The sequence below is a fragment of the Streptomyces sp. Ru62 genome (genome assembly GCF_002920615.1).
Classification (GTDB): Bacteria; Actinomycetota; Actinomycetes; order Streptomycetales; family Streptomycetaceae; genus Streptomyces.
This window is the reverse complement of sequence record NZ_PQSU01000005.1, coordinates 57,672-115,342: the sequence shown is the minus strand read 5'-3', so window position 1 is coordinate 115,342 and position 57,671 is coordinate 57,672. Positions and strand designations below refer to the sequence as shown.

Sequence of the window (57,671 nt, the reverse complement as noted above, 5' to 3'; positions counted from 1 at the left end):
AGGGACGACGTGAGCAGCACCGATCCGGTGATCAGCGCGGTGGCGACCACGCTGTTGCGGAACAGCACGGGCAGGTCCAACTGGCCGATCGCCGCCCGGTAGTTGGAGAGGTCGAACGCCTGGGGCAGGAACCGGTACGGCAGCGTGCCGGACTCGCCGGGGCCCTTGAAGGACGTCATCACCATGTCGAGGAACGGCACCACCGTGAGCACGGCGCCGGTCACGACCACGAGGTACGACAGCCACGGGAAACGGCGACGGCTCACGCGTCCTCCCTCCTTCACGCGTCCCCCCTTCTTCACGCGTCCCCCCTTCTTCACGCCTCCTCCCTCCTTCACGCGTCCTCCCCTTTGCGCCGGAACCACCACAGCTGCGCCAGGGTGACCGCGAGGACCACCACGAACAGCACGAAGGCGGCGGCGCTCGCGGTGCCCCAGTCGCCGTAGCCGAAGGCCAGCCGGTACATCTCCAGCGCGGCCACGTCGGTCGCGTCACCCGGCCCGCCCTGGGTCATCACGATGATCAGTGCGAACGACTGCAGGCCGGTGAGGAACTGGGTGACGCACACGAACAGCAGGGACGGCCGCAGCAGCGGCAGGGTGATCCTCCAGAAGACGGTGACGGGCCCTGCGCCGTCGAGCGCCGCGGCTTCGTAGTACGACTCCGGGACGGACTTCAGGCCGGCGGTCAGGACGAGGATCGCCGAGCCGAGCGAGGCCCAGGCCTGGACGACCACCACCGAGGGCAGCGCGGTGTCCGGGTCCGCGAGGAACGCCACCGAGTCGAGTCCGACGGCGTTGAGGACGCCGTTGACCAGACCGCCCGGCTCGTACATGTACTTCCACACGTTGCCGACGGCGACGACGGTCGTGACGATCGGCAGGAAGTACAGGGTGCGCCACAGCCCCTGGAACCGCAGCCTGTCGATGCAGGTCGCGACGAGCACCGAGCCCGTCAGGGCGAGGGCGACGGTGCCCAGGGCGAACAGCAGCGTGTTGGTGAGGATCGGTGTCAGGAACGTCGACCCGTCCGCGAACAGGCCGGTGAAGTTGTCCAGGCCGACCGGCTCGATGTCGCGGAGGGCGAACCCGGACCAGCGGGACGTCGACAGCAGCAGCGCGAAGCCGAGCGGCAGGACCAGGAAGACCGCGAAGAACAGCAGCACCGGCGCCAGGAAGAGGTAGGCGACGACGGTCTGGCGGCGCCGGTGGCGGACGCGGGCGTCGACGGCGGGTCCGAGGGCCCGCGCACGAGGGGTCCGCTCGGCGGTCTCCGGGACCAGGGCGTTCACCATGAGCGCGCCACCTCCTGATCGACCTGACGGCGGGTGACGCGCAGCGCCTCCTCGACCGACCGCCGGCCGGTCCACAGCGCCTCGATGTTCTTGCGCAGCAGCGACTTGGCCCGCTGGGCGCCCGGCACGTTCGGCTCCGGCACCGCGTAGGCCAGCGCGTCCAGGAACGGCCGCAGGTTCGGATCGCCGCCCCCGCCCTTCCCGCCGCCCGCGCCCAGGAGCGTCCGCATGTCGTCGGCGCGCCCGGTCAGGGAGCCGACCGATACCTGGAGGGCGCTCATCCGGGTCGCCGCCGCACCCTTCCCGCGGCCCGTCCTCTCGGCGTTGAGCCAGCGCAGGAACTCCCATGCCTCGCGCGGGTGCGCGCTTGCCGTGTTGACTCCGAGCATGAAACCGGTGCAGAGCGTGGCGCGTTCGCCGCCCGCCTCCGGGAGGGGCACCGGCGCGACACCGACATCGCGGTAGTCCGTGCCCATCAGGGTCTTCAGGCTCCCGGTCCACCAGCCGGCGCTGATCACCATGGCGACCTGCCCGGACGGGAAGGCGCGGTAGACGTTGACGCCGGGCGAGCTCGCCCCTTCGGCGACGAGGCGGTGCTCCAGGTCGAACACGGCCCGCCCGGCCGGTGAGTCGATGGCCGTGCTCCTGCCGTCCGCCGAGACGAACGTTCCGCCGGCGGCGTTGAGCAGCGCGAGCGTCTGGCCGACGGTGGTGGAGTCGTCGTAGGTGGACAGGCCGAAACCCTGGACGAGCGTGTTGCCGTACCGGTCCCGCCTGGTGGTGCGGTAAGCCGTCTCCTCCAGCTCACGCCAGGTGCGCGGTGGCCCGTCGAGCCCGGCCGCGCGCAGCAGCCGCTTGTTGTAGTACAGGGCGTACGTCTGGAGCTCGGTGGGGTAGCCGTACACCCTGCCGCCCACCGACGCGGCGCCGACCGCGGCGGCGCTGTAGCCGCGCCTGATCTCCTCGGCGTGCTCGGCCGGGGCGGGCCGCAGGACGCCGGCCCGGACGAGCTGGCCGTTCCACAGGCAGTACGGGTGGAGGATGTCGGCGCCCTGGCCGGCGGCCTGCCGGACCATGAAGGTGGTCAGCAGGTCCGTGAACTCGACGGCCTTCGTGCGCACCTTGACCCGGTCGTGCGTGGCGTTCCACTCGTCCACCGGGCCCCGCAGCGCCTCCTTGAGCTCCCCGCTCGCGTAATGGGAGAGCACGGTGAGGACGATCGGGTCCCCGGGCCGCCCGGTGCCCCGGTGCGGCGCCGCACAGCCGGAGGCGAGCAGCGCCGAGGGGAGCGCGAGGGCGAAGCGGCGACGGCTCAGGGGGCCTGCGGCGCGCGGTGACTGACGGTTGGACAGGCCCTTGATGCGGCGGGACGGCGTCATCGGGCGGCCTCCCGGCGCAGCACGCGGAACACCCGGGTCGTGGTGAAGCCCGCCGCGCGGTACAGCCGGCCCGCCGGGGACCGCTCGCCGGTCCACAGGAACCACGCGGAGTGCGCGCCGCCCGCCCGCATCCGCTCCAGGACCAGGTGGAGCAGGACCGTGCCGAGCCCGGTGCCGCGCATCTCCTCCAGCACGCCGAACGGGCCGAACCGCTCGTCCGCCGACGCGTACGCGCCGTGCATCGCCCAGCCGGCCAGGCGGCCCGACGGGTCCCGGGCGACGACGATCCGGTCGAGCGGCGTGCCGGCGGCCACGCACTCCCGGATCGCCCGCGCCCAGTCCGGGTCGAAGTGGCTCCCGGCGAGCGCGAGCAGGTCCACGAGGTCGTCGTCGGACGGGGTGGCGAACCGGTGGCCGCGGGCCGTCAGTTCGTCCCGCCGGCGCGCGGCCACGTCGGGGAAGCGGTAGCCGACCAGGCCGCGGTCCATCGCCGCCGCCTCGTACAGGGTCCGGAAGCCGAGGGATTCGAGGAGCTTCGCCGCTTCCGGGTACGTCTCGGCGTCCAGCCCGGGGAGGACGTAGTTCGGGGTGTACGAGGAGAAGTCCACGCGGGTGCGGCCGTGGCCGTGCAGCCAGTCGAGGGCGTCGGTCAGCAGCCGGCGGCCGAGGCCGCGCCCGCGGGCGGCCGGGTCGACGAAGAAGAACGGGATCCAGCCCTGCTCCGGCTCCAGGTCGGTGCCGCTCATCGGCGTCAGTCGGCGCACCGCGTAGGCCGCGCCGAGAACCCGGTCGCCGTCGACGGCGACCCGGAGCCCCTCCGGATCGAAGTTGGCGTCGAGCAGCACCAGGGAGCGGAAGCGGTCCGGGGTGATGGGGTCGGCCGGCGCGCTCCGCCGCCACGCCTCCACCAGCCGGGGTCCGTCACCCACGCGAAAGCCACGCGTCCCCGCCCGGGACGCGGTCGTGCGGTCGGTCATCGGCGGGGTGTCCTTCCATGGGTCACGGCCTCGGCCCCGGAGCCGGGGCGTACGACGGCGGCCGTGGGGTCAGGGGTAGAGCAGCGCGTCGGCACCGGCCCAGTCGGCGGGCGGTGCCGGCGGGGCGCACAGTGGCAGGGGGTCGTCGCCCGCGTCGACGGCGCGCCGCAACCGGTCGGAGCCCCACAGCAGGTCGATGAAGGGACGGTGGCCGGTCTCCCCGGCTGCCTCGGCGCCGCCGTCCTCGGTGTGCCAGGCGAAGTCGTCCGGGTACAGCCGCCGCAGCGTGGCGAGCATCGCGACGGCGGTGCGTACGGGAGCGAACGCCACGGGGTCGGTGAGGTGCAGCTGGACCCCGCGCAGCGGCCGTCCGGCGTGTTTGTGGAAGGTCGGTACGAAGCGCAGGTCACGGAAGTGCACTCCCGGCAGGGCGAGTTCGGCGAGCGCGGGCGCGAACCGCGCGTCGAGGTAGGGCGCCCCGACGATCTCGAAGGGCTGCGTGGTGCCCCTGCCCTCGGAGAGATTCGTCCCCTCGAACAGGCAGGTGCCCGGGTAGACGGCGGCCGTGGCGGGCGTCGGGATGTTCGGCGAGGGCGCGATCCACGGCAGGCCGGTGGCCGCGGCGTCCATGGCGCGCTGCCAGCCGGCCACCTCGATCACCGTCAAGTCGGCAGGGCTTCCCGCGACGTCCGGGACAGCGGAGGAGTTGAGGTGCCGGGCGAGTTCGCCGCAGGTGAGACCGTGCCGGACCGGTATCGGGGCGCGCCCGACGAAGCTGGCCCACGCCGGGTCGAGCAGCGGGCCCTCGCTGACGAGCCCCCCGAGCGGATTCGGCCGGTCGGCGACCACGAACCGCACGCCCGTACGGGCCGCCGAGACCATCAGGTCGAACATCGTCCACACGTAGGTGTAGAACCGGGCCCCGATGTCCTGGAGGTCGAACACCAGGGCGTCGAGGCCGCTGTCGAGCAGCAGGGTGTCGAGGCGCTCGCCGTCGCACCGATAAGTGTCGTGGACCGGCAGGCCGGTGGTGGGGTCCCGCCGGGCGGTCCCGCCCTGCCCGGCCTGGCCGGTTCCGTGCAGCCCGTGCTCGGGTCCGAACAGGGCGACCAGCGGCGCGCCGGCCGCGAGCAGCGCGGGTGCGGCGGGGCGCAGGTCGGGGAGGACGCCGGTGTGGTTGGTCACCAGCCCCAGCCGGCCGGGCCCGGCGAGTCGGGGCGACGCGTGCAGTCGTGCGATCCCGGTCGTCACCGCGACGCGGTCGTCCGTGCTCATCCGTTGCCCCGTCTGCCGGTGACGTCTCCAAGGGTGGGGCGCAATTTACTGGTATGTCCGGGAATTTTGCAATGATTCAGGGCGGTTGGCACCGAGATGGCGGTTCGTGCCGGAAGACGACGTTCGCGGTGGCGGGCGTCGTGGCAGACATCACCTCATGACCACCGCGATCGTCGTCGGCGGCGGCCCCAACGGACTCACCGCCGCCGCGCTCCTCGCCCGGGCCGGGCTGGACGTCACCCTCCTGGAGGCCGCCGACGAGGTCGGTGGCGGCACCCGCAGCGAGGAGGCGATCCTGCCCGGCCTGCTGCACGACCACTGCTCGGCCGTCCACTCCATGACCGTCACCTCGCCCGCGCACAGGGCGCTGGACCTCGCACGCCACGGACTGCGCTGGCGGCTGCCGGACGTCGACTGCGTCCACCCCCTGGACGACGGTACGGCGGGGGTGCTGCTGCGCTCGGTCAAGGACACCGCCCGCATGCTCGGCCCCGACGGCCCCCGCTACCGGCGCCTGCTGGAGCCCTCGGCGCGCCACTGGGAGGCCCTGAGCCACGACGTGCTGGGCCCCCTCCTGCGCGTCCCCTCCCACCCCCTGCTCCTGGCCCGCTTCGGCGTGCCCACCCCACTGCCCGCCACCCTGCTCGCCCGCCTCTTCTCCACCACCCGGGCCCGGGCCCTGTGGGGCGGGGTCGCGGCGCACTCCTTCCGCCCGCTGTCCGAGCCGTTCGGCTCGGCCATCGGGCTCGGCGTCCTCGCCGCCGGCCACGCCACCGGATGGGCCGTCGCGGAAGGCGGCTCCCAGGCCATCGCCCGCAGCCTGGAACGGGCACTCCGCGCGCACGGAGGCCGCGTCCGGACCGGCGTCCGCATCACCCACCACGCCCAGATCCCGCCCGCCGACGTCACCCTCCTCGACCTCGACCCCGGGCAGATCGCCCGTGTCTACGGCGACCGGCTGCCCGCCCGCGTGCTCCGCGCCTACCAGCGCTTCCGGCGCGGCCCCGCCGCGTTCAAGGTGGACCTGGCCGTGGAACAGGGCGTGCCGTGGACGAACGGACACGCCCGACGGTCCGGTTTCGTGCACCTCGGCGGCACGCTCGCCGAGGTCGCACGGGCGGCGAGGGACGTGCACGAGGGCCGTATGCCCGAGCGCCCCTTCGTCCTGGTCGCCCAGCAGTACCTGGCCGACCCCGGCCGGTCCGTCGGCGACGTCCACCCCGTCTGGGCCTACGCCCACGTTCCCCACGGATACGACGGCGACGCCACGGAAGCCGTCCTCGGCCGGCTCGAACGCTTCGCCCCCGGCACCCGGGACCGCATCGTCGGCCTGCGTACCACCTCACCGGCCGGCTTCGCCGCCGCCAACCCCAACTTCGCCGGCGGCGACATCCTCACCGGCGCCAGGACCGTCCCCCAGCTCCTGTTCGGCCCGCGCCCCGCGCTCGACCCCTACTCCACCACCCTGCCCGGCGTCTTCTGCTGCTCCGCCGCCACCCCGCCGGGCCCCGGCGCCCACGGCATGTGCGGCGCCGGGGCGGCGGCCTCGGCCCTGCGCCACCTCGGTGCGACGCCGGACTGGTGACGCGGACGGGCGCGTCGTAGGCGTGTCAGACGCCCAGCGCCCGGCTCACCGTCGCCGCCGCCTGCCGTACGGCGGGGGCCAGCCGGTCGGGGCGGGCGGTCGTCGGCGCCGTCACGGACAGGGCCGCCACCGCGCTGCCGTTCCGGAACACCGGGGCGGCGAGGGAGAGTTCACCCAGGCGGTACTCCTGGTGCGCCTGCGCCAGTCCGGTCGCGCGCACCCGGGCCAGCTGGGCACCGAGCGTGCCGGGGGCGGTGACGGTGTACGGGGTGTGGCGGACGGCGTCCGGGGGCGGGCCGGCCGCGGTACGGGTGCCGTGGCCGGCGACCCGGCCGGGCGCGCCGCCGTCCTCCCACCCGCCGCCGAACCCGGACCCGACCCCGTAGGCCAGCAGCACCTTGCCCGCCGCCGTGGCGTGCAGCGGCAGCCGTTCGCCGGTGACCAGGCAGAGGGCCGCGCCGTCGGCCGGGATCGTCACGTCGGCGTGGCCGCCGGTACGGGTGGAGAGGGTGCGCAGCGCCGGCAGGGCCGTGGCGAGGAGTCCGCGGGGGCAGGGCGCGGCGGCGCCGAGGGTGCGGATACGGGTGCCCAGGCGGTAGGAGCCGTCGGCCGCCCGCTCCAGCCCGCCCCAGGTCACCAGTTCGCGCACCATGCGCAGCGCGGTCGGCACGGGCAGCCCCGTGCGGCGGGCGATGTCCGTCAGGCGGAGGGTGTCCGGCGCGTCCCCGAACGCGTCCAGCACGGACAGGACCCGCCCGGCCACGCTCTCGGCCATACCGTTCCTCCGCGTCCGCAGCCCGTGTTCTCGGTCGGTTTTCGCTCAGTGAAACCCGGACGTTGGCGCCGTACGCCCCAGCCCGTCAGGGTCAACACATGACTCTCGGCCTCTCTTCCGACCAGCTCCTGTCCACCACACGCGCCGTCCGCCACCGTCTCGACCTCACCCGGCCGGTGCCGCGCCGGCTGCTGGAGGAATGCGTCGACCTGGCGGTCCAGGCGCCGACCGGACGCAACCGGCAGCGCTGGCACTTCGTCATCGTCACCGACCCGGCCCGGCGGGCCGCCCTGGCGGACGTGTGGCGGGCCGGTGTGAGCACGCCGGGCGCCGGTGAACCGCTGCCGGAACGGGATGTGCGGCGCGCGAGCGTGGCCCGGATGGACCGGGTCTACTCCGGCGCCGCGCACCTCTACGAGCACCTCCACGAGGTCCCGGCGCTCGTCGTCCCGTGCGTGGAGGGCCGTACCGACGACGCGCCCGTGCTGCGCCAGGCCGGCACCTGGGGGTCCATCCTGCCGGCCGTGTGGAGCTTCATGCTCGCCGCCCGTGCCCGGGGCCTGGGCACCTGCTGGACCACCGGGAACCTCGTGCACGAGCGGGAGTCGGCCCGGGTGCTGGGCATCCCGTACGAGGACGTCATGCAGGCGGCGCTCATCCCCGTCGCGTACACCCTCGGCACCGACTTCCGGCCGGCCAACCGCATTCCACGGGAGCGGGTGCTCCACTGGGAAGAGTTTTGAACATGTTCAATTCCAGGCGTACGCTGCCGCCATGAGCGACAGAGCCGCCCTGCTCAAGGGCATCCGCGTCTGGCTGGCCCTCTTCGTCGTGTGTCTCGTGCTCAGCGGGGCCACCGCCTTCCCGCTGGTGCACGAACTGCGCTGGACCGAGAGCGCGTTGCGCGCGCTGTCCGTGCCGGAGCACCTGCCGGGGCTGATGGCGTGGATCTCCCGGGTGCGGGAGGGGCTGGACACCGTCGACGCCGACCAGCCCTTCGTCCTGTACGGCACCGACTGGCTCGCCTTCGCGCACCTCGTCATCGCGGTCGCGTTCTACGGCCCGTACCGCGACCCCGTCCGCAACATCTGGGTGGTCGAGTTCGGGATGATCGCCTGTGCCGGGATCATCCCGCTCGCCCTCGTCTGCGGACCGGTCCGCGGGATCCCCTTCTGGTGGAGCGTCATCGACATGTCGTTCGGGGTCTTCGGAGTGGTCCCGCTGTACGTCGTACGGAAGAGGATCAAGCGGCTGGAAGCGCTCGGCGCACCGCCGGCGCTCCCGGCCGCCACCACTGCGGGCTGAATCCGGTGCCCGGCGAACGGCCCCGCTCCGGTCAGCGGTTGAACGCCGGGAACGCGAAGCGCTGGGCGACGGCCAGGCCGTCGCCCTTCGCGTCCGTGGAGTTGACCGAGTAGACCAGGGTGCGGGACAGGTCCGGGGTCGCGGCGATCACCGTCGCGTATCCGGGGCGCGAACCGGTCTTGCCCCAGATCACCTTGCCGTTCACCTCGAACCGCTCCAGCCCCGCGCCGTACCGCGCCCCGGGCACGTCCGGCAGCGTGAACATCTCCTTCAGCTCCGGCCGCGGCACCACCCGGCCGCGGAACACCCCGACCAGCAGCCGCTCCAGATCGGCGGTCGTGGAGATCATGTCGCCGGCCGCGAACCGGTCGGACATGTTCCAGTCGGTCACGTCGACCAGCTTGCCGTCGATCCAGTCGTAGCCCCGGTTGTGCGGGCCGTGGATCCGGGGGTCCGTGCCGGCCGGGAAGGAGCTGTGCCGCATGCCGAGCGGCCGGAAGACCCGCACCTCGGCCTGGTGCGCGTACGAGTCGCCGGTCACCTTCTCGATGAGCATGCCGAGCACGGTGTAGTGGATGTTGCCGTAGGTCTGCCGCGTACCCGGAGCGTACGCCGGACCCCCCGCCACGGCGTCCGCCACGACCTGCCGGGGCGTCAGCGTCTCGAAGCGGTGCGGATAGCCCTCCTCCACCGTGTCGCCGAGGGACGAACCCGGGCGCAGACCGCTGGTGTAGTTCAGCAACTGCCGCACGGTGACCGGCGCGAAGTCCTCGGTGAGCAGGCCCGGCAGATACCGCTGCACGGTCCCGTCGAGATCGATCCGGCCCTCCGCGGCCAGTTGCAGCACGATCGACGCGGTCACCACCTTCGTCACCGAACCGGCCCGGAAGCGCGCGTTCTCCAGGGCCGGCGCCCCGGTGCGCACGTCCCGCACCCCGGCCGTCCCGCGCCAGGTCCCGTCGCCGCCGACACGGAGCAGCGCGGCGGTGGCGTCGTGGTCGGGCAGCCCGGCGACGGCGGCGGCGAGGGCCTCGGCGTCGGGGCCGGTCGTGGCGGATGCCGGTGCGGCGGACGTCGAGGACGCGGATGCCAAGGGCGCGGTCGCGGCGAAGGCGGGGGCGGCCAGCGGGCCGGCGGCCACCGCGGTGACGAGGGCGGCGGCCAGGAGGACGGAACGGCTGGTGCGGGGCATGCGGGACTCCTTGAGGGGGCCGGACGTCGGACACCGGAAGACGGTGCGTGATCATCCTCCGGTGCCGGACCGGGCCGCGGATCCTCACCGAGGAGGGCGTACGACCCTTGCTCGACCCCGATCAACCAGCCGCTGCCCTAGGGGAGTTGCCCGGGATCACCCCTACGGTGCGCCCCCGCGCGGGTGTAGTGCTCCTGCGCGGCCATCACCTCGTCGCGGTGCTCGAACGCCCAGGCGCCGAAGGCGTCGATCGGTGCGAGCAACGTCCGCCCCAGCGTGGTGAGTCCGTACTCCACGCGGGGTGGCGAGCCGCCGTAGGCCCGTCGTTCCACCAGGCCGTTGAACTCCAGCCGCCGCAGGGTCTCGGTCAGTACCTTCTGACTGATCCCGCCGATGTGCTCGCGCAGGGCGACCGGCCGCCGCGGTCCGTCCCTGAGAGCCCACACCACCACCGAGTTCCAGGTGTTGGCGAGCAGGTCGAAGGCGAGCCGGGCCCGGCAGTCGGCGAGGAAGGCGTGGTCGTCGGTCACGTACCGAATGGTGCCCGAGCGGCTTCCTACTGTCCTGTCCGTAACCGACACACCCGCTGGGGAGGACGTTGTGCGCATAGGGATTCTCGGTACGGGCTCGATGGCCCGGGCGCTGGGCGGACAGTGGGAGCGGGCCGGGCACGAGGTGGTCGCGGCCGGCCGGTCGCGCGGCGACCTGCGGGCGGCGGCGGAGCACGGCACCGACGCGGTGCTGCTGGCCGTGCCCCACGCGGCGGCCGTGGACGTGGTCACAGGGCTGGAAGAGGCCCTGCGCGGACGGGTGCTGATCGACTGCACCAACCCCGTGGGCCCCGGCTTCGCCCTGCTCACGGCCGGCGGCCCGGCGGCGGCCGAGCGCATCGCCGCCGCCGCGCCCACCGCCCGCGTGGTCAAGGCGTTCAACATCTGCCACGAGAGCGTCTGGCGGCTGACCCCGCCCGTCTTCGCCGGCCGCCCGCTGGCGGTCCCGCTGTGCGGGGACGACGAGGCCGCGCTCACGGTCGTACGACGGCTCGTGCGCGACCTGGGCTGTGTGCCGCTGCACGCCGGCGGACTGGACCGGTCCGGGCTGCTGGAGGCGACGGCAGCACTCCTGATCCGGCTATGGGTGGCGGAGGGCGCCGACGCCCAGGCGATCGTGCCCCCGCTGGAGTTCTCCGGGGCCTAGGCATGTCACCGGCGTCCCGGGACAGCACCATAGCCCCGGGGTGCACCTAGCCCGCGGTGCGCAGGGCGTGCAGGACGTCGATCCGGTTCGTCGTGACCGAGTCGACGCCCAGGTCGAGCAGGCGGCTCATGGAACGGCGGGTGTCCGGGGTCCAGACGGACAGCAGGAGACCGTCGTGGTGGACGCGGGCCGCCAGCTCCCGGCTCACCAGGGAGAAGCGGTAGTTGAGCCAGCGCGGACGGATCGCGGCGAGCAGCGCGGGCCGGGGCGGCGCCAGGGTCGTCCAGGTCAGGGCGATCTCGGCGGCCGGTTCGGCGGCGCGGACGGCGAGCATCGCCTCGGCGTGCGCGCTGTAGTAGACCCGCTCCCCGGCCCCGCACTGCCGGACCACGTCCAGGGTCCGCGCGACCGTGCGGCGGCCGACCGGTCCGCACAGGTCCACCAGCACCCTGCTGTCCCCGGTCACGGCCAGCGCCTGCGCCAGCGTCGGCACACCGCCCGCCGTGAGCCCGTCCAGCTCGTCGGCGGACAGCGCGGCGAGCGGCCGGTCGACCTCCCACAGCCGCCGCAGCGTGTCGTCGTGCAGCAGCACGGGGACGCCGTCCCGGGTGAGCCGTACGTCGACCTCGACGGCGTCCGCGCCCCGGTCGAGCGCGGACCGCAGCGAGTCGAGGGTGTTCTCGCGGAAACGGTAGGGGTCGCCGCGGTGGGCCACGGCGGTCAGCGTCTGCATGGCCCCCATTGTGGCCGGTGTCAGGAGGCCGGCCAGGCGGCGGTGTACGTGTCGATCTCCGCCGTGATCCGCGCCTTGCCCGCCGCGTCCAGGAAGGATGCCTCCACGGCGTTCTTCGCCAGGTCGGCCAGGCCCCGCTCGTCCAGGTCCAGGAGCCGGGCGGCCACCGCGTACTCGTTGTTCAGGTCCGTACCGAACATCGGCGGGTCGTCGGAGTTGATCGTGACCAGCACCCCGGCCCGCGCGAACTCCTTGAGCGGGTGCTCCTCCAGCGTGCGGACCGCGCGGGTGGCGATGTTGGAGGTCGGGCACACCTCCAGCGGTACGCGGTGCTCGGCGAGGTGGGCGAGCAGCTTGGGGTCCCGCGCCGAGCTGGTGCCGTGCCCGATCCGCTCGGCACGCAGCTCCGTCAGCGCGTCCCACACGGTCTCCGGGCCGGTCGTCTCCCCGGCGTGCGGGACGGAGCGCAGACCGGCCGCGATGGCCCGGTCGAAGTACGGCTTGAACTGCGGCCGGGGCACGCCGATCTCCGGTCCGCCGAGCCCGAACGACACCAGGCCCTCCGGGCGGAGCCGGTCGTCGGTGGCCAGCCGCACCGTCTCCTCGGCCGACTCCAGACCGGCCTCACCGGGGATGTCGAAGCACCAGCGCAGTACGGTCCCGAACTCGGCCTCGGCGGCCTTCCGGGCGTCCTCGATCGCGTCCATGAACGCCCGCGCGTCTATGCCGCGCCGGGTGGAGGAGAACGGGGTGATGGTCAGCTCGGCGTACCGCACCTGCTGCCGGGCCATGTCGCGGGCCACCTCGTAGGTGAGCAGCCGGACGTCCTCCGGGGTGCGGATGAGGTCCACGACCGACAGGTACACCTCGATGAAGTGCGCGAAGTCGGTGAAGGTGAAGTAGTCGGCCAGGGCCTCGGGGTCGCTGGGGACCTTGGAGTCGGGGTGGCGGGCGGCCAGTTCGGAGACGATGCGGGGGGAGGCGGAGCCGACGTGGTGGACGTGCAGTTCCGCCTTGGGCAGTCCGGCGATGAAGGCGCGCAGATCGCGGTCGGCGGTGCCGGTGGCGGGTACGGAGCTGTCGGTCAAGGGGTCCTCCCCGGGACGGGCGCCCGCGGCACGTGGTCCGTGGCACGTCGTGCGGTGGACGTGGTCCGTGGTGCGGGCGCGATGATCGGCTGATCGGGTTGCGCCGCATCATCGTAGGCCCCGGGCCGCGGTGGCCGGCGCTGCCCGTAGCATGACGGGACGTCCAGCTGAGGGGTGTGCCGACCATGTCCGACGAGGTGCCGCAGTCCACGCCGGGGGAGCAGAGCGCCGGGCACCACTCCGCGATACCCGGGGTCTCCTTCGACAAGGAACCGGAGCGGACGGCACCGGCGGCCCGGGGAGCGGATGAGGAACGGGTCCAGGACGCCGTTCCCGCCCCAGGCTCCGTCCACGACCAGCGGACGGTGACCTCACTGCCGGCGTTCCCGGAGCCGGCCGCACCCGCCGACGGCGCGCCCGCGCCCTGGGCCGGCCCAGCCGGGGGGTCCGCCTCCACAGCCCCGACGCCCCGGCCGAACCCCTTCGCGCCGCCGTCCGCGACGCCCCATCCCGACCCGTTCGCGCCGCCGTCTCCGGCAGCCCAGCCCGACCCGTTCGCCCCGCCGTCCGCTGCCTCGCAGCCGAACGGTTTCGCGTCTCCGGCTGCCGGTGCGGAGTCGAACCCTTTCGCGGCGCCGGCTACAGCCTCGGGATCGAACCCCTTCGCGTCTCCCGCCCCCGCGCCGCAGCCGAACCCCTACACGCCCCCGGCGAACCCCTTCGCCCCGCCGGCGTTCCCCGCCGGCCCGCACGGGGGAGCGGAGCCGGTGCCGCCGCCTCCCATCGCCCCTGACGGCCCCGGCCAGGTGCCGTACGGCTATCCGGGCACCGCGCCCGCGTACGGCTACCCGGGCCCGCAGCAGGCCCCGTACGGCGGTGTCGCCCCCTACCCCGCCGCCCACGGCTACGCCTGGCCCGGCATGCAGCCGCCTCCGAGCAACGGCATGGGTACGGCCTCGCTGGTGCTGGGGATCATCTCGGCGGTCGGTTTCATCATGTGGCCGATCGCGCTGGTGCTGGGCATCCTGGCCCTGATCTTCGGCGGACTGGGCCGGGGCAAGGCCAACCGGGGCGAGGCGACGAACCCGGGCGTGGCTCTGGCCGGCATCATCTGCGGCGCCGCCGGGATCGTCCTGGTGCTGGGCCTGTTCGCCCTGCTCATCGCGACGAACACCTGACAGGCCGGCCGGCCCCCCGATCCCGGTCACCCTGCCTGATCCCGGCCGGCCCGCCCCAACCCGCCGAAACACCCGGCAGCCGCCCCGCCACCGCCGGCGGGCCGCCGACCGCCGAAGCAACCCGGCAGCCACCCCGCACCGCCGGCGGGCCGCCGACCGCCGAAACCACCCGGCAGCCACCCCGCCACCGCCAGTGGACCGCCGACCGCCGAAGCAACCCGGCAGCCACCCCGCCACCGCCAGTGGACCGCCGACCGCCGAAACCACCCGGCAGCCACCCCGCACCGCCGGCGGGCCGCCAACCGCCGAAACCACCCCGCACCACCCGGCAGCCACCCCGGCACCACCCCCGCCGAAGCGCCGCAGGCCTACGCTCCCGCGCCCGCCAGTCGCTCCCGGGCTTCCATCAGTGCGAAGCCCAGGAGGTTCAGGCCGCGCCAGCGCTCGGGGTCCGAGGCGGCCTCGTCGTCCGCTGCCAGGCCGATGCCCCATATCCGGTCCACGGGGCTCGCCTCCACCAGCACCCGCTCCCCGGTCCCCAGCAGGAACATGCCGAGGTCGTCATCGGCGGCGAACTTGTGCACACTGCCCTCGACGACCAGCCGGAAGCGTTCCCGCGTCCACACCGCGTCGTCGAAGCCCCGCACCAGCCGGCCCACCTTCTTCGCCTCGGCGGGGTGCTCCGCGGCCAGCACCCGGCGCTCGGCCTCCGCGTCCCCGAACAGCCGGGCCTTGCCCGCCATCATCCAGTGCTCGGCCGTCGCGTACCGCACGCCGTCCACCACGAACGGCGACGGCCACCACTGGCTCAGACAGCCGGCGCCGATTCGGCCGTCCGGCCGCGGCCGGTGTCCCCAGAAGTGCAGATACCTGATCCGGGACCCCGCCCGGACCTCCTTGATCAGGGCGTCCACCCCGTCGATCTTCCCCATGCACGCGAGTGTGGCACGCACCACTGACACTCCGTCCGCCCTTTTCCACCCCGACTCGACACCTGGTCGACAGATTCCGTCGCGTAACCAAAAGGCAACAACGGAATCACTTGTTGGCGTCCGGCCCCTCTGTCAGGATCGGCACTCAAATCGAGCTGGAGCCACGCCCCCCGCCCCTCGGGACGGGCGCACGGCGGAGGAGAGCGACATGCACAACCCGGGCACCGCCACCCCGGAACGATTCCCCGCACAGGACCGCCTCGCGGACGGCGCGCAGTTCATCGCGGGCCGGCCCGCCCAGGGCACCTCGGGCCGCACCCACTCCGTGGTCGACCCGGCCACCGGCACCGAGGTGTACACGTACGAGCTGGCCGGTACCGACGACGTCGACGCGGCCGTCGCCGCCGCGCGCGCCGCCTTCCCGGGCTGGGCCGGCGCCACTCCGGGCGAGCGCTCGGACGCCCTGCACCGGTTCGCCGCCGTGCTCGCCGACCGCGCCGAGGAGTTCGCCCGCGCGGAGTCCCTCCAGTGCGGCAAGCCGCTCAAGCTCACCCGCGAGTTCGACGTGCCGGGGACCATCGACAACACCGCGTTCTTCGCGGGCGCCGCCCGGCATCTGCAGGGGCAGTCCGCCGGTGAGTACTCCGGCGACCACACGTCGTACGTCCGGCGCGAGCCCATCGGTGTCGTCGGCTCCGTCGCACCCTGGAACTACCCGCTCCAGATGGCCGCCTGGAAGATCCTCCCGGCGATCGCCGCCGGCAACACGATCGTGCTGAAGCCCGCCGAGCTGACCCCGCTGACCTCGCTGCTGTTCGCCCAGGCAGCCACGGACGCCGGCATCCCGGACGGCGTGGTCAACATCGTCACCGGGACCGGCGAGGAGGCCGGTGAGCACCTCGTCGGGCACCCCGACGTGGCCATGACCTCCTTCACCGGGTCCACCGCCGTCGGCAAGCGCGTCGCCGAGATCGCCACCGCCACCGTCAAGCGGCTCCACCTGGAGCTGGGCGGCAAGGCGCCCTTCGTCGTCTTCGACGACGCCGACCTGGAGGCCGCCGTGCACGGCGCGGTCGCCGGCGCGCTCATCAACACCGGACAGGACTGCACGGCCGCCACGCGCGCGTACGTGCAGCGCCCGCTGTACGAGGCGTTCGTGGAGCGTACGGCCGCGCTGATGGAGACCGTGCGGCTCGGCGACCCGTTCGCGCCCGGCACCGACCTCGGGCCGCTGATCTCACACGTCCAGCGCGACCGGGTCGCCGGCTTCGTGGACCGCGCGCGGGGCTACGCGCGCGTGGTGACCGGCGGGGAGGCTCCCCAGGGCGACCTGAAGGACGGCGCCTACTACCGGCCCACGCTGATCGCCGACGCGGCCCAGGACAGCGAGATCGTCCAGTCGGAGATCTTCGGCCCGGTACTGGTCGTACTGCCGTTCGACAGTGATGATGAGGGCATCCGGCTGGCCAACGACACCCCGTACGGCCTCGCGGCCTCCGCGTGGAGCGGCAGCGTCTACCGCGCGAACCGGGCCACCCGCGAGATCAAGGCGGGCTGCGTCTGGATCAACGACCACATCCCGATCATCAGCGAGATGCCGCACGGCGGCTACAAGGCCTCCGGCTTCGGCAAGGACATGTCGGCGTACTCCTTCGAGGAATACACGCAGGTCAAGCACGTAATGTTCGACAACACCGCGGTCGCCAGGAAGGACTGGCACCGCACGATCTTCGGGGACCGCTAGCGACGACCCGGCCACCGACCAGGCCGATCCTCCGAAAGGGCACCACGCGCATGGAGCAGTACGAGCCCGACCGCCTCACCCCGCCCCAAGTGGCCGCCATGCGGCGCAGCTTGCGCAACGGCAGGGCCGCCCTGACCCGCCGGTCGCTGCTGCGGGCGTCCGCGGGCGGCGCGCTCGCCGCCGGCGGCCTCGGGGCGCTGAGCGGCTGCGGGATCCCCGCCGCGGGCAAGACCCAGGGCGGCACCTCCGCCCAGGACCACTCCGCCCGGGAGAAGGTGGTGAACTTCTCCAACTGGACCGAGTACATCGACGTCGACGACAGCGGCAAGCACCACCCCACCCTGGAGACCTTCCGCCGGCGGACCGGGATCACGGTCGACTACACCGAGGACATCAACGACAACAACGAGTTCTTCGGCAAGATCAAGCCGCAGCTCGCCGCGGGACAGGACACCGGCCGGGACATCCTCGTCCTCACCGACTGGCTGGCCGCCCGGCTGATCCGCCTCGGCTGGGTGCAGAAGCTAGACCCGTCGAACCTCCCGCACGCGTACACCAACCTCTCGCCCCAGTTCCGCAACCCCGACTGGGACCCCGGGCGGGCGTACTCGTACCCCTGGCAGGGCATCTCCACCGTGATCGCCTACAACAAGAAGGCGCTCGACGGCATCGAGGTGAAGTCGGTCTCCGACCTGCTCGACAACCCCAAGCTCAAGGGACGCGTGGGCTTCCTGTCGGAGATGCGGGACTCCATCGGCATGACCCTGCTCGACATGGGCAAGGACCCGGCGAAGTTCACCGACGACGACTTCGACGCGGTGATCGCCCGCCTCCAGAAGGCCGTCGACAAGGGCCAGATCCGCCGCTTCACCGGCAACGACTACACCTCCGACCTGACCAAGGGAGACTTCGCCGCCTGCGTCGCCTGGGCCGGGGACGTGGTCCAGCTCAAGGCGGACAGCCCGGACGTCGACTTCGTCATCCCCGACAGCGGCTACATGACGTCGACCGACAACATGTGCGTCCCCAACAAGGCGCGGCACAAGACGAACGCCGAACGGCTCATGGACTTCTACTACGAGCCCGAGCAGGCCGCCGCGCTCGCCGCCTACATCAACTACGTGACGCCGGTCGACGGGGTGAAGCCCTACCTTGCGAAGATCGACAAGGACGCGGCGGACAACCCGCTGATCGTCCCCGACAAGGCCATGCAGGCGAAGTCCCACGCCTTCCGCTCCCTGAGCCAGAAGGAAGAGACGGCCTACGAAGAGAAGTTCGCGAAGCTCACAGGGGCGTGACGACGATGAAGACGACATCAGACAACAGCGGCGACGTCCGCCTCTCCGGCATCTCCAAGACCTACGGCTCCTTCACCGCCGTGCACCCGCTGGAGCTGACCGTGCCCGAGGGCTCCTTCTTCGCCCTGCTCGGCGCCTCAGGCTGCGGCAAGACCACCACCCTGCGCATGATCGCCGGCCTGGAGGAGCCCACGACGGGCACGGTCCGGCTCGGCGACCAGGACGTCACCCACCTGCCGCCGTACAAACGGCCGGTGAACACGGTCTTCCAGTCCTACGCCCTCTTCCCGCACCTCGACATCTTCGAGAACGTCGCCTTCGGTCTGCGCCGGCGCGGCATCAAGAGCGTGAAGAAGCAGGTGGAGGACATGCTGGAGCTGGTCCAGCTCGGCGAGCAGGCGCGCAAGAAGCCGCACCAGCTCTCCGGCGGCCAGCAGCAGCGCGTCGCCGTGGCGCGCGCGCTGATCAACCACCCCAAGGTGCTCCTGCTGGACGAGCCGCTCGGCGCCCTGGACCTGAAGCTGCGCCGCCAGATGCAGCTGGAGCTCAAGCGCATCCAGACCGAGGTCGGCATCACCTTCATCCATGTCACGCACGACCAGGAGGAGGCCATGACCATGGCCGACACGGTCGCCGTGATGAACGGCGGCCGGGTCGAGCAGCTCGGCTCGCCGGCCGACCTGTACGAGAACCCGCAGAGCACCTTCGTCGCGAACTTCCTCGGCACCTCCAACCTCATCGAGGCCGAGGTCGACACGAAGAACGGCGACGACATCGTGCTGAAGGCGGGCGGCGGCAAGCTGGTGCTGCCCGAGGCGCGGTGTTCCGCCCCGACGGCGGTCGGCGGCAAGGTGCTGGTCGGTATCCGCCCGGAGAAGATCTCGCTCACGCACGCCGACGACGCGGGGGAGATCCCCGAGGGCCGCAACCGCCTCACCGGCAAGATCGCCGACGCGAGCTTCATCGGCGTCTCCACGCAGTACGTCATCGACAGCCCGGTCTGCGACGAGCTGGCGGTGTACGTGCAGAACGTCGAGCGGGACGGCCGGCTCGTCCCCGGCGCCGACGTGGTGCTGCACTGGAGCCCGGCGCACACGTTCGGGCTGGACGCGGCTCAGTCCCTGCTTGCCGGGACAGTGGGCTCCGCGGGCACCGAGGAAGAGGTCGCCGCCTGATGTCCACCCTCACCGAGGCGCCCCCGCCCCTCGCCCCCGCGACCCCGGAGAAGAAGCCTCCGCGCAGGCGCGGCCGGTTCACCCCGTACTGGCTGCTGCTGCCCGGCATGCTGTGGCTGATCGTCTTCTTCGCGCTGCCGATGCTCTACCAGGCCTCCACCTCCGTGCAGCAGGGCTCCCTGGAGGAGGGCTACAAGGTCACCTGGCACTTCGCGACGTACTGGGACGCCCTGTCCGCGTACTGGCCGCAGTTCCTGCGGTCCGTCTTCTACGCCGCCGCCGCGACCGTGCTGTGCCTGCTGCTCGGCTACCCGCTGGCCTATCTCATCGCCTTCCGCGCGGGCCGCTGGCGCAACCTGATCATGATCCTGGTGATCGCGCCGTTCTTCACCAGCTTCCTGATCCGCACGCTGGCCTGGAAGACGATCCTCGCGGACAACGGCGTGGTCGTGCACACCCTGAACTCGCTGCACATCCTGGACCTCACCAACTGGCTCGGCTGGACGGCCGGCGACCGCGTCCTGGCCACCCCGCTCGCGGTCGTCTGCGGTCTGACGTACAACTTCCTTCCGTTCATGATCCTTCCGCTGTACACCTCGCTGGAGCGGATCGACGGCCGGCTGCACGAGGCGGCCGGCGACCTGTACGCCAAGCCGTGGACGACCTTCCGCAAGGTCACCTTCCCGCTGTCCATGCCGGGCGTGGTCTCCGGGACCCTGCTCACCTTCATCCCGGCGGCCGGTGACTACGTCAACGCCGAACTCCTCGGCTCCACCGACACCCGCATGATCGGCAACGTCATCCAGACGCAGTTCCTGCGCATCCTGGACTATCCGACGGCCGCGGCCCTCTCCTTCATCCTCATGGCCGCGATCCTGGCCATGGTCACGCTCTACATCCGCCGCTCCGGGACGGAGGATCTGGTCTAAATGCCCTTCGTCACCTGGCTCAAGCGCCATCTCGTCGTCATCGCCGGACTGCTGACGCTCGCCTATCTCCTGCTGCCGAACGTCATCGTCACGGTGTTCTCCTTCAACAAACCGAAGGGGCGCTTCAACTACGAATGGCAGCGGTTCTCCACGGACGCCTGGAAGGACCCCTGTGGTGTCGCCGGCATGTGCGGCTCGCTGTCCCTCAGCCTCCAGATCGCCGTGTGGGCGACGGTCGGCGCCACGGTCCTCGGCACGATGATCTCCTTCGCGCTGGTCCGCTACCGCTTCCGCGCGCGCGGCGCCGTCAACTCGCTGATCTTCCTGCCGATGGCGATGCCCGAGGTCGTCATGGCCGCCTCGCTGCTCACCCTGTTCCTCAACATGGGCGCCCAGCTGGGCTTCTGGACGATCCTCATCGCCCACATCATGTTCTGTCTGAGCTTCGTCGTCACCGCGGTCAAAGCGCGTGTGATGTCGATGGACCCGCGCCTGGAGGAGGCCGCCCGGGACCTGTACGCCGGTCCCGTGCAGACCTTCCTGCGGGTCACCCTGCCCATCGCGGCACCGGGTATCGCCGCGGGCGCGCTCCTGTCGTTCGCGCTCTCCTTCGACGATTTCATCATCACCAATTTCAACGCGGGCTCGACCGTCACCTTCCCCATGTTCGTGTGGGGCTCCGCCCAGCGCGGCACGCCCGTCCAGATCAATGTGATCGGCACGGCCATGTTCCTGGTCGCCGTTCTCTTCGTGCTGACGTCGATGGTCATCAGCAATCGCCGGAACAAGCAAAAGGCATGAGCCCTTTCCCGGAACGTCCTCTGTAGGGAGTTGAAATCATGGCCCCAAGCGCCATGAGCCGTGGCAAAGACAACTGGATCGCCTCTCTCTCCGAAACCCAGCCGGTCCCGTACTGGCTGGAAGACCCCGGCAAGCCACCCGCCGAGCCCGCCCTCACCGGCACCGAGACCTGTGACCTGCTGGTCGTCGGCGGCGGCTACAGCGGGCTGTGGACCGCGCTGAACGCCAAGGAGCGCGACCCGCGGCGCGAAGTGGTGCTGCTGGAAGGCCGCGAGGTGGGCTGGGCCGCCTCGGGCCGCAACGGCGGTTTCTGCGCCGCCTCCCTCACGCACGGCCTGCCCAACGGCCTGGCCCGCTGGCCCGGCGAGATCCACAGACTGGAGGAGCTGGGCCGGCGCAACCTCGACGGGATCGAGGCGGCGATCGCCCGGCACGGCATCGACTGCGACTTCGAACGCACCGGCGAGATCGACGTCGCCACCGAGACCTACCAGGCCTGGGAACTGCGCGACTGGCACCGGGAGCTCCAGGAGAAGGGGCTCGCGGACGGCATCGAGTTCCTGGACGCCGACGCCGTGCGCGAGCAGGTGAACTCACCCACCTTCCAGGCCGGCCTGTGGGACCGCCGGGGCGTGGCCATGCTCCACCCGGCCAAGCTGGCGTGGGGCCTGAAGAAGGCCTGCCTGAAGCTCGGGGTGCGGGTGTACGAGCACACACCCGCCCTGACCCTGAAGAGCTACGGGGCCGGGATGGCCGTACGCACCCCGTACGGAGCCGTCCGCGCCCGCAGGGTCGCGCTCGGCACGAACATCTTCCCGAGCCTGCTGCGCCGCGTGCGGTCGTACACCGTCCCTGTCTACGACTACGCCCTGATGACCGAGCCGCTGACCGCGGAGCAGCTCGCGTCGATCGGCTGGAAGAACAGACAGGGCCTCGGGGACTCGGCGAACCAGTTCCACTACTTCCGGCTGTCCGCCGACAACCGCGTCCTGTGGGGCGGCTACGACGCGATCTACCCCTACGGCGGCCGGGTCCGCGCCGAGTACGACGACCGGCCCGAGACGTACGCCAAGCTCGCGGGCCACTTCTTCACGTGCTTCCCGCAGCTGGAGGGCGTCCGCTTCACCCACGCCTGGGGCGGCGCGATCGACACCTGCTCCCGCTTCTCGGCGTTCTTCGGCACCGCCCACCAGGGCCGCGTGGCCTACGCGGCGGGCTACACCGGTCTGGGCGTCGGCGCGACCCGGTTCGGCGCGGACGTGATGCTCGACCTGCTGGAGGGGGAGCGCACCGAGCGGACCGAACTGGAGATGGTCCGCAAGAAGCCGCTGCCGTTCCCGCCGGAGCCCTTCGCCTGGACGGGCATCGCCCTCACCAAGTGGTCCCTGGCCCGCGCGGACGCCCACGGGGGCCGCCGGAACCTGTGGCTGCGGACGATGGACCGGCTGGGACTGGGCTTCGACAGTTAGTCACGGGCTGACCCGGATCGCCGCAACAAGTCGCCCGAACCCGCGTAATGCTCCCCGGAGACCTCCCTCTCCCTCGTGACGCGACCGCGTCCACGACAGAAAGGGAGGTCTCCTCATGACTGGGGCGAAGGCGGCGGTCGAATGGCTGGCATCCGTCGCACCGGACCCCGAGGCCTGTCGCTGGGAGTGGGAGCGCAACCCCCTCGGGGTCGCGCTGCTGCCCGCCGGCAAGGCGTGGGACGTCCTGATCCTGCCGGGTGCCCTCGGCTTTCCGACCCTCGACGTGCTCACCCGGATCCTCGACCAGGTCGGCCCCGTGCTCGTCGACGTCGACGACGACCGGGTCGGGTTCCTCGTGCCCCCGGGCACCGCGGCCCGCTGGCTCGGCACCGGGATCAGGGCCGCCGGGGCCGGCACCTGGATCGTCGTGCCGTATCCGGGCCGGGCGACCCGGGGCGTGCGCTGGCTGGTGCCGCCGGACGGCTCGGGCACGCTGACCGACCCGGCGCTGCTGGAACTGGCGATGCACGAGGCGGCGGCGGGGGCGGCACGGGAGAGGGGCGAGAACGGGTAGCGCCCCGACACCTTGACAACTGGATTGGTCTGGACCAAGTTGTGTGCGCTCCGCCCCTCCAACTCCCCGGCACCCGGAGGCCCTTGTGGACCGCGCCAGACGCCCCAGATCCGCCCTCGCCGCGCTCACGGCCGCACTGCTGGCCGTGCCCGGCATCACCGCGCTCTCGTCGGCCGCCCGCGCGGCCGACGCGGACGTCGTGGTCAACGGCGGCTTCGAGTCCGGTCTCACCGGCTGGACCTGCACCGCCGGTACGACCGTCAGCTCACCCGTGCACAGCGGAAGCGCGGCGCTCCAGGCCACCCCGGCCGGCAGCGACAACGCCCAGTGCTCCCAGACGGTGACCGTCCAGCCGAACGCGCAGTACACCCTGTCCGGTTACGTCCGCGGCTCCTACGTCTACCTCGGCGCGAGCGGCACCGGCACCACCGACGTCTCCACCTGGACCCAGTCCGCCCCCGACTGGCAGAAGCTGAGCACCACCTTCCGCACCGGGGCGGCCACCACCAAGGTCACGATCTACACCCACGGCTGGTACGGCACCGGCGCCTACAACGCCGACGACCTCACTCTCGTCGGCCCTGGCGGCAGCGGCACCACACAGCCGCCCGCCGCCCCGACCGGCCTGAGGACCACCACCGTGACCTCGTCCTCGGTCGGTCTGTCCTGGTCCGCGGTGACCGGCGCGACCGGCTACGCGGTCTACCGCGACGGCACCAGGGTCCAGACCGTGACCGGCACCTCGGCCACCGTCTCCGGCCTCACGGCCTCGACCGCGTACAGCTTCCAGGTCAGCGCGGTGAACGACGCCGGCGAGTCCGCGAAATCGGCGGTCGTGACCGCGACGACCAGCCCCGGCGGCGGTGGCGGCGGCTCGTCCGACCTGCCCGCCCACGCCCTCGTCGGCTACCTGCACGCCAGCTTCGCCAACGGCGCCGGCTACACCCGCCTCGCCGACGTCCCCGACAGCTGGGACGTCATCGATCTGGCCTTCGGCGAGCCCACCTCGGTCACCTCCGGGGACATCCGCTTCAACCGCTGCCCGGTCACCGAGTGCCCGAACGTGGAGAGCGACGCCGACTTCAAGGCGGCCGTCAAGGCCAAGCAGGCCGCCGGCAAGAAGGTCCTGATCTCGATCGGCGGCCAGAACGGCCAGGTCCAGCTCACCACGACCGCGGCCCGCGACACCTTCGTCTCCTCCGTCTCGAAGATCATCGACACCTACGGCCTCGACGGCCTGGACATCGACTTCGAGGGCCACTCGCTGTCCCTGAACGCGAACGACACGGACTTCAGGAACCCGACCACCCCCGTGATCGTGAACCTTATCTCGGCGCTGAAGACCCTGAAGGCCAAGTACGGCGCGAATTTCGTGCTCACGATGGCCCCGGAGACCTTCTTCGTGCAGAACGGTTACCAGTACTACGGCACCGGCAAGTGGGGCGGCCAGGACCCCCGCTGCGGCGCCTACCTCCCGGTCATTCACGCCCTCCGCGACGACCTGACCCTGCTGCACGTCCAGGACTACAACTCCGGCCCGATCATGGGCCTGGACAACCAGTACCACTCCATGGGCGGCGCCGACTTCCACATCGCCATGACCGACATGCTCCTCACCGGCTTCCCGGTCGCCGGCGACCCGAACAACGTCTTCCCGCCGCTGCGCCCCGACCAGGTCGCGATCGGTATGCCCGCGTCGACCAACGCGGGCAACGGCTACGTCTCCCCGTCCGAGGTCACCAAGACCCTGGACTGCCTGACGAAGAGGACGAACTGCGGCTCGTACGCCACCCACGGGACCTGGCCCGCGCTGCGGGGCCTGATGACGTGGTCGGTGAACTGGGACCGCTACGCGAACTGGGAGTTCCAGAAGAACTTCGACGCGTACTTCGGCTGAGCACGAGGGACAGGGCGGCCAGCAGCACCGTGCTCAGGCACCAGCTCGCCACCACGTCCAGCGGCCAGTGCCAGCCGTGGCGGACCAGGCCGTACGACACCCCGAGGACGAGGGCCGTGCACCCCGCGACCAGGACGCGGCGGGCCGCGGGGGAGCGGAGCCAGGGCAGGAGGAGCAGGGTCGCGGAACCGTACGCGACCGCGGCCGTCGCCGTGTGACCGGACGGGAAGTAGCCGGTCCCCGGGGGCACCACCGGTGTCCCCGGCCGGGCCGTCCACTCCTTCAGCGGGACGACGACCGCCGGGACCAGCGCCATCAGCACAACCGCTGCGAGCGGCGGCAGCCACCACCGCCCGGCACCGGCGGCCCGGCCCCGCCAGGCCACGTACCCGAGGGCCACGGCGAGCACGGGGAGGGCGACCTGGACGTTGCCGAGGTCGGAGAGCAGCTGGGAGAACCGGTCCGGGTGGACGAGGGCCCGGCTGGCGTCCGCGTCCAGCCGGAGCAGCGGCCCGTCGGCGACGACCTGCCAGGTGACGAGGGCGAAGACGACCGCCGGGAGGACCAGGAGCAGCATGGGCCCAGCTTGGCAGACGGTCGCGGGGAAGGAGGTCGGCCGCCCCGGAACAGGGGGGGTGGTTCCGAGGCGGCCGTCCGGACCGGAACGTCGCGCGCCCCGGGGGGTTTGGGGCGGCGACCGTCCGATCGGTGAGGAGATCCCGGAGCCGTCAGGCGCCGGTTGTGTGCGCGAGGGCACGACCAGGTCGAAGCTGGGGAGGCCCCGGCCCGGTGTCCGCCCGCGGTCCCCCGCGGGCGGGTGTATCTCTCATCTGTGGAGAACCTACGGCAGGCGACGGCGCTTTGGCAGACGGAATCCGCTCCCGTCATCCACCCCGCACACCTTCTTCACACGGCCTGCCGCAGGCGCCTTCAGAGGTGCGGACCCGGCGCTCAGATGCGCGGGCTCAGATGCGTGCGAACCCCTGCTCGATGATGTCGAGGCCCTCGTTCAGCAGGTCCTCGCCGATGACGAGCGGCGGCAGGAAGCGGAGCACGTTGCCGTAGGTGCCGCAGGTCAGGACCAGCAGGCCCTCGGCGTGGCAGGCCTTGGCGAGCGCCGCGGTGGCCTCCGGGTTCGGCTCCTTGGTGGCGCGGTCCTTGACCAGCTCGATCGCGATCATGGCGCCACGTCCGCGCACGTCACCGATGATGTCGAACTTCTCGGCCATGGCGGTGAGGCGCCCCTTCATGATCTCCTCGATGCGCTTGGCCTTGCCGTTGAGGTCCAGCTCCTTCATCGTCTCGATGGCGCCGAGCGCACCGGCGCACGCGACCGGGTTGCCGCCGTACGTACCACCGAGCCCACCGGCGTGCGCGGCGTCCATGATCTCCGCGCGGCCGGTCACGGCGGCGAGCGGCAGACCGCCGGCGATGCCCTTGGCGGTGGTGATCAGGTCCGGGACGATGTCCTCGTCCTCGCATGCGAACCACTGCCCGGTCCGGCAGAAGCCGGACTGGATCTCGTCGGCGACGAAGACGATGCCGTTGTCGGCGGCGAACTGGCGGATGGCCGGCAGGAAGCCCTTGGCGGGCTCGATGAAGCCGCCCTCGCCGAGGACCGGCTCGATGATGATCGCGGCGACGTTGTCCGGGCCGACCTGCTTGGTGATCTGGTCGATGGCCTGCGCGGCGGCCTCCGGGCCGGCGTTCTCCGGGCCGGTCGGCCAGCGGTACGCGTAGGCGACGGGCACGCGGTACACCTCGGGTGCGAACGGCCCGAACCCGTGCTTGTACGGCATGTTCTTCGCCGTCAGCGCCATCGTGAGGTTGGTCCGCCCGTGGTACCCGTGGTCGAACACCACCACGGCCTGCCGCTTGGTGTACGCACGCGCGATCTTGACGGCGTTCTCGACGGCCTCGGCACCGGAGTTGAACAGCGCGGACTTCTTGGCGTGGTCACCCGGGGTCAGCTCGGCGAGCGCCTCCGCGACCTCCACGTAGCCCTCGTACGGGGTGACCATGAAACAGGTGTGGGTGAAGTCGGCGAGCTGGGCGCTCGCGCGGCGCACCACGGCCTCGGCGGAGGCGCCGACGCTCGTCACGGCGATGCCGGACCCGAAGTCGATCAGCCGGTTGCCGTCGACGTCCTCGATGATCCCGCCGCCCGCGCGCGCGGTGAACACGGGCAGCACGGAGCCCACGCCCTGGGCGACCGCGGCGGTACGGCGGGCCTGCAGCTCCTGCGACTTCGGGCCGGGGATGGCGGTGACGACGCGGCGCTCCTGCGGAAGTGCGGTCATGGGGGCTCCCTGATGATCTTGCGTACCGGGCGGTCCCGGGCGGTTCCGGGCGGTGCGTTTTCGGACGCATACCTTCTTTTCTCGCAGGCTAAGACCGGTTCCGGGGGGTGGGCATGCTCCATGTGGGCGTTGTTAGCGATCCCCGTTGTCCGCCGTGGACATAGCCCGGCCGGGCGGGTACGGCTCCTTACGGCCACGTAAGCGGTGAACTCCCCCTGCCGGGGCGTTAGATTGACTCGCTGACGACGGACGGAACGGCTGGTCAGGGGGCAAGGTCGATGGACAGCGACGCGCCGCGCGACACCCGCGGCACCCACGCGAACCCGCTACCGCGGCCTATGGCGGCGCCGGAGGGGGTGGGGGTGCCGCCGATGCCGCCCGGGGCGCCGCCGATGCCCGACGGGTCGGCCTTCCTGACGTGGCTGCGCGCTCCCAGGCCGCAGGCGGCGCCGGGAATCTGGCGATTCCGCTATCGACCACGGCCGGAGGTCGAACCGAAGGAGACACCCACGCGGCAATTGCTCGGTGGGGCCGTGATCGCCCTCTTGTGCGGGTGGCTGCTGTGCTCTCTGCTGTGGAACGGCTACCTCGGCGGCTTCTGGCAGTGGCCGTGGTACGTGCTCGCGCCGGATTCCTGGGTGAAGGGCGAAGCCGGCCAAGTGGGCGGGGCCGCATCGTGGCTGTACACGTGGTTGGTCTTCGGTGCGATCTTCGCGTTGTTCGGAAAGATCGGGCACTGGGGTGAGCTCTGGCGCCGTTACGGTGCTCCCCTTCTGCGCGCCGCCGTGCCCGCACTGCGTTCGGCCGTGCCTGCCGGTCGCGGCACCATTCCCACCTCCGATGCACCGCCCACCCCCGAACAAGACCCCGCCGAATGGCCCCAGCTGCGGCAGGCGGGGGCTCATGAGGCTGCTGCGCGGCTTGCCGGTGAGGCGAAGGCCGGGCTCATGCGGGATGTGGATCACGCGCGGATCAGCAGGGCCTGGCAGGGCGTGCGGTCGGGCCGGCACAGCCTGGCCACCTTCACCGGCGCCGTGCTGAAGGACGGCGCCGCCGCCTGCCCGCACCCCTCGGGCGAGCGCGACCTGCCCGCGCGGCACGCGCGCCACGATCTGCTCACCGGACAGGTCCGCCTCGGGACCACCGCCGACGATCCCCGCAACCCCTACCACTACCGCGGCGCGGGCCTCGCCCTCGGCCCCGATCTGCTCGGCACCTCCCTGCTCGCCGTCGGCCCGGCCGGTTCCGGGAAGACCGGTGCCGTGGTGCGGCCGCTCGCCGAGTCCCTGTGCCTGCACGCCCTGGCCGGCCGCGCGTCGGTCGTGGTGGTCGGCGCGGCGGGCGCCGGGCTCGGCCCGGCCGAGTCCTACGACGTCGTCGTCCGCGTCGGCCACCCGGAATCCGTGTACGACCTCGACCTCTACGGCGGCACCACCGACCCCGACGAGGCCGCCACCATACTCGCCGAGGCCCTCGTCGGTGACCTCGCGGACCCGCACCCCGGCAGCGACAGCCGCCGCTCCACCACCGTCCTCGCCCAGTTGCTCGGCCCGTTCCGCGCCGTCCACGACCGCTTCCCGTCCGTACCGGAGCTGCGGCAGCTGCTCGACGGCGCCCCCGGCCCGCTGGCGGCGCTGCGCAAGGGCCTGACCGACACCGGACACGCATCCCTGCTCAGGGAACTCGACGCCCGGGAGCGGCAGATGGCCCACCCGGGCGACGTCGGCACGGTGCTCGCCGACCGGATCGCCCTGCTCGACCGGCCCGCCTTCGCCACCTTCTTCGACACCTCAGGACAGAGCCGGCCGTTCTCCCTGAAGGCTCTCGACCACCCGGTCCGGGTCCGCATCGACCTGCCCCAGCGCGGTCACGCCGACGCCTCCCGGATCCTGGCCCGGCTGGTGCTCGCCCAGTTCACGGCCTCCGTGACGGTGCGGGAGGACCGGTCGCTCTTCGCCTGCCTGCTGCTCGACGACGCCTCCGGGGTCGTCACCCCGGAGGCCGTACGCGGCATCCAGCGGCTGCGCAGCGCCAACGCCGGCACGGTGCTCACGCTGCGCACCCTGGACGACGTACCCCGTCAGCTGCGCGGGCCGCTGCTGGGCGCCACGGGCTGCCGGATGGCGCTGTCCGGGCTCACCCCCTGGGACGGTCAGGACTTCGCCGAGGTGTGGGGCAAGGAGTGGACCGAGACCCGGGACGTCACCGACCGGCAGATCATCGCCGAGACCCCGGCCGGCAAGGCCGTGCACATGCTGCGCCGGGTCATCACCGGCCAGGCGCCCACCGCCCGTGCCGTCACCGTGCGTCAGGTCGAGCGGGAGCGGTGGTCGGCTTCCGAGTTGGCTCATGGGGTGCCGCCGGGGCACGCCGTGTTGTCGTTGACCACCGTGGAGGGGGAGCACGCGCCGCCGTTGCTGGTGGATCTGCGGGGGTGAGGGGCCAGCGCGGGATCGTACGGTGAGGCAGAATCGGGGTGGGCCGTTCATACACGGCGGCCAAAAGATCACCGGGATCGACGGATCTCCCTCACCGTGAAGGCCCCATGCCCCCGACTCTCGCCTCGCTCGTCCACCACTCCGCGCTCAAGCTGACCGTGCGCGCGGGCGAGGACCGTCTGGACGTGCCCGTCCGCTGGGCGCACGTCAGCGAGCTGGCCGACCCCGTCCCCTACATGGAGGGCGGCGAGCTGCTGCTGATCACCGCGCTCAAGCTGGACGCGGAGGATCCCGAGGCCATGCGGCGGTACGTGCGGCGGCTGGTGGGCGCGGGGGTGGTCGGGCTGGGGTTCGCCGTCGGGGTCAACTACGAGGAGATCCCCGCCGCCCTCGTCGGCGCCTGCGCGGAGGAGGGACTGCCGCTGCTGGAGGTGCCCCGCCGCACCCCCTTCCTCGCCATCAGCAAGGCCGTCTCCGCCGCCATCGCCGCCGACCAGTACCGGGCGGTCACGGCAGGCTTCGCCGCCCAGCGCGAGCTGACCAAGCAGGCGCTGAACGCCGGCCCGGAGGGGGTGCTCGGCGCGCTCGCCGCCCAGGTGGACGGCTGGGCCGCGCTGTACGACGCCTCGGGCGCCGTCGTCGCCGCCGCGCCGGAGTGGGCCGGCCGCCGCGCCACCCGGCTCACCACCGAGGTGGAACGGCTGCGGGAGCGGCCCGCGCCCGCGTCCTCCGTCGTCGGCGGGCCCGAGCACGAGGACCGGGTGGAGCTGCACAGCCTCGGCACCGGCCGCCGCCCGCGCGCCGCGCTCGCCGTGGGGACGGCCGCCACGCTCGGCACCGCCGAACGGTACGCCGTCCACTCCGCCATCGCGCTGCTCACCCTCACCACCGAGCGCTCCCGCTCCCTGCACGCGGCCGAGCAGCGCGTCGGCGCGGCGGTGCTGCGCATGCTCCTCGCGGGCCAACCCGACCATGCCCGGGCCGTCGCCGGGGACCTGTACGGCGGGCTGCTGGACGCCCCGTTCCGGCTGATCGTCGCCGAGTCCGGGTCCGGCCCGGCGGGCGAACCGCTGGGCGAGCTCGCGGAGACCGTGGAGAGCGCGGCGGCGCGGGCCGGGGAGGCCGTACTGGTCGTGCCCGAGGGGGAGCGGCTGGTGGTGCTGGCCGCCGACGAGGGCGCGGCGGTGGCCGCCTGTGTCGATCACGCCGCGGCGCGGGAGGCCGACCGGGCGGTGGCCGAGCAGGGGCGGACGGAGGAGGACACGCTGGTCGTCGGCCTGTCCGCGCCCGCCGGGCCGATCGCGGCGGCGGCCGCGTACAAGCAGGCCGAGCAGGCCCTGTCGGTGGCGCGGCGGCGGGGCCGGGTGTTCGTGGAGCACGAGCAGCTGGCCGCCGGGTCGGTCCTCCCGCTGCTGGCCGACGACGCGGTGAGGGCGTTCGCCGACGGGTTGCTGCGGGCGTTGCACGAGCACGACGCCACCGGGCGGGGGGATCTGGTCGCCTCGCTGCGGGCGTGGTTGTCGCGGCACGGGCAGTGGGACGCGGCGGCGGCCGACCTGGGCGTGCACCGGCACACCCTGCGCTACCGGATGCGCCGGGTGGAGGAGATCCTGGGGCGCAGCCTGGACGATCCCGATGTGCGGATGGAGCTGTGGCTCGCCCTGAAGGCGACGTCCACGGAGTGAAGGGGATCACCGAGGAGCGCCGAGTAGTCCAATCAGTAGTGCACGGTCCGTCCACTGCTACGACTCGGACAAACGCCCCCCGGCCGCCCCCGCCCTACCGTGGACCACGCAAGCCAAGCGACACACCCCCAACGCGGAAGGGCCGGGACTCGTACATGACTTCCACCCATGCCTTCTGGCTCGCCGGCCGCCAGGCCACCGGCGAGGACACCTTCGACGTCACCTCCCCGTGGGACGGCCGGCTCGTCGGCAAGGTCAGCGTGCCGACCGACGCCCAGGTCGAGGAGGCCGTGGCCGCCGCGTACGCCGTCCGCGAGGACTTCGCCGCCACCCCGGCGCACGTCCGCGCCGCCGCTCTCGACCACGTCAGCAAGCGGCTGGCCGAGCGCACCGAGGAGATCGCCCAGCTGATCTCCGCCGAGAACGGCAAGCCGGTCAAGTGGGCCCGGGGCGAGGTGGGCCGTGCCGTCTCGGTGTTCCGGTTCGCGGCCGAGGAGGCCCGGCGGTTCAACGGCGGCGAGGCCCAGCGGCTCGACACCGACGCCGGCGGCCAGGGCCGGCTCGCGCTCACCCGCCGCTTCCCGAAGGGTGTCGTGCTCGGCATCGCGCCGTTCAACTTCCCGCTGAACCTGTGCGCCCACAAGGTCGCCCCGGCCATCGCCGCCGGCGCCCCGATCATCCTGAAGCCGGCCCCGGCCACCCCGCTGTCCGGCCTGATCATCGGTGACCTGCTCGCCGAGACCGACCTGCCGGCCGGGTCGTGGAGCATCCTGCCGGTGCCGAACGACAAGATGCCCGCCCTGGTCCAGGACGAGCGCCTGCCGGTCATCTCCTTCACCGGTTCCGAGAAGGTCGGTTACGCGATCATGGACTCGGTGCCGCGCAAGCACTGCACGCTGGAGCTGGGCGGCAACGGAGCCGCGGTCGTCCTCGGCGACTACGCCTCCGACGCCGACCTGGACTGGGCCGCGACCCGCATCGCGACCTTCTCCAACTACCAGGGCGGCCAGTCCTGCATCTCGGTGCAGCGCGTGATCGCCGACGCCTCCGTGTACGACCGGCTGCTGCCGCGGATCGTCGCCGCCGTCGAGGCCCAGGTCACCGGTGACCCGTCCGACCCGAAGACCGACGTCGGCCCGCTGGTCAGCGAGGACGCGGCCAAGCGCGTCGAGTCCTGGGTCAAGGAGGCGGTCGAGGCCGGCGCCACCCTGCTCACCGGCGGTGACCGTGACGGCGCCTCCTACGCGCCGACCGTGCTCACCGACGTACCGGCCGGTGCGACCCTCTCCTGCGAGGAGGTCTTCGGGCCCGTCCTCACCGTGCAGAAGGTCGACGGCGAGGCCGAGGCGTTCGCCGCGGTCAACGACTCCAAGTACGGCCTCCAGGCGGGCGTGTTCACCCACGACCTCCAGGTCGCCTTCCGTGCCCATCGCGCCCTGGAGGTCGGCGGTGTGGTGATCGGCGACGTCCCGTCCTACCGCGCCGACCAGATGCCGTACGGCGGTGTCAAGCAGTCCGGTGTGGGCCGCGAAGGCGTGCGGTTCGCGATGGAGGACTACACCTACGAGCGCGTGCTGGTCCTCACCGGCCTCGCGCTCTGACCTGCCACGGACAGGTCAGGAACAGAACGGCCGCAGCCCACTGTGCGGGGGCTGCGGCCGTTCGCCGTTTTCTCTCGCCGGGGCAATCCGGAAGGGCTTCGCGGACGTACAGGAAGTAGGGCCGCACCCTGAGGGAAGAAGGAGGGCCATCATGCGAGCATCACGCGCGAGGCGCCTCTTCGCGGCGTCCGCGGCCGGCCTGGTGATGGCCGGCGGCGCCGCGATCGGTGCAGCAGGCACGGCTTCGGCGGCAGCCCCTGCCGTCCCCACCCGGGTCACCGGCGACTGGTGCTGGGGCCACCACGACTGGAACTGCTTCGGTCATCACTCCGGCCACGGCTTCGGTCATCGCTTCGGCCACGGCTTCGGTCATCGCTTCGACCACGGCTTCGATCACCGGTTCGGCAACGGAGGCATCGTGATCATCGTGGTCCGCTAGCGGTGACAGGGCACGTCCCCCGCATCCCGGCACACCGAAGGGGTCCGGCGCCGCTGCCTTCCGGCGCCGGACCCCTGCCGGGTGCCGGTCTCCTCCGGACCCTCAACCGGAGAAGCCGACGTGCGCGAGCCGCAGCGGGCCGCGCAGCCTGAGGCGGACGTCGTGGACGCCGTCGGCGACCAGCCCGGCGGTCACGTCCGTGTACGCGTACGGGCCGTCCGTGGGCGCGTCCAGGGTGAGCGCCGCCAGCACCGGGCCGCCGTCCAGGGCGAGTTCCAGGGCGCCCTCGCCCGCCATTCGAGCGGTCACCTCGCGCACACCGGTACCGAAGTCACAGGCGCGGTAGATCAGTTCGGCCGTGCCGTCGTGGGCCGGGGTCACCGCGTCGCCCACCGTCCTCGTCCGGTCCACGATCGCGACGCCGGACTGCTCGTCGAAGCCGGCGCCGGCCAGGCCTCGTTCGAGCACCGGACGGGGGGCCGGGGGCCGGCCGTCGACGTGCAGAGTCGTCCGCAGGCGCACGTCCTCGCTGGACGCCCCCAGCAGCAGTTCGTACGGGCCCTCCTCCAGGCGCCATCCGTCCTCGGCCACGTCCCAGAACTCCAGTGCGGAGAGCGGCACTTCGAAGGAGACGGCGGCGGTCTCGCCGGGGTCGAGCGTGATCCGGCGGTGCGCCAGCAGCTCCCGGCGCGGGCGGGGCACCGACGGGTCCACCGCCCGGCCGTAGAGCTGGACCACCTCGTCCGCCGTCCGGTCGCCGGTGTGGGTGACCGTGCAGCGGACCCGCACCGAGCCCGCCGCCACGGTGGCCGCCATGTCCGCATAGGCGAAGGACGCGTACGACAGGCCGTGACCGAACGGGAAGAGCGGCGTGCCCTCGAAGTAGAGGTAGGTCTGGCGGCCGCCGATCACGTCGTAGTCCAGCAGGTCGGGCAGGTCGGCGTCGGAGGCGTACCAGGTCTGGGGCAGGCGGCCGGCCGGGGAGACGTCACCGGCCAGCACCCGGGCCAGCGCCGTGCCCGCCGCCTGGCCGCCGTGCGCCGTCCAGAGCGCGGCCGGCAGCCGGGCCGTGTCCACCGCGTACGGGTACGCCGACACCAGCACCAGCACCGTGCGCGGGTTGGCGGCGCGGGCCGCGCGCAGCAGCCGTAGCTGGTGCTCCGGCAGCAGCAGGGTCGTACGGTCCTCGGTCTCCCGGCCGTTGATGTGCGGGTCGTTGCCCGCCACCACCACGACGACGTCCGCCGTGCCCGCCACCCGGGCCACGGCCTCCTCGCCCCGCTCGGCCGTGACGACCTCGAAGACGTCGCCGGTGTCGGCAACCTTCACACCGTCGGCGGCGACCCGCACATGACGACCCGTGCCCAGGTGCTTGAGGAGGTGACCGCCACGGTGCGGTTCCAGGCGGAACGTCTCCTGGACGACCCAGCCGCCGGGCTGGTCGGCGGAGGCGCGCAGGTAGCCGTCCTCGGCGACCGAGAGATAGCGGCCGTCGGGGGCGCGCAGCGTCAGCACGCCCTCGCCCCAGTCGGCCAGCGCGAACTCGCTGCCGGTCGCCTCCGTGGTCAGCGGCGGCAGATCGGTGCGGCCGGAGAGCAGCGCGGGGTCCAGCGCGCCCTCGGCGCCGCGCGCCCGGTCGGGGGCCTCGGCCGGCGGCACGGACAGGAACGCGCCCGCCGCCGTGCGCAGCCGGACGCGGTCCACGCCCTCCGCGAACGCCACCCGCTCCGCGCCGAACCGCTCGTACAGGCCCTCCAGGGGAGTGGAGCGGTGGATCAGGGTGCCGCTGTACCAGTCGAGCTTGCACTCGTCGGCGAGCAGGCCGACGACCGCGATCCGGGTGCCGGGGGCCAGCGGCAGCGGGCCGTCGTCGTTCTTCAGCAGGACGACCGCCTGCTCGGCGGCCTCCCGTGCCAGCTCCCGGTGGGCGGGGGTGTCGAACGCGGCCGTGGCCGTGTGCGGGTCGTGGCGGGGGTCGAACTCGCCCAGCCGGAAGCGGACGGAGAGCTGGCGGCGGACCGCGGCGTCGAGGTCCGCCTCCGTCAACAGGCCCTGGTCCACGGCCCCCTTGACCCGCGCGGTGATCAGGGAGGGGTCCGTGCCGTGGTCGGTGAAGCTGTCCACGCCGGCCAGCAGGGCCGCCGCGGTGGCCTCCTCGTGGCTGTCGAAGTAGTGCTCGGCGTCGACCAGGTTGGAGGGCGCGCCCGCGTCCGAGCAGACCAGCAGTTCCTCGTCGGTCCAGGTGCGCAGATGCTCGCGCAGGTACGGGGAGACGTGGTTGGGGCGGCCGTTGACCAGGTTGTAGGCGGGCATCACCCCGGCCACCGCGCCCGCCTCGACCGTCTCCTTGAAGGCGCGCAGGTCGTACTCGTGCAGGACGCGCGGGCGCACGGACGCCGACGAAGTGGCCCGGTCCGTCTCGTTGTTGTGCGCGAGCCAGTGTTTGAGCACGGGCGCGGTGCGCCAGTACAGGGGATGTTCGCCGCGCAGGCCGTGGGTGTACGCCGTGGCGATGGCCGAGGTGAGCTTCGGGTCCTCGGAGTAGCCCTCCTCGTTGCGGCCCCACAGCGGGTGGCGCAGCAGGTTGACCGTCGGGGACCAGACGTTGAGGCCGACCCGGTCGTCGCGGGCGCGCATCGCCCGCGCCTCCCTGGACACCGCCTCCCCGACGCGCCGCACCAGGTGCGGGTTCCAGGTCGCGCCGAGGCCGACAGCCTGCGGGAACACCGTCGCCGGGCCCATCCAGGCCACGCCGTGCAGGGCCTCCTGGCCGGTCCGCCAGGCGGAGATGCCGAGCCGTTCCACGGCGGGCGCGTACTGGTGCAGGAAGGAGATCTTCTCGTCCGGGGTGAGCCGCGTGAGCAGGTCGTCGATGCGCTTCGCGAACGGCAGGTGCGGATCGCGGAAGGGTGGAGTGGACGGCGGGTCGACGGTCACGAGAGGTTCCCCTTGCGGACGGAGCGAGGCGACGCTTTCGAAGCGCTTCGATGCTCAGTCGACCGGAGCGGCAGTGTCAAGGTGCCGGACCGTAACAGGACCGACTTTCCACCGGCACGGCACGGGATGACCAACTCCTGCACGGGGTTCGGGAGATCGGCAGGAATCTTGGGAGCGACCCTTGTGCGCCCCCACGTGTTCACTTAACCTCGCAGCAACTTCGAAGCGCTTCGACTGCCTCGACCGCCTGTGACGGCAGCGCGCTTCCGCTCAGCCGGATCCACTGAAGACACCGCAGCCGACGGCCCACCCGCCGGGTGTCCTGGTGCGCCATGAAGGGTTGACGCAATGACGCCGAACGCCGCCTCCGCCTCCTCCGCGCCCAGCCGGAGAAGCTCCCCCAGCAGGAGGAGCTTCCTCGTCTCCACCGCGGTCGCCGCCGCGGCCGTGGCCGGCGGGACGCCGCTGCTCACCGCCTGCGGCGGCGGGCAGGAGGGCCGCAAGGAAGGCACCACCTCCGGCAAGGCGGCGCGCAAGCTCCTCCCCGCGTACGTCGCGTCGAGCGTCGTCGCCCCCGACATCCCCGCGAAGAACGGCTCGGCGGCCGGCTTCACCAAGGCCGTCGCCCTCGACCGGCTGAAGACCTCCGTACCGAAGAAGCTCGGCAGCGGCGGCGAGCTCACCGTCATGGCCCCGCTGTGGGGCACCCCACCGGACAACGACAACCCGTACTACCGGGCCATGAACGAGGCCATCGGCGTCCGGACCCGCTGGCAGAACCAGGACGGCAACACCTACGACGAGAAGCTCGGCGCGGTCCTCGCCTCCAGCGACATCCCGGACGTCGTGGTCGTCCCCGGCTGGAACCTGATGGGCAAGATCCCCAGCGCCATCAACGCCAAGTTCGCCGACCTCGGCCCCTACCTGTCCGGCGACAAGGTCAAGGACTACCCCAACCTCGCCGCCGTGCCCACCGACGCCTGGCAGCGCTCCATCTTCGGCGGCCAGTTGCGGGCGATCCCGCTGCCCGCCCCCTACGTCACCAACATCGCGCCCTTCTACCGCAAGGACGTCTTCGACAAGCGCGGCTGGCAACCGCCCAGGACCACCGACGAGTTCCTGGACTGGGCGAAGGAGGCCACCGACGCCAAGGGCGGGGTGTGGGCCTGCGCCGACATGAAGTGGACCGCCTTCAACGCCTTCGGCGTGCTCAACGGCAGCGACAAGGCGCTGTGGTGGAACCTCCAGGGCGGCAAGCTGGTCAACCGGATCGAGACCGAGGAGTACCTGGAAGCCCTGGAATGGGCCCGCAAGCTGTTCGCCGCCGGTGTCGTCCACCCCGACGACAAGGCCGGCAAGACCGCCAACCCGGCCGGTGTCCGCTTCACCGCCGGCAAGCTCCTCGTCTACAACAACGACCTCTCCGACTGGTTCGGCAAGACCTCCGAACAGCGCACCCAGAACCGGGACTTCGAGATGGCCGCCATGGACGTCTTCACCCACGACGGCGGCGACCCGCTGTTGTGGGCGGTCCAGCCCTCCAACATCTTCACCTTCGTCAACAGGAAGGCGTCCGAGCAGAAGATCAAGGACTTTCTCGCCATCGCCAACTTCTGCGCCGCCCCGTTCGGCACCAAGGAGCGCCTGCTCGCCGAATACGGCGTCGAGGGCACCGACTTCACCCTGGACAAGGGCGTGCCCACCAAGACCACCAAGGGCGTCAACGAGGTCCTCGGCGCCTTCGACTACACCGGCAAGCCCGCCGCGTACGTCGCCCACCCCGACCTCCCCGAGATCACCCGGGGCATGGTCGAGTGGCAGCAGCGCATGGGCGCCTTCACCAAGAAGTCCTCCTTCTACGGTCTCACGATCACCGAACCCAGCCGCTGGTCCAACCTCGCCGACGACTTCGAGCAGCTGGAGGACGACGTCGTACGCGGCCGGAAGAAGATCGGCGACGTGCAGCGGGCGGTCTCCGACTGGAAGAAGCAGGGCGGCGACGACCTGCGCGACTGGTACCGCAAGCTGCTCGACTCCACCGGCTCGGCGAAGTGACCAGCACCGTGCCCCGCAGCAGGGCCGGGGCGAAGGCGGGGGAGGGGGCCGCTGTGGTGTCCTCCACCGGCACTGGACGCCGGAAGCTCGGCCTGAGGATCAGGTTCCGGCGCGACCGCACCCTCATCCTGATGACCCTGCCCGTCGTCCTGCTGCTCCTGGTCTTCAACTACGTCCCGATCCTCGGCAACGTCGTCGCCTTCCAGGACTACGACCCCTACCTCAGCGACAACGGCTTCGTCGCCGTCCTCCAGAGCCCCTGGGTCGGCTTCGAGCAGTTCCAACGCGTCTTCCAGGACGCGGAGTTCTGGCACGCCGTGCAGAACACCTTCGTCCTGTTCCTCCTCCAGCTCGTGCTGTACTTCCCGGTCCCGATCGCGCTGGCCCTGCTCGTCAACAGCGTGATCCGGCCCCGGGTGCGCGCGGTCGCCCAGGCGGTCCTGTACCTGCCGCACTTCTTCTCCTGGGTGCTGGTCGTCACCGTCTTCCAGCAGATCTTCGGCGGCGCCGGCGTCCTCGCGCAGACCCTGCGCGAACACGGGCACTCCGGCTTCGACGTCATGACCGACCCCTCGGTCTTCAAGTACCTGGTGACGGCCCAGATGGTCTGGAAGGACGCGGGCTGGGGCGTCATCGTCTTCCTCGCGGCCCTCGCCGCCGTCTCCACCGACCTGTACGAGGCCGCCGCGATGGACGGCGCCGGGCGCTGGCGCCGCATGTGGCACATCACGCTGCCCGCGCTGCGGCCGGTGATCGCCCTGCTGCTCGTGCTGCGCGTCGGCGACGCCCTCACCGTCGGCTTCGAGCAGTTCCTGCTCCAGCGGCAGGCGGTCGGCCCGGACGCCTCCGAGGTGCTCGACACCTACGTGTGGTGGAACGGCATCCGCAACCAGGACTTCAGCTACGCGGCGGCGGCCGGCCTGATCAAGGGCGTCGTCGGACTGACCCTCGTCCTCGTGGCGAACAAGGTGGCCCACCTCATGGGCGAGCAGGGGGTGTACGAGAAGTGAGCGCCGTGGCCGACCGGCCTCTCGTGGAACCGGAGCGGAACGGGAGGCGGAGCCGGTGGGCGGCCCCGCCCCGGCCGTCCTGGGAGGAGGAGCCTGCGAAGGCCGGACTCGCCGCCAAGGGGCTGGTCCTCGGGATCGCCTGCTTCGCCGTGCTGTTCCCGCTGTGGATCGTGGTGGTCACCAGCCTGTCCCCGAAGAAGGTCATCGACGACACCGGCGGACTGGTGGTGATCCCCAAGGGCATCACGTTCGTCGCCTACCAGGAACTCCTCGGCGGCGGGCAGGTGCAGCGGGCCGCGCTGGTCAGCGTCGGGGTGACACTCGTCGGCACGGTGTTCAGCATGACGGTGTCGGTGCTGTGCGCCTACGGCCTCTCGCGCCGGGGCTCACTGGGGCACCGTTGGATCCTGATGACCCTGCTCGCGACGATGTTCTTCGGGGCGGGGCTGATCCCGACGTACCTGCTGGTCCAGGCGCTCGGCCTCACCGACACCTACCTGGCCCTGATTCTGCCCAGCGCCGTCAGCGTCTTCAACATCCTCGTGCTGCGCGGATTCTTCATGGGCATCTCGCCCGAACTCGTCGACAGCGCGCGGATCGACGGGGCGGGGGACTGGCGGATCCTGTGGCGGATCGTGCTGCCGCTGTCCCGGGCCGTGCTGGCGGTGATCACGCTGTTCTACGCGGTCGGGTACTGGAGCGCCTGGTTCAACGCGTCGATCTACCTGACCGACCAGAAGATGATGCCGCTGCAGAACGTGATGATCCAGCTGGTGCAGAAGCAGGAACGGCCGGTGGGGCTGTCGGCCCAGATCAACACCGGACAGCTGTCACCGCTGGCCATCCAGATGGCGGTGATGGTGCTCGCCCTGCTGCCGGTCGCCGTGCTGTCGCCGTTCGTCCAGAAGCATTTCCGCAAGGGGATGCTGACGGGGGCGGTGAAGGGGTGACGGGGCGTCTCCGCGGAGGGGCGGTGCGGTCTCGTCGGCGACTGCGGGTGGGTGGGGGTTGCTCGCGCAGTTCCCCGCGCCCCTGGGGAGCCGCAGCCGGCGTCGGCTTCGCGGCAAGCGTCCCCACCTCGCCCAGCACCAGTACCGGACCACCGACCAAGACACCCCAACAGAGGTATCCCCATGCCCACCCGCAGAACCGTCCTCGCCGCAACGGCGGCCGGCGCCGCGCTCGCCGGTCTCCCCGCCCCCGTCCACGCGGTCCCGGCCGAGCGGCGGGCGTACCGCTGGCGCACCGTGGTGATCGGCGGCACCGGATTCGTCACCGGCATCCTCTTCCACCCCACCACCCCCGGCCTCGCCTACGCCCGCACGGACATCGGCGGCGCCTACCGCTGGGACCAGGACACGGCCCGCTGGACCCCCCTCACCGACCACCTCGGCTGGGACGACTGGAACCTGCTCGGCGTGGAGGCCCTGGCGGTCGACCCGGCCCACCCCGACCGGCTGTACCTGGCCCTCGGTACCTACGCCCAGCCCTGGGCCGGCAACGGCGCCCTCCTGCGCTCCGAGGACCGCGGCGGCACCTGGCACCGCACCGACCTCCCCGTACGCCTCGGCGCGAACGAGGACGGACGCGGCACCGGTGAACGCCTCCTCGTCGACCCCCGCGACAGCGACACCCTCTGGCTCGGCACCCGCCACGACGGCCTCCTCAAGTCCACCGACAGGGGCGCCACCTGGGTGCGGCAGGCCGGTTTCCCGGTCACCCCCACCGACAGCGGCCAGGGCGTCACCCTGCTGCTCGCCGCCGGCCGGACCGTCCACGCCGGCTGGGGCGACGGCGACGGCACCCCCGCGCACCCGAACCTGTACCGCACCACCGACGGCACCACCTGGGAACCCGTCCCCGGACAGCCCACCGGCGCCTCCGCCAAGGTCCCGGTCCGCGCCGCCCACGACCCCCACACCCGCGCGCTGTACGTGACGTACGCCGACGCGCCCGGCCCCAACGGCCAGACCACCGGCAGCGTGCACAAGCTGGACACCGCGACCGGCACCTGGACCGACGTCACCCCGGCCGTCCCGGGCGGCACCGACACCTTCGGCTACGGCGGAGTCGCCGTGGCCGCCCGCCGCCCGGGCACCGTCGTCGTCTCCACCAACAACCGCTGGGCCGCCGTCGACACCCTGTACCGGAGCATCGACGGCGGCCGCAGCTGGGTCTCCCTCAAGGACACCGCCGTCCTCGACGTCTCCGAGACGCCCTACCTCACCTGGGGTGAGGACGAGCCCAAGTTCGGCTGGTGGATCCAGGCCGTCGCCGTCGACCCCTACGACAGCGCGCACGTCCTCTTCGGCACCGGCGCCACCGTCTACGGCACCCGCGACCTCGTCCACTGGGCGCCCCGCGTCCGCGGCCTGGAGGAGACCTCCGTACGGCAGCTGATCTCGCCACCGGCCGGAGAGGCGCACCTGATCAGCGGTAACGGGGACATCGGGGTGCTCCACCACGAGCGGCTCACCGCGTCCCCGAAGCGCGGCATGGCCACGAACCCCGTCTTCGGCACGGCCACCGGCCTCGCGCTGGCGGCGGCGAAACCGTCGTACGTCGTCCGCACCGGGTGGGGCGACCACGGCAACGGTGCCTTCTCGGCCGACGGCGGACGCACCTGGGCGCCCTTCCCCGCCCAGCCCGCCCCGGCCAAGGACGCCCCCGGCCCGATCGCCGTCAGCGCCGACGGCGGCGTGCTGCTGTGGACCTTCGTGCACGGGCCGGCCCACCGGTCGGCGGACGGCGGCGCCGGCTGGAGCGAGGTGCCCACCTGTCCCCAGGGGGCCACACCGGTCGCCGATCCCGTCGACCCCGCCGTCTTCTACGCCTACGACGCCTACACCGGAACCCTGCACGCCAGCACCGACCACGGCCGTACCTTCACCGCCCGCGCCACCGGACTGCCGTCAGGGGACAGCCAGTTCCAGCTGGCCGCGGCGCCCGGGCGGACCGGCGACCTGTGGCTGTGCACCAAGGAGAACGGGCTGTACCGGTCCACCGACGGCGGGGCGCGCTTCGCGAAGGTCGGCGGGGTCAGGGCCGGACACACCCTCGGGTTCGGCAAGGCGGCGCCCGGCGCCCGTTACCCGGCGGTCTACCTGGTCGGCGTCACCGACTCGGCCCCCGCCGTCCTGCGCTCCGACGACGAGGCCCGCACCTGGGTCCGTGTCAACGACGACGCCCACCAGTGGGGCTGGACCGGGCAGGCGGTCACCGGCGACCCGCGCGTCCACGGCCGGGTCTACCTCGCCACCAACGGGCGGGGCATCCAGTACGGGGAGCCCGCGTGAGACCGACCCTCGCCGACGCCACCCGGGGCCGCGTCCTCTTCGGCGGCGACTACAACCCCGAGCAGTGGCCGGAGGAGACCTGGCAGGACGACGTCCGGCTGATGAAGGACGCCCGGGTCACCTCCGTCACGCTCGGCGTCTTCTCCTGGTCGAAACTCGAACCCGAGCCGGGCGCACGCGAGTTCGGCTGGCTGGACCGGCTGATGGACCTCCTGCACGCCCACGGCATCGGGGTCGTCCTCGCCACGCCCACCTCCTCGCCACCGCCCTGGATGGGCCGCCTGCACCCGGACACCCTGCCCCGGGACGCCGACGGGCGGACCGAGTGGTGGGGCGGCCGGCAGCACTTCTCGCACTCCAGCGCCACCTACCGCCGGTACGCCGCCGCCATCACCGAGGACCTGGCCGCCCGCTACGCCGGCCACCCCGCCCTCACCCTGTGGCACATCAACAACGAGTACTGCACCTTCGACCACGGCGACGAGGCCGCCGCCGCGTTCCGCCGCTGGCTGCGCGCGCGGTACGGCACCCTCGACGCCCTCAACTCGGCCTGGGGCACCGCCTTCTGGAGCCAGGGCTACGACACCTGGGACGGCATCCTGCCGCCGCGGCGCGCCCACTACCTGAAGAACCCGGGCCAGGTGCTGGACTTCCGGCGGTTCACCTCCGACATGCTCCTGGAGTGCTACACCGCCGAGCGGGACATCGTCCGCCGGCACACCCCGCACATCCCGGTCACCACCAACTTCATGCCGCTGTGGACCGGGCAGGACGGCTGGCGCTGGGCCGAGGAGGAGGACGTCGTCTCCGTCGACCTCTACCCCGACCCGCGCGATCCGCTGGGCGCACAGCGCGGCGCCCTCGTGCAGGACCTCACCCGGTCTCAGGCGCGCGGGCCCTGGATGCTGATGGAGCAGGCGGCCGGGCCGGTCAACTGGCGGGGCGTCAACCACCCCAAGCCGCGCGGCCTCAACCGCCTGTGGTCCTTCCAGGCCGTCGCCCGGGGCGCCGACGCCGTCTGCTACTTCCAGTGGCGCCAGTCCCGGCAGGGCGCCGAGAAGTTCCACTCCGGCATGGTCGGACACGCGGGGGCGGAGGGGCGCACGTATCAGGAGGTCAGACAGCTCGGCGCGGAACTCGCCCGGCTCTCCCCGGACGTGGCCGGCCGCCCGATCGCCGCCGAGGTGGCCGTGCTGCACGACTGGCACTCCTGGTGGGCCGGTGACCACGAAGGGCGGCTGTCGACGCTGGTGGACCTTCCGCAGGTGCTGACCGCCTGGCACCGGGCCCTGTGGGAGTCCCACCTCACCACCGACTTCGCCCACCCGGAACACGATCTGTCCGGCTACCGGCTCGTCGTCGCACCGCAGCTGTACCTGCTCACCGACGCCGCCGTCACCAACCTCCTCGCGTACGTCCGGGGCGGCGGCACCCTCGTCTGCGGCTTCCTCACCGGGGTCGCCGACGAGGACGACCGGGTCCGGACCGGCGGGATGGACGCCCGGCTGCGCGAGCTGTTCGGCATCCGCACCCTGCACGAGTGGTGGCCGCTGGAGGCGGGGGAGACCGTGGCCTGCGAGGGCTTCCGGGGGACGCTCTGGTCGGAGGAGATCGAGCCGGAGCCCGGGGCCGCCGAGACCGTGCCGTACCTGGGCGGTGAGCTGGACGGGATGCCCGCCGTGCTGCGCCGGGGCCGCGCCTGGTACCTCTCCACGCTGCCCGAGCCGGAGGCGCTGCGCTCCCTGCTGGCCGGCATCGCCGCCGGGGCGGGGGTGCGTCCGGTGCTGGACGGGCTCCCGCCGGCCGTGGAGGCGGTGCGCCGGGGCGAGCTGCTGTTCCTGCTGAACCACGGGCGGGAGCCGGTCACCGTCCAGGTACCCGGCGCCCATCGCGAACTGCTCGGCGACACCGACGTCACGGACGCGGTCACCCTCGGCCGCTACGGCGTGGCGGTGCTGCGGTCATGAGCCGCACGCCGGTCCACGGCACCTGGGAGCCGGCCCCGGCCGCCCGCTGGGAGGACGCCTTCCTGAGCGGCAACGGCCGGCACGGCGTTCTCGTGTCCGGCGACCCGAACGATGAGCGGGTCGTCGTCACCCATCACACCCTGGTCCGCCCCAACGGAGCCGAGCACGCCCGGCCGCCCCGGCTGGCCGCCCAGCTCCCGGCGGTGCGGACGCGGTTGCTCGCCGGTGACCTCACCGCCGCCGAGGGGTTCACGGACGGCCGCCCGCTCCAGTGGGTGCAGCCCTTCCACCCCGCCTTCCGGATCCGGCTGCGCGGAGCGGCGGCCGGCGGCCACGGCGGCCTGCGCCGGGCCGTCGACTTCACCACCGGCGAGGTCACGGCCGCCCGCCCCTCCGCCGTCAGCCGCGTCTTCGTCTCCCGTGCCGACGACGTGATCGTGCACGAGATCACCGGGGGCGACCTCGACATCCGCCTGGACCACCGGCTGCGGGGCGCCCCGGCCGGGCTGCGCGTCGGCCACGGCACGCTGCTCACCCCCGAGGGCGCCCTGCTGAGCCTGCGCGCCCGCTACCCGGACAGCGACCGCGCCTACACCGGTGTGACCCTCGTCGCCGTCTCCGGTGGCCGGACCGAACTCGTCCCGCCGGGCGTCCGCGTCACCGGCGCCCGCTCCGTGCTGCTGCTCACCCGGGTGCGCCGGCACACCGGCGAGGCGGACGTCACCGCCGAGGCCCGGCTGCTCCAGGACCTGCTCGACGGCACCGAGCGGCCGTACGACAGCCTCCTCGCCAGCCATCTGGAGCGGCACCGCACCGCCTATCTGCGGGTGGGTCTCGATCTCGGCGCCGACCCGGCCGAGCGCGCCCTGCCCGGCTCCGAGCTGCTGAGGCGCCCGCACAGCCCGGCCCTGCTGGAGCGGCTGTTCGCCGCCGGGCGCTACCACCTGCTCTCCAGCAGCGGCCTGCTCCCGCCCCGGCTCACCGGCCTGTGGACCGGCGACTGGGACACCGCCTGGTCGGGCGCGTTCACCACGAACGCCAACCTCAACCTCCAGACCGCCTCCGCACCCGCCGCCGCCCTGCCCGAGGTCACCGAGGCGCTGGCCACGCTGGTCGAACGGCAGCTTCCCGACTGGCGGGCCAACGCCCGGGCGATCTTCGGCACCCGGGGTGCCGTCGCGCCCTCGCACACCGACGGCGAGTCGGGGCTGGCGTACCACTTCAGCCGTGAGTACCCGCTGCACCTGTGGACCGCCGGCGCCGACTGGCTGCTCAAACCGCTGGTCGACCACGACGAGATCCGTGGCGAGCGGGATCCGCGCACCGCCGCCGCCCTCGCCGAGGCGGCTCTCTTCTACGAGGACTTCCTCACCCGCACCGACGCCGACGGCCACCTCGTCGTCGTGCCCTCCTACTCGCCCGAGAACCGGCCCGCCAACGGCAGCTGGGGCGCGGTCAACGCGGCCATGGACCTCTCGGCCGCCCGCCACACCCTGCTCACCGCGGCCCGCTACCACCCCGGACTCGCCGGAAGGTGGCGGTCCCTGGCCGACCGGCTGCCCCCGCACCGCGTCAACGCCGACGGCGCCCTCGCCGAATGGGCCTGGCCCGGACTCGACGACAGCTACGACCACCGCCACCTCAGCCACCTGTACGGCTGCTGGCCGCTGGAGGAGATCACCCCGTACGGCACCCCGCGCCTGGCCGCCGCCGCCCAGCGGGCGCTCGCACTGCGCGGCCCCGGGAACGACTCCGCCCACGGCCATCTGCACCACGCCCTGATCGCCGCCCGGCTCGGTGACGCGGGCCGCGCCGCCCAGGCCCTGCGCCGGGTCCTCGACGGCGACTTCTTCCACGCCTCCCTGATGAGCGCCCACTACCCGGGCCGGAACGTCTACAACGCGGACGCCGCGCACACCCTGCCCGGCGTGCTGATCGAGATGCTCGTCCAGTCCACCGCGGACCGGCTCGTCCTGCTGCCCGCCGTCCCGGACGGGTGCCCGTGCGGTGAACTGCGGGGCGTGCGCACCCGGTTCGGTGCGGAGATCGACCTCGCCTGGGGCCCGGACGGCGCCCGGGCCGTCCTGCGCCCCCACCGCACCGGCCGCGTCGAACTGCGGACTTCCTCCGGCGCCGAGCCGCTCGACCTCGTCGCCGGAGAAGACCGCGTCCTCGTCCTGGGGGCGCGGTGACCGAGGAAACTCCCCCCACCCATGGAAGGGACACCATGGCAACACGCACACTGGGCCGGGTCGCCAAGGCCCTGCTCGCCCCCGCCCTCGCCCTGGGCGCCACCGTCGGCCTCGCCGCGTCGCCCGCCTCCGCCGCCGTCTGGAACTCCTGCGACCAGTGGGGCAACACCACCCTGAACGGCTACACCCTCTACAACAACATCTGGGGCTCCGGCGCCGGCAGCCAGTGCGTCTGGGCCAACTCCGGCACCAACTGGGGCGTCTGGGCGAACCACCCGAACACCGGCGGCATCAAGTCCTACCCCAACGCCAAGAAGGTGATCAACAAGCCGATCACCTCGCTGACCTCGCTGACCAGCAGTTACAACGTCACCGTCCCGGCGTCCGGCGCGTACAACACGTCGTACGACATCTGGGACACGGGGTACGACCACGAGGTCATGCTCTGGGTCAACAAGACCGGTGCCGTCGGCCCGCTCGGCACCTCCCAGGGCACGGTCACCCTCGGCGGCGCCACCTGGACCGTCTACAAGGGCAACAACGGCTCCAACGACGTCTTCTCCTTCATCCGCAGCTCCAACTCCAGCTCCGGCACGGTGAACATCCTGCCGATCCTGAAGTGGATCAAGGACACGAAGGGCTGGTTCGGCAACGTCACCATCGGGGACGTCCAGTTCGGCTACGAGATCACATCGTCGTCCGGCGGCCTGGACTTCACCACCAACAACCTGACGGTCAGCAGCGGTTGAGCCGACGGGGCCGGCTCCCTCGCGGGAGCCGGCCCCTCCTGGCTACTCGGTGACCGGCAGCTCGGCCCCGTCCCGCAGGAACAGCGGGATGCGGTCCAGCGGCGCCTCCACCGTCACGGCCGTACCGCCCTCGTACGTCGCACCCGTCCACGCGTCCGTCCAGCGCGCGTCCGCCGGCAGGTACGTCGTCCGGGCCGTCGCCCCCGCCGTCAGCACCGGTGCCACCAGCAGGTCCCGGCCGAAGAGGTAGGCGTCGTCCACCGACCAGGCCGCCTGGTCGTCCGGGAACTCCAGGAAGAGCGGGCGCAGCACCGGCAGGCCCTCCTCGTGGGCCTCCCGCATGACCGTGAGGACGTACGGCTTCAGGCGCTCGCGCAGGCGGAGGTAGCGCTCCAGGATCGCGCCGGCCTCCTCGCCGTACGACCACACCTCGTTCGGGCCGCCGGTCATCTCCGGGCCCAGCGGCATGCCCGGGTCGCGGAATCCGTGCAGGCGCATCAGCGGGGACAGCGCGCCGAACTGGAACCAGCGGATCATCACCTCCCGGTACGCCGGGTCGTCCGGGTCGCCGCCGTGGAAGCCCCCGATGTCGGTGTTCCACCACGGGATGCCGGACAGCGCGGTGTTGAGCCCGGCCGCGAGCTGCCGGCGCAGGGTCGCGAAGTCGGTACCGATGTCTCCGGACCACAGCGCGGCCCCGTAGCGCTGACTGCCCGCCCAGGCGGAGCGGTTGAGGGTGATGACCTCCTCGCCCCCGGCCCGCAGGCCCTCGTGGAACGTGCGGGCGTTCTCGGCCGGGTAGAGGTTGCCGACCTCCAGGCCCGGGCCCGCCCAGTAGCGCAGGTTCTCCTGGAAGCCGGGCTTCAGCTCGGGCTCGCAGGCGTCCAGCCAGAAGGCCGTGATGCCGTACGGGATCAGGTAGTTGTCGCGGACGCGGGACCAGACGAAGTCGCGGGCCTCCGGGTTCGTCGCGTCGTAGAACGCCACCTGGACGGTGGAGGCGACCTCCTTGTCCGGCCAGTCGGCATGCGCCACCGGCCCGTACTGGGTGCCGATGAACCAGCCGCGCTGCTCCATCACCGCGTGGTTCTCGGAGAGCGGGGACACCGACGGCCAGACGGAGACGACCAGCTTGACGCCCATGTCCTCCAGCTCGCGCACCATCGCCGCCGGGTCGGGCCACTCCTTCGGGTCGAACCTCCACTCGCCGAGGTGGGTCCAGTGGAAGAAGTCGCAGACGATCGCCGAGAGGGGCAGGCCCCGGCGCTTGTACTCGCGGGCCACGGCGAGGAGTTCGTCCTGTGTGCGGTAGCGCAGCTTGCACTGCCAGAAGCCCGCCGCCCATTCCGGGAGCATCGGCGAACGCCCGGTCACCGCCGTGTAGGCGCGCTGGCCGTCCGCCGGGGTGCCGGCCGTGATCCAGTAGTCGATCTGCCGGGCCGAGTCCGCGACCCACCGGGTGCCGTTGCCGGCCAGCTCCACGCGGCCGATCGCCGGGTTGTTCCACAGCAGGGTGTAGCCCCGGCTGGAGACCAGCACCGGCACGCTCACCTCGGCGTTGCGCTGCACCAGGTCCAGCACCAGGCCCTTCTGGTCCAGCCGGCCGTGCTGGTGCTGGCCGAGCCCGTACAGCTTCTCGCCCTCGTAGGCGGCGAACCGCTGCTCCAGCCGGTGGTGTCCGTTGCCCACCGCCGTGTACAGGCGGGGGCCCGGCCACCAGAAGTGGGCACGCTCCTCGGCGAGCAGCTCGGTGTGGTCGTCGGTGCGCAGGAAGCGGAGCAGGCCCTCGGCGGTCACCTCGACGGTGAGGGCGCCGACGGTCATCCGCGCCTCGCCGTCACCCAGCTCGACCACACCGTCCCGGGCGGGCGGGGCGTCGAGGAGCGCGCCCGGCAGGCCCTCCAGCACCGGGCCGCCGAGCCGGGCGCGCACCCGGACCGCGTCCGGACCCCATGGCTCGATCCGCACCGTCTCCTGCCGGCCGCTCCACTCCAGCGCGCCGTCCCGCTCCCGGAAGGTGCCGGTGGTGGGGGAGGACTGGGCGAGACTGACCTTGGGCCGCGCGACGACAGGCTGGTTCACGGCATGCTCCTCAGGCTGGGGGTGCAGACAGGGACAGCAGGCAGTTGTGCAGACAGGGACAGCGGGCGGAAGGGCAGACCGGGACGCCGGGTGAGGGTGCGGGCAGGACGGCGGGCGGAGCGTGCGGGCAGGAGAACAGGCTGGGGTGTGCCCCGTGCGGGGCGTGACCGGCGGGTGGTCAGGGCGCGGCCGGTGCCGGTCCCGAACTGGCCCGTACCGTCAGCTCGGGCGTGAGCAGCACGACCTCGTCGCCGCCCCGCCCGTCCAGCTTGGCCACCAGGTGCTCCACCGCGTGCCGGCCCATCTCCTGGGCGGGGATGGCGACCGAGGTCAGCCGTACCGAGGCCTGGACGGCGACCTGGTCCGGGCAGATCGCGACCACGGACACGTCCTCGGGTACGGCCCGGCCCTGCTGGCGCAGGATCGCGAGCAGCGGTTCCACCGCCGACTCGTTCTGCACCACGAACCCGGTCGTCCCCGGCCGCTCGTCGAAGATCCGGGCCAGGGTGAGGGCCAGGGCGTCGTACCCGCCCTCGCAGGGGCGGTGCAGCACCCGCACGCCCGTCTCCCGGGCCCGGGCGCGCAGTCCCTCCAAGGTGCGCTCGGCGAAGCCGGTGTGCCGCTCGTAGACCGCCGGGGCCTCGCCTATGACAGCGATGTCACGGTGCCCGAGCCCCGCGAGGTGCTCCACGCACAGCGCGCCGGTCGCGCTCCAGTCCAGGTCCACGCAGGTCAGCCCGGCGGTGTCGGCGGGCAGACCGATGAGTACCGAGGGCTGGCCGGAGGCCCGCAACAGCGGCAGGCGCTCGTCCTCCAGCTCGACGTCCATCAGGATCATCGCGTCGGCGAGACCGCTGCCGGTGACCCGGCGCACCGCGTCGGGCCCCTCCTCGCCGGTGAGCAGCAGGACGTCGTACCCGTGCGTCCGGGCCGTGGTGGCCACCGCGATGGCGATCTCCATCATCACCGGCACGTACATGTCGGTGCGCAGGGGGACCATCAGCGCGATGATGTTGGACCGTTTGCCGGCCAGGGCGCGGGCCCCCGCGTTGGGGTGGTAGCCCAGCTCCCGGATGCTCTGCTCGACCCGCTGCCGGGTGGTCGCGGAGATGGACCGCTTGCCGCTGAGGACATAGCTCACCGTGCTCGCCGAGACTCCGGCGTGCTGAGCTACCTCGGCGAGGGTGACCATCCGGCTCTCCAAGCTTTTGAAGCGCTTCGACACTGCGCATGACCGACAAGGTGGATGACGGTGGGAATGACACTAGCTCCAGGCGGGCCGGGGTGTCCATAGGCTGTCGAAGCGCTTCGACGGCATTTCCGGGGAAGGGCGCGGCGCCCCGCCTGTCGCAGTGCGCGCCCCCGCCCCGGCGCTCCGGCGGTGCTTTCCGCCGTTCGCGCGCGAGGGGTGGTGGGGTCGGCCCGTTTCGGGTACCAACGATCCAGTAGCACTGGTCGGTAACGAACGGTCCCAGTCGTCCCCTTTCGCGGCGAGGTGAGCCTGAATGTCCGCCACCACCACCCCACGCACCACCGTCACCGAGCGCGAGGCCCGCCAGGTGGCGGAGGCCGCCCGGCAGCAGGACTGGCACAAGCCCAGCTTCGCCAAGGAGCTGTTCCTCGGGCGCTTCCGGCTCGACCTCATCCACCCCCACCCGCTGCCCGACGACGAGTCCGTGCGGCGCGGCGAGGAGTTCCTGGCCAAGCTGCGCGCGTTCTGCGAGACGGCGATCGACCCCGCCCGGATCGAGCGCGAGGCCCGCATCCCCGACGAGGTCGTGGCGGGCCTGAAGGAACTCGGCGCCCTCGGCATGAAGATCGACCCGAAGTACGGCGGTCTCGGCCTCACCCAGTTGTACTACAACAAGGCGCTCGCTCTGGTCGGCTCCGTCAGCCCCGCCGTGGGCGCGCTGCTCTCCGCGCATCAGTCGATCGGCGTACCGCAGCCGCTGAAGCTGTTCGGCACCCAGGAGCAGAAGGACGCCTTCCTGCCCCGCTGCGCCCGCACCGACATCTCCGCGTTCCTGCTCACCGAACCGGACGTCGGCTCCGACCCGGCCCGCCTCGCCACCACGGCCGTGCCCGACGGCGACGACTACGTGCTCGACGGGGTGAAGCTGTGGACCACCAACGGGGTGGTCGCCGACCTGCTCGTCGTCATGGCGCGCGTGCCGAAGTCCGAGGGGCACAAGGGCGGCATCACCGCGTTCGTCGTGGAGGCGACCTCCGAGGGCGTCACCGTCGAGAACCGCAACGCCTTCATGGGGCTGCGCGGCATCGAGAACGGCGTCACCCGCTTCCATCAGGTGCGGGTCCCGGCCGGCAACCGCATCGGCCCCGAGGGCGCCGGACTGAAGATCGCGCTCACCACCCTCAACACCGGCCGGCTGTCGCTGCCCGCGATGTGCGCCGGAGCCGGCAAGTGGTGCCTGAAGATCGCCCGCGAGTGGGCCGCCGAGCGCGAGCAGTGGGGCAAGCCGGTCGCGCTGCACGAGGCGGTCGGCGCCAAGATCAGCTTCATCGCGGCCACCACCTTCGCCCTCGAAGCCGTGCTCGACCTGTCCTCGCAGATGGCCGACGAGGACCGCAACGACATCCGCATCGAGGCCGCCCTCGCCAAGCTCTACGGCTCCGAGATGGCCTGGAAGATGGCCGACGAACTGGTCCAGATCCGCGGCGGGCGCGGCTACGAGACGGCCGAGTCGCTGCGGGCGCGCGGCGAGCGGGCGGTCCCGGCCGAGCAGATCCTGCGCGACCTGCGCATCAACCGCATCTTCGAGGGCTCCACGGAGATCATGCACCTGCTGATCGCGCGGGAGGCCGTGGACGCCCACCTCTCGGTCGCCGGTGACCTCATCGACCCTGACAAGCCGCTGTCCGCCAAGGCGAAGGCGGGCGCGAACGCGGGCGTCTTCTACGCGAAGTGGCTGCCGAAGCTGGTAGCCGGACCGGGCCAGCTGCCGACGGCGTACGGCGAGTTCAAGCACGGCATCGACCTCTCCGGGCACCTGCGCCACGTCGAGCGCACCGCCCGCAAACTCGCCCGCTCCACCTTCTACGCCATGTCCCGCTGGCAGGGCCGGATGGAGACCAAGCAGGGCTTCCTCGGCCGGATCGTGGACATCGGCGCCGAGCTGTTCGCGATGAGCGCGGCCTGCGTCCGCGCCGAGCGGCTGTGGCGCGAGGGCGAGCACGGCCGCGAGGCCTACCAGCTCGCCGACGCCTTCTGCCGCCAGGCCCGCATCCGGGTGGACGAACTCTTCGCCCGGCTGTGGACCAACACCGACGACCTGGACCGCAAGGTGGTCAAGCACGTCCTCGGCGGGGCCTACACCTGGCTGGAGGAGGGCATCCTCGACCCGTCGGGAGAGGGGCCGTGGATCGCCGACGCGACCCCCGGACCCGCCGCCCGCGAGAACGCCCGCCGTCCCTTCGGGGGCTAGGCCCTGTCGTCAAACTCCCGTCTGCCGCGCGACGCCATGCACGCACTCTCGCCGCACCGGCCCCAGACCCGAGTACGCCCAGTACGAGGGCCTGTGGCCGGCACGGCGAGAGCACGCACCTGACGCCGCACGGCCCGCCCTCCGGGCGGACGACGGGAGTTTGACGACAGGACCTAGCAGTACGTGTCGCTCGGGTCCCGCGTCGTCCAGGAGCAGGTGTCGACCTTGCTGCCGCTCGCCTTGGTCAGGGTCGCCGTGTCCTTGTCGTTGTTCCAGACGTAGGCACGGCGGTCCTGGTACTTGTCCGACGCGGTGTCCGAGCCGCTGCCGGTGTGCACCTTCAGGTACTTCCCGGCGCCGATCCTGACGTTCCCGAAGACGTACTTGTGGTTGGAGGCGTCCTTCAGCACCCACCCCCTGAGCGAGACCGCCGAGCCGCTGGTGTTCTTCAGCTGCACCCACTCGGCGTTCAGGCTCTTGTTCGAGCGGTTGTCCGAGCCGGGGCTGTCGAACCACACATGGTGGATCTTCACGCCCCCGGCGGCCTCGGCCGGGGTGCTGAGCAGGGTGCCGGTGAGCAGGGCCGCGCCGGCGAGGGCGGGCAGGGCGGCGCGTATGCGCACAGTACGCATGGAGAGATCCCCCCAGGATGTCGTCCGCGAAGTCGTGGCCGGGCCGGACGGTGACCGGCCCGGACTGAAGTGTTATCACATGATCTTCACGGCGCGTTCACAGTCTCGCGGAAACGCACTCGCGCGAGGGACGCGCTGTCCGGGCCGTCACCGCGTGCCGCCACAATGGGGGGATGACCGACAGTCCCGCCCGTCCGGCCCCCCTCGCCGACCCGCACCTCGTCTACGACCCCGCCCCCGGAGGCGGCCCCAAGGACGTGGTCATCCTCGGCTCCACCGGATCCATCGGCACCCAGGCCATCGACCTCGTGCTGCGCAACCCCGACCGCTTCCGGGTCACCGCCCTGTCCGCGAACGGCGGCCGGCCGGCGCTCCTCGCCGAGCAGGCGCACCGGCTGCGGGTGCGGACCGTGGCGGTCGCCCGCGAGGACGTCGTACCCGCGCTGCGCGAGGCGCTCGCCGCCGAGTACGGCGGCGCGGAGCCGCTGCCCGAGATCCTCGCCGGACCCGAAGCGGCCACCCAGGTCGCCGCCTCCGACTGCCACACCGTGCTCAACGGCATCACCGGCTCCATCGGCCTCGCACCGACCCTCGCCGCCCTGGAGGCGGGCCGCACCCTCGCGCTCGCCAACAAGGAGTCGTTGATCGTCGGCGGCCCGCTGGTCACGGCGCTGGCGAAGCCGGGCCAGATCATCCCGGTGGACTCCGAGCACGCCGCCCTGTTCCAGGCGCTCGCCGCCGGCACCCGGGCCGACGTCCGCAAGCTCGTCGTCACCGCCTCCGGCGGCCCCTTCCGCGGCCGGACCAGGGAGGAACTGGCACACGTCACCGTCGCGGACGCCCTCGCCCACCCCACGTGGGCCATGGGCCCGGTCATCACGGTCAACTCCGCGACCCTGGTCAACAAGGGACTGGAGGTCATCGAGGCCCACCTCCTCTACGACATTCCCTTCGACCGCATTGAGGTGGTCGTGCACCCGCAGTCGTATGTCCACTCGATGGTCGAGTTCACCGACGGATCCACGATCGCCCAGGCGACGCCCCCCGACATGCGCGGGCCCATCGCCATCGGACTGGGCTGGCCCGAACGTGTCCCGGACGCGGCCCCCGCGTTCGACTGGAGCAAGGCCTCCACCTGGGAGTTCTTCCCGCTGGACAACGAGGCCTTCCCCTCGGTGGACCTCGCCCGGCACGTGGGGCGGCTCGCGGGCACGGCCCCGGCGGTGTTCAATGCCGCCAACGAGGAGTGCGTCGCGGCCTTCCTGAGCGGCGCGCTGCCCTTCAACGGGATCATGGATACCGTCACCCGGGTGGTGGAGGAGCACGGCACCCCGGTCACGGGAACCTCACTCACGGTGTCGGACGTCCTCGAAGCGGAGACCTGGGCGAGAGCCCGGGCCCGCGAACTCACAGCCACGACGGCGACCGCGGAGGCGCGTGCATGACGACCTTGATGTTCATCCTCGGCATAGTGGTCTTCGCGGTCGGCCTGCTCGTCTCGATCGCGTGGCACGAGCTGGGGCACCTGTCCACGGCCAAGCTCTTCGGCATCCGCGTGCCGCAGTACATGGTCGGCTTCGGCCCGACCATCTGGTCACGCAGGAAGGGCGAGACCGAGTACGGCATCAAGGCGATCCCGCTCGGCGGCTACATCCGCATGATCGGCATGTTCCCGCCGGACGACCAGGGCCGGGTCTCCGCCCGCTCCACTTCCCCGTGGCGCGGCATGATCGAGGACGCCCGCTCGGCGGCCTTCGAGGAGCTCCAGCCGGGCGACGAGACGCGCATGTTCTACACGCGCAAGCCGTGGAAGCGGGTCATCGTCATGTTCGCGGGCCCCTTCATGAACCTGGTGCTCGCGGTCGCCCTCTTCCTCACGGTGCTGATGGGCTTCGGCATCCAGAAGGAGACCACCGTCGTGGAATCCGTCTCGCCCTGCGTCATCGCGCAGAGCCAGCACCGCGACACCTGCAGGAAGTCAGACCCGTCGTCCCCGGCCGCCCAGGCCGGCATGAAGGCGGGTGACAGGATCGTCTCCTTCGCCGGCAAGCCGACCAGGGACTGGAACACGCTCTCGGACCTCATCCGGGACAGCGCCGGGAAGAACGTCGCCTTCGTCGTCGACCGCGACGGCCGGGAAGTGACCCTGCACGCGAAGATCGCCACGAACCAGGTCGCCAAGAAGGACGCCGGCGGCAACTACGTCGACGGCTACGTCAAGGCCGGCTTCCTCGGCTTCAGCCCCGCCACCGGCGTCGTCAAACAGGACTTCGGCGAGTCCGTGACCTGGATGACCGACCGGGTCGGCGACGCCGTCGACTCCCTCGTCGCCCTGCCCGGCAAGATCCCGGCCCTGTGGGACGCGGCCTTCGGCGACGGCCCGCGCGAGCCGGACTCCCCGATGGGCATCGTCGGCGCCGCCCGGGTCACCGGCGAGATCGCCACCCTGGACATCCCCGCCTCACAGCAGCTCGCCATGTTCGTGTTCGTGCTGGCCGGCTTCAACCTCTCCCTGTTCCTGTTCAACATGCTCCCGCTGCTCCCGCTCGACGGCGGGCACATCGCGGGCGCCCTGTGGGAGTCGCTGCGGCGGAACCTGGCCCGGGTGCTGCGCCGGCCCGACCCCGGACCGTTCGACGTCGCCAAGCTGATGCCGGTGGCGTACGTGGTGGCCGGGATCTTCGTCTGCTTCACCGTCCTGGTGCTGATCGCCGACGTGGTGAACCCGGTGAAAATCTCCTAGCCATCCGTCGTTCACCGCGGCCCGGACCCCTCGGGATCCGGGCCGCATTCCATCGGGTGGGTTTACGGGCGGGATGTGCTGACGCGGGGCCCGGTGCCGTAATCTCAAAGCCTGGAGCCCGCCGTTGCACGGGACCGGACCTTGATCCACGACTTGGGGTTGCACAGCAGATGACTGCGATTTCTCTCGGCATGCCGTCCGTTCCGACCAAGCTCGCCGAGCGCCGGAAGAGCCGGCAGATCCAGGTCGGAAGCGTGGCGGTCGGCGGAGACGCGCCCGTCTCGGTCCAGTCGATGACCACGACCCGCACGTCCGACATCGGCGCCACCCTCCAGCAGATCGCCGAGCTGACCGCGTCCGGCTGCCAGATCGTCCGTGTGGCCTGCCCCACCCAGGACGACGCCGACGCCCTCGCCACCATCGCGAAGAAGTCCCAGATCCCGGTGATCGCGGACATCCACTTCCAGCCGAAGTACGTCTTCGCGGCCATCGAGGCCGGCTGCGCCGCCGTCCGCGTCAACCCCGGCAACATCAAGCAGTTCGACGACAAGGTCAAGGAGATCGCCAAGGCCGCCAAGGACCACGGCACCCCGATCCGCATCGGCGTCAACGCCGGCTCCCTGGACAAGCGCCTGCTCCAGAAGTACGGCAAGGCCACCCCCGAGGCCCTGGTCGAGTCCGCCCTGTGGGAGGCGTCCCTCTTCGAGGAACACGACTTCCGCGACATCAAGATCTCCGTCAAGCACAACGACCCGGTCGTGATGATCGAGGCGTACCGGCAGCTCGCCGAACAGTGCGACTACCCCCTCCACCTCGGCGTCACCGAGGCCGGCCCCGCCTTCCAGGGCACGATCAAGTCGGCCGTCGCCTTCGGCGCCCTGCTCTCCCAGGGCATCGGCGACACGATCCGGGTCTCCCTCTCGGCCCCGCCGGTCGAGGAGGTCAAGGTCGGCCTCCAGATCCTCCAGTCGCTCGGCCTGCGCCAGCGCGGCCTGGAGATCGTCTCCTGCCCGTCGTGCGGCCGCGCCCAGGTCGACGTCTACAAGCTCGCCGAAGAGGTCACCGCCGGCCTGACCGGCATGGAGGTCCCGCTCCGCGTCGCCGTCATGGGCTGCGTCGTCAACGGGCCCGGTGAGGCCCGCGAGGCCGACCTCGGCGTCGCCTCCGGCAACGGCAAGGGCCAGATCTTCGTCAAGGGCGAGGTCATCAAGACCGTCCCCGAGTCCAAGATCGTGGAAACCCTCATCGAGGAAGCCATGAAGCTGGCGGAGCAGATGGAGGCCGAGGGCGTCGCCTCCGGCGAAC

At 72.2% G+C, this 57,671-nt stretch carries 44 protein-coding genes and 1 pseudogene (2 of these 45 cut by a window edge); 28 read left to right on the top strand and 17 right to left on the bottom strand.

The genetic code is table 11. From position 1 onward, the window contains the following. The 5 genes from C3492_RS08540 to C3492_RS08520 all read right to left on the bottom strand — a co-directional run. Positions 1-266, bottom strand: partial view of a carbohydrate ABC transporter permease gene (locus C3492_RS08540; RefSeq protein ID WP_103811316.1) — the 5' portion only. 604 nt of this gene lie to the left of the window's left edge; 266 of the gene's 870 nt are visible here — the first part of the coding sequence; its start codon is at positions 264-266; the stop codon falls past the left edge of the window. Between the two features lie 68 nt (positions 267-334). Then, positions 335-1,294: a carbohydrate ABC transporter permease gene (locus C3492_RS08535; protein WP_103811144.1), complete on the bottom strand. Its 960-nt coding sequence runs from the start codon at positions 1,292-1,294 to the stop codon at positions 335-337. After that, complete coding sequence (locus C3492_RS08530) at positions 1,288-2,673, bottom strand: extracellular solute-binding protein (RefSeq protein WP_258055562.1); 1,386 nt, start codon at positions 2,671-2,673, stop codon at positions 1,288-1,290. Before C3492_RS08530 ends, C3492_RS08535 begins: the two co-directional genes overlap by 7 nt. After that, entirely contained in the window at positions 2,670-3,650 is a 981-nt protein-coding gene (locus C3492_RS08525; RefSeq protein ID WP_181140269.1) for an N-acetyltransferase, read from the bottom strand. Before C3492_RS08525 ends, C3492_RS08530 begins: the two co-directional genes overlap by 4 nt. A 69-nt stretch (positions 3,651-3,719) precedes the next feature. Next, positions 3,720-4,925: an exo-beta-N-acetylmuramidase NamZ domain-containing protein gene (locus tag C3492_RS08520; protein ID WP_103811143.1), complete on the bottom strand. Its 1,206-nt coding sequence runs from the start codon at positions 4,923-4,925 to the stop codon at positions 3,720-3,722. A gap of 157 nt (positions 4,926-5,082) precedes the next feature. Here C3492_RS08520 and C3492_RS08515 point away from each other — a divergent pair, with 157 nt between their 5' ends. After that, positions 5,083-6,510: an NAD(P)/FAD-dependent oxidoreductase gene (locus tag C3492_RS08515; protein WP_103811142.1), complete on the top strand. Its 1,428-nt coding sequence runs from the start codon at positions 5,083-5,085 to the stop codon at positions 6,508-6,510. 25 nt (positions 6,511-6,535) lie between these two features. On the opposite strand, the gene C3492_RS08510 is transcribed toward C3492_RS08515, so the two are convergent. Continuing rightward, positions 6,536-7,285, bottom strand: coding sequence for an IclR family transcriptional regulator (locus tag C3492_RS08510; protein ID WP_103811141.1), 750 nt, complete (start codon positions 7,283-7,285; stop codon positions 6,536-6,538). Positions 7,286-7,383: 98 nt separating this feature from the next. Between C3492_RS08510 and C3492_RS08505 the strand changes: the two genes are divergently transcribed. Continuing rightward, positions 7,384-8,028: a nitroreductase family protein gene (locus C3492_RS08505; RefSeq protein WP_103811140.1), complete on the top strand. Its 645-nt coding sequence runs from the start codon at positions 7,384-7,386 to the stop codon at positions 8,026-8,028. Positions 8,029-8,059: 31 nt separating this feature from the next. Then, positions 8,060-8,590 (top strand): hypothetical protein, encoded by a 531-nt coding sequence (locus tag C3492_RS08500; RefSeq protein ID WP_103811139.1) that lies wholly within the window; start codon positions 8,060-8,062, stop codon positions 8,588-8,590. Positions 8,591-8,621: 31 nt separating this feature from the next. On the opposite strand, the gene C3492_RS08495 is transcribed toward C3492_RS08500, so the two are convergent. Both C3492_RS08495 and C3492_RS08490 read right to left on the bottom strand, forming a co-directional pair. Then, entirely contained in the window at positions 8,622-9,782 is a 1,161-nt protein-coding gene (locus C3492_RS08495) for a serine hydrolase (RefSeq protein ID WP_103811138.1), read from the bottom strand. Between the two features lie 137 nt (positions 9,783-9,919). Further along, positions 9,920-10,312, bottom strand: a complete 393-nt coding sequence (locus tag C3492_RS08490; protein WP_103811137.1) for a helix-turn-helix domain-containing protein — start codon at positions 10,310-10,312, stop codon at positions 9,920-9,922. A 70-nt stretch (positions 10,313-10,382) separates the two neighbouring features. Between C3492_RS08490 and C3492_RS08485 the strand changes: the two genes are divergently transcribed. After that, positions 10,383-10,979, top strand: coding sequence for an NAD(P)-binding domain-containing protein (locus C3492_RS08485; protein WP_308461131.1), 597 nt, complete (start codon positions 10,383-10,385; stop codon positions 10,977-10,979). A 46-nt stretch (positions 10,980-11,025) separates the two neighbouring features. Here C3492_RS08485 and C3492_RS08480 read toward each other — a convergent pair whose 3' ends face one another. Together C3492_RS08480 and C3492_RS08475 are read right to left on the bottom strand one after the other, a co-directional pair. After that, positions 11,026-11,712 carry a glycerophosphodiester phosphodiesterase gene (locus C3492_RS08480; protein ID WP_181140268.1) on the bottom strand — a complete coding sequence of 229 codons (687 nt, stop codon included), beginning with the start codon at positions 11,710-11,712 and terminating at the stop codon, positions 11,026-11,028. A 20-nt stretch (positions 11,713-11,732) separates the two neighbouring features. Beyond that, on the bottom strand, positions 11,733-12,800 hold the full coding sequence (locus tag C3492_RS08475) for an adenosine deaminase (protein ID WP_103811134.1): 1,068 nt from the start codon (positions 12,798-12,800) through the stop codon (positions 11,733-11,735). A 767-nt stretch (positions 12,801-13,567) separates the two neighbouring features. Here C3492_RS08475 and C3492_RS08470 point away from each other — a divergent pair. Then, positions 13,568-13,978 (top strand): DUF4190 domain-containing protein, encoded by a 411-nt coding sequence (locus C3492_RS08470; protein WP_103811313.1) that lies wholly within the window; start codon positions 13,568-13,570, stop codon positions 13,976-13,978. Between the two features lie 368 nt (positions 13,979-14,346). Here C3492_RS08470 and C3492_RS08465 read toward each other — a convergent pair whose 3' ends face one another. Next, complete coding sequence (locus C3492_RS08465) at positions 14,347-14,910, bottom strand: NADAR family protein (protein ID WP_103811133.1); 564 nt, start codon at positions 14,908-14,910, stop codon at positions 14,347-14,349. A gap of 208 nt (positions 14,911-15,118) precedes the next feature. On the opposite strand from C3492_RS08465, the gene C3492_RS08460 reads away from it, so the two are divergent. The 8 genes from C3492_RS08460 to C3492_RS08425 all read left to right on the top strand — a co-directional run bounded on the left by C3492_RS08460 (position 15,119) and on the right by C3492_RS08425 (position 24,797). Further along, positions 15,119-16,654 carry a gamma-aminobutyraldehyde dehydrogenase gene (locus C3492_RS08460; RefSeq protein WP_103811132.1) on the top strand — a complete coding sequence of 512 codons (1,536 nt, stop codon included), beginning with the start codon at positions 15,119-15,121 and terminating at the stop codon, positions 16,652-16,654. Between the two features lie 50 nt (positions 16,655-16,704). After that, positions 16,705-17,952 carry a spermidine/putrescine ABC transporter substrate-binding protein gene (locus C3492_RS08455; RefSeq protein ID WP_103811131.1) on the top strand — a complete coding sequence of 416 codons (1,248 nt, stop codon included), beginning with the start codon at positions 16,705-16,707 and terminating at the stop codon, positions 17,950-17,952. A 5-nt stretch (positions 17,953-17,957) separates the two neighbouring features. Further along, on the top strand, positions 17,958-19,127 hold the full coding sequence (locus C3492_RS08450) for an ABC transporter ATP-binding protein (RefSeq protein WP_181140267.1): 1,170 nt from the start codon (positions 17,958-17,960) through the stop codon (positions 19,125-19,127). Continuing rightward, on the top strand, positions 19,127-20,056 hold the full coding sequence (locus C3492_RS08445; RefSeq protein ID WP_103811129.1) for an ABC transporter permease: 930 nt from the start codon (positions 19,127-19,129) through the stop codon (positions 20,054-20,056). The genes C3492_RS08450 and C3492_RS08445 overlap by 1 nt, the downstream gene beginning before the upstream one ends. Next, complete coding sequence (locus tag C3492_RS08440) at positions 20,057-20,857, top strand: ABC transporter permease (protein ID WP_103811128.1); 801 nt, start codon at positions 20,057-20,059, stop codon at positions 20,855-20,857. A gap of 38 nt (positions 20,858-20,895) precedes the next feature. Further along, complete coding sequence (locus C3492_RS08435) at positions 20,896-22,326, top strand: FAD-binding oxidoreductase (protein WP_103811127.1); 1,431 nt, start codon at positions 20,896-20,898, stop codon at positions 22,324-22,326. A 115-nt stretch (positions 22,327-22,441) separates the two neighbouring features. Continuing rightward, positions 22,442-22,900 carry a hypothetical protein gene (locus tag C3492_RS08430; protein ID WP_103811126.1) on the top strand — a complete coding sequence of 153 codons (459 nt, stop codon included), beginning with the start codon at positions 22,442-22,444 and terminating at the stop codon, positions 22,898-22,900. Between the two features lie 85 nt (positions 22,901-22,985). Beyond that, a complete protein-coding gene (locus C3492_RS08425; protein ID WP_103811125.1) occupies positions 22,986-24,797 on the top strand; it encodes a chitinase in 1,812 nt (603 codons plus the stop codon). On the opposite strand, the pseudogene C3492_RS08420 reads toward C3492_RS08425, so the two are convergent. Next, positions 24,739-25,374: pseudogene (locus tag C3492_RS08420) on the bottom strand (phosphatase PAP2 family protein); the annotation flags it as partial. The gene C3492_RS08425 and the pseudogene C3492_RS08420 sit on opposite strands and share 59 nt — an antisense overlap. Positions 25,375-25,762: 388 nt before the next feature. After that, positions 25,763-27,097, bottom strand: a complete 1,335-nt coding sequence (gene gabT, locus C3492_RS08415; protein ID WP_103811124.1) for a 4-aminobutyrate--2-oxoglutarate transaminase — start codon at positions 27,095-27,097, stop codon at positions 25,763-25,765. A gap of 278 nt (positions 27,098-27,375) precedes the next feature. Between gabT and C3492_RS08405 the strand changes: the two genes are divergently transcribed. From C3492_RS08405 to C3492_RS08390, 4 genes are all read left to right on the top strand, one after another. Further along, a complete protein-coding gene (locus C3492_RS08405; RefSeq protein ID WP_181140266.1) occupies positions 27,376-29,535 on the top strand; it encodes an ATP-binding protein in 2,160 nt (719 codons plus the stop codon). A 107-nt stretch (positions 29,536-29,642) separates the two neighbouring features. Continuing rightward, positions 29,643-31,220: a PucR family transcriptional regulator gene (locus C3492_RS08400; RefSeq protein WP_103811121.1), complete on the top strand. Its 1,578-nt coding sequence runs from the start codon at positions 29,643-29,645 to the stop codon at positions 31,218-31,220. Positions 31,221-31,375: 155 nt separating this feature from the next. After that, positions 31,376-32,821 (top strand): aldehyde dehydrogenase family protein, encoded by a 1,446-nt coding sequence (locus C3492_RS08395; protein WP_103811120.1) that lies wholly within the window; start codon positions 31,376-31,378, stop codon positions 32,819-32,821. 151 nt (positions 32,822-32,972) lie between these two features. Continuing rightward, a complete protein-coding gene (locus C3492_RS08390) occupies positions 32,973-33,260 on the top strand; it encodes a hypothetical protein (protein ID WP_103811119.1) in 288 nt (95 codons plus the stop codon). Positions 33,261-33,362: 102 nt separating this feature from the next. Here the strand turns inward: C3492_RS08390 and C3492_RS08385 are convergent, their stop codons facing one another. After that, complete coding sequence (locus C3492_RS08385) at positions 33,363-36,197, bottom strand: glycoside hydrolase family 3 C-terminal domain-containing protein (protein WP_103811118.1); 2,835 nt, start codon at positions 36,195-36,197, stop codon at positions 33,363-33,365. 348 nt (positions 36,198-36,545) lie between these two features. On the opposite strand from C3492_RS08385, the gene C3492_RS08375 reads away from it, so the two are divergent. From C3492_RS08375 to C3492_RS08345, 7 genes are all read left to right on the top strand, one after another. Beyond that, positions 36,546-38,252: an extracellular solute-binding protein gene (locus C3492_RS08375; RefSeq protein ID WP_103811117.1), complete on the top strand. Its 1,707-nt coding sequence runs from the start codon at positions 36,546-36,548 to the stop codon at positions 38,250-38,252. A gap of 53 nt (positions 38,253-38,305) precedes the next feature. After that, positions 38,306-39,262 carry a sugar ABC transporter permease gene (locus tag C3492_RS08370; protein ID WP_258055578.1) on the top strand — a complete coding sequence of 319 codons (957 nt, stop codon included), beginning with the start codon at positions 38,306-38,308 and terminating at the stop codon, positions 39,260-39,262. Next, complete coding sequence (locus C3492_RS08365; RefSeq protein ID WP_181140264.1) at positions 39,259-40,212, top strand: carbohydrate ABC transporter permease; 954 nt, start codon at positions 39,259-39,261, stop codon at positions 40,210-40,212. Before C3492_RS08370 ends, C3492_RS08365 begins: the two co-directional genes overlap by 4 nt. Positions 40,213-40,395: 183 nt before the next feature. After that, complete coding sequence (locus tag C3492_RS08360) at positions 40,396-42,558, top strand: sialidase family protein (protein WP_103811115.1); 2,163 nt, start codon at positions 40,396-40,398, stop codon at positions 42,556-42,558. Next, positions 42,555-44,525: a beta-galactosidase gene (locus C3492_RS08355; RefSeq protein WP_103811114.1), complete on the top strand. Its 1,971-nt coding sequence runs from the start codon at positions 42,555-42,557 to the stop codon at positions 44,523-44,525. Before C3492_RS08360 ends, C3492_RS08355 begins: the two co-directional genes overlap by 4 nt. Further along, entirely contained in the window at positions 44,522-46,717 is a 2,196-nt protein-coding gene (locus tag C3492_RS08350) for a glycoside hydrolase N-terminal domain-containing protein (RefSeq protein ID WP_103811113.1), read from the top strand. Before C3492_RS08355 ends, C3492_RS08350 begins: the two co-directional genes overlap by 4 nt. 35 nt (positions 46,718-46,752) lie before the next feature. After that, entirely contained in the window at positions 46,753-47,466 is a 714-nt protein-coding gene (locus C3492_RS08345; protein WP_103811112.1) for a hypothetical protein, read from the top strand. 42 nt (positions 47,467-47,508) lie between these two features. On the opposite strand, the gene C3492_RS08340 is transcribed toward C3492_RS08345, so the two are convergent. Next, on the bottom strand, positions 47,509-49,548 hold the full coding sequence (locus C3492_RS08340; protein ID WP_103811111.1) for a TIM-barrel domain-containing protein: 2,040 nt from the start codon (positions 49,546-49,548) through the stop codon (positions 47,509-47,511). 178 nt (positions 49,549-49,726) lie between these two features. After that, entirely contained in the window at positions 49,727-50,740 is a 1,014-nt protein-coding gene (locus C3492_RS08335) for a LacI family DNA-binding transcriptional regulator (RefSeq protein WP_103811110.1), read from the bottom strand. Positions 50,741-51,053: 313 nt separating this feature from the next. Here C3492_RS08335 and C3492_RS08330 point away from each other — a divergent pair, with 313 nt between their 5' ends. Continuing rightward, on the top strand, positions 51,054-52,991 hold the full coding sequence (locus C3492_RS08330; RefSeq protein WP_103811109.1) for an acyl-CoA dehydrogenase family protein: 1,938 nt from the start codon (positions 51,054-51,056) through the stop codon (positions 52,989-52,991). A 173-nt stretch (positions 52,992-53,164) separates the two neighbouring features. Here the strand turns inward: C3492_RS08330 and C3492_RS08320 are convergent, their stop codons facing one another. Beyond that, positions 53,165-53,623 carry a lamin tail domain-containing protein gene (locus C3492_RS08320; protein WP_103811108.1) on the bottom strand — a complete coding sequence of 153 codons (459 nt, stop codon included), beginning with the start codon at positions 53,621-53,623 and terminating at the stop codon, positions 53,165-53,167. A gap of 173 nt (positions 53,624-53,796) precedes the next feature. Here C3492_RS08320 and dxr point away from each other — a divergent pair, with 173 nt between their 5' ends. The 3 genes from dxr to ispG all read left to right on the top strand — a co-directional run. Then, complete coding sequence (gene dxr / locus C3492_RS08315) at positions 53,797-55,068, top strand: 1-deoxy-D-xylulose-5-phosphate reductoisomerase (RefSeq protein WP_103811107.1); 1,272 nt, start codon at positions 53,797-53,799, stop codon at positions 55,066-55,068. After that, positions 55,065-56,366, top strand: a complete 1,302-nt coding sequence (locus C3492_RS08310) for an RIP metalloprotease (RefSeq protein WP_103811106.1) — start codon at positions 55,065-55,067, stop codon at positions 56,364-56,366. The genes dxr and C3492_RS08310 overlap by 4 nt, the downstream gene beginning before the upstream one ends. Before the next feature lie 170 nt (positions 56,367-56,536). Next, a protein-coding gene (gene ispG / locus C3492_RS08305) for a flavodoxin-dependent (E)-4-hydroxy-3-methylbut-2-enyl-diphosphate synthase (protein ID WP_058082097.1) crosses the window boundary here: on the top strand, positions 56,537-57,671 show its 5' portion. It continues 23 nt past the right edge of the window; only the first 1,135 of its 1,158 coding nucleotides appear in the window; it begins with the start codon at positions 56,537-56,539; its stop codon lies beyond the right edge, outside the window.

Coding starts and splice junctions, on each gene's coding strand:
- C3492_RS08350 (WP_103811113.1), top strand. CDS start 44,522: ATGAGCCGCACGCCGGTCCACGGCACCTGGGAGCCGGCCCCGGCCGCC.
- C3492_RS08535 (WP_103811144.1), bottom strand. CDS start 1,294: ATGGTGAACGCCCTGGTCCCGGAGACCGCCGAGCGGACCCCTCGTGCG.
- dxr (WP_103811107.1), top strand. CDS start 53,797: ATGACCGACAGTCCCGCCCGTCCGGCCCCCCTCGCCGACCCGCACCTC.
- C3492_RS08405 (WP_181140266.1), top strand. CDS start 27,376: ATGGACAGCGACGCGCCGCGCGACACCCGCGGCACCCACGCGAACCCG.
- C3492_RS08360 (WP_103811115.1), top strand. CDS start 40,396: ATGCCCACCCGCAGAACCGTCCTCGCCGCAACGGCGGCCGGCGCCGCG.
- C3492_RS08375 (WP_103811117.1), top strand. CDS start 36,546: ATGACGCCGAACGCCGCCTCCGCCTCCTCCGCGCCCAGCCGGAGAAGC.
- C3492_RS08445 (WP_103811129.1), top strand. CDS start 19,127: ATGTCCACCCTCACCGAGGCGCCCCCGCCCCTCGCCCCCGCGACCCCG.
- C3492_RS08465 (WP_103811133.1), bottom strand. CDS start 14,910: ATGGGGAAGATCGACGGGGTGGACGCCCTGATCAAGGAGGTCCGGGCG.
- C3492_RS08330 (WP_103811109.1), top strand. CDS start 51,054: ATGTCCGCCACCACCACCCCACGCACCACCGTCACCGAGCGCGAGGCC.
- C3492_RS08440 (WP_103811128.1), top strand. CDS start 20,057: ATGCCCTTCGTCACCTGGCTCAAGCGCCATCTCGTCGTCATCGCCGGA.
- C3492_RS08390 (WP_103811119.1), top strand. CDS start 32,973: ATGCGAGCATCACGCGCGAGGCGCCTCTTCGCGGCGTCCGCGGCCGGC.
- C3492_RS08510 (WP_103811141.1), bottom strand. CDS start 7,285: ATGGCCGAGAGCGTGGCCGGGCGGGTCCTGTCCGTGCTGGACGCGTTC.
- C3492_RS08515 (WP_103811142.1), top strand. CDS start 5,083: ATGACCACCGCGATCGTCGTCGGCGGCGGCCCCAACGGACTCACCGCC.
- C3492_RS08345 (WP_103811112.1), top strand. CDS start 46,753: ATGGCAACACGCACACTGGGCCGGGTCGCCAAGGCCCTGCTCGCCCCC.
- C3492_RS08430 (WP_103811126.1), top strand. CDS start 22,442: ATGACTGGGGCGAAGGCGGCGGTCGAATGGCTGGCATCCGTCGCACCG.
- C3492_RS08450 (WP_181140267.1), top strand. CDS start 17,958: ATGAAGACGACATCAGACAACAGCGGCGACGTCCGCCTCTCCGGCATC.
- C3492_RS08520 (WP_103811143.1), bottom strand. CDS start 4,925: ATGAGCACGGACGACCGCGTCGCGGTGACGACCGGGATCGCACGACTG.
- C3492_RS08335 (WP_103811110.1), bottom strand. CDS start 50,740: ATGGTCACCCTCGCCGAGGTAGCTCAGCACGCCGGAGTCTCGGCGAGC.
- C3492_RS08460 (WP_103811132.1), top strand. CDS start 15,119: ATGCACAACCCGGGCACCGCCACCCCGGAACGATTCCCCGCACAGGAC.
- C3492_RS08435 (WP_103811127.1), top strand. CDS start 20,896: ATGGCCCCAAGCGCCATGAGCCGTGGCAAAGACAACTGGATCGCCTCT.
- gabT (WP_103811124.1), bottom strand. CDS start 27,097: ATGACCGCACTTCCGCAGGAGCGCCGCGTCGTCACCGCCATCCCCGGC.
- C3492_RS08530 (WP_258055562.1), bottom strand. CDS start 2,673: ATGACGCCGTCCCGCCGCATCAAGGGCCTGTCCAACCGTCAGTCACCG.
- C3492_RS08310 (WP_103811106.1), top strand. CDS start 55,065: ATGACGACCTTGATGTTCATCCTCGGCATAGTGGTCTTCGCGGTCGGC.
- C3492_RS08320 (WP_103811108.1), bottom strand. CDS start 53,623: ATGCGTACTGTGCGCATACGCGCCGCCCTGCCCGCCCTCGCCGGCGCG.
- C3492_RS08480 (WP_181140268.1), bottom strand. CDS start 11,712: ATGCAGACGCTGACCGCCGTGGCCCACCGCGGCGACCCCTACCGTTTC.
- C3492_RS08505 (WP_103811140.1), top strand. CDS start 7,384: ATGACTCTCGGCCTCTCTTCCGACCAGCTCCTGTCCACCACACGCGCC.
- C3492_RS08525 (WP_181140269.1), bottom strand. CDS start 3,650: ATGACCGACCGCACGACCGCGTCCCGGGCGGGGACGCGTGGCTTTCGC.
- C3492_RS08495 (WP_103811138.1), bottom strand. CDS start 9,782: ATGCCCCGCACCAGCCGTTCCGTCCTCCTGGCCGCCGCCCTCGTCACC.
- C3492_RS08500 (WP_103811139.1), top strand. CDS start 8,060: ATGAGCGACAGAGCCGCCCTGCTCAAGGGCATCCGCGTCTGGCTGGCC.
- C3492_RS08455 (WP_103811131.1), top strand. CDS start 16,705: ATGGAGCAGTACGAGCCCGACCGCCTCACCCCGCCCCAAGTGGCCGCC.
- C3492_RS08400 (WP_103811121.1), top strand. CDS start 29,643: ATGCCCCCGACTCTCGCCTCGCTCGTCCACCACTCCGCGCTCAAGCTG.
- C3492_RS08395 (WP_103811120.1), top strand. CDS start 31,376: ATGACTTCCACCCATGCCTTCTGGCTCGCCGGCCGCCAGGCCACCGGC.